The sequence below is a fragment of the uncultured Tateyamaria sp. genome, assembly GCF_947503385.1.
Lineage (GTDB): Bacteria > Pseudomonadota > Alphaproteobacteria > Rhodobacterales > Rhodobacteraceae > Tateyamaria.
Genome location: NZ_CANNDO010000005.1, coordinates 1 through 56879, shown reverse-complemented (window position 1 = coordinate 56879; position 56879 = coordinate 1). Strand labels below are relative to the sequence as shown.

At 61.2% G+C, this 56879-nt stretch carries 55 protein-coding genes (1 of these 55 running past the window's edge); 24 read left to right on the top strand and 31 right to left on the bottom strand.

What is annotated here, in order from left to right; genetic code table 11:
- From Q1A85_RS16080 to Q1A85_RS16040, 9 genes are all read right to left on the bottom strand, one after another.
- Nucleotides 1-705: the 5' portion of an ester cyclase gene (locus Q1A85_RS16080; protein ID WP_299691640.1), read on the bottom strand. 303 nt of this gene lie to the left of the window's left edge; 705 of the gene's 1008 nt are visible here — the first part of the coding sequence; its start codon is at nt 703-705; its stop codon lies off the left edge, out of view.
- Nucleotides 706-787: 82 nt separating this feature from the next.
- Nucleotides 788-2116 carry a histidinol dehydrogenase gene (gene hisD, locus Q1A85_RS16075; protein ID WP_299691638.1) on the bottom strand — a complete coding sequence of 443 codons (1329 nt, stop codon included), beginning with the start codon at nt 2114-2116 and terminating at the stop codon, nt 788-790.
- A 9-nt stretch (nt 2117-2125) separates the two neighbouring features.
- Entirely contained in the window at nt 2126-2656 is a 531-nt protein-coding gene (locus Q1A85_RS16070) for an ester cyclase (protein ID WP_299691636.1), read from the bottom strand.
- Nucleotides 2657-2735: 79 nt separating this feature from the next.
- Nucleotides 2736-3887 (bottom strand): carbohydrate ABC transporter permease, encoded by a 1152-nt coding sequence (locus Q1A85_RS16065; protein WP_299691633.1) that lies wholly within the window; start codon nt 3885-3887, stop codon nt 2736-2738.
- Nucleotides 3887-4915 (bottom strand): sugar ABC transporter permease, encoded by a 1029-nt coding sequence (locus Q1A85_RS16060; RefSeq protein ID WP_299691630.1) that lies wholly within the window; start codon nt 4913-4915, stop codon nt 3887-3889. The genes Q1A85_RS16065 and Q1A85_RS16060 overlap by 1 nt, the downstream gene beginning before the upstream one ends.
- Entirely contained in the window at nt 4912-6417 is a 1506-nt protein-coding gene (locus Q1A85_RS16055; RefSeq protein WP_299691627.1) for a GMC family oxidoreductase N-terminal domain-containing protein, read from the bottom strand. The genes Q1A85_RS16060 and Q1A85_RS16055 overlap by 4 nt, the downstream gene beginning before the upstream one ends.
- A gap of 54 nt (nt 6418-6471) precedes the next feature.
- On the bottom strand, nt 6472-7692 hold the full coding sequence (locus tag Q1A85_RS16050) for an extracellular solute-binding protein (RefSeq protein WP_299691623.1): 1221 nt from the start codon (nt 7690-7692) through the stop codon (nt 6472-6474).
- An 88-nt stretch (nt 7693-7780) separates the two neighbouring features.
- Entirely contained in the window at nt 7781-8827 is a 1047-nt protein-coding gene (ugpC, locus tag Q1A85_RS16045) for a sn-glycerol-3-phosphate ABC transporter ATP-binding protein UgpC (RefSeq protein WP_299691620.1), read from the bottom strand.
- A 220-nt stretch (nt 8828-9047) separates the two neighbouring features.
- Nucleotides 9048-10271 (bottom strand): acyl-CoA dehydrogenase, encoded by a 1224-nt coding sequence (locus Q1A85_RS16040; RefSeq protein ID WP_299691617.1) that lies wholly within the window; start codon nt 10269-10271, stop codon nt 9048-9050.
- A gap of 210 nt (nt 10272-10481) precedes the next feature.
- On the opposite strand from Q1A85_RS16040, the gene Q1A85_RS16035 reads away from it, so the two are divergent.
- Nucleotides 10482-10829 (top strand): hypothetical protein, encoded by a 348-nt coding sequence (locus Q1A85_RS16035; protein ID WP_299691614.1) that lies wholly within the window; start codon nt 10482-10484, stop codon nt 10827-10829.
- 10 nt (nt 10830-10839) lie between these two features.
- Here the strand turns inward: Q1A85_RS16035 and Q1A85_RS16030 are convergent, their stop codons facing one another.
- Both Q1A85_RS16030 and Q1A85_RS16025 read right to left on the bottom strand, forming a co-directional pair.
- Nucleotides 10840-11511 (bottom strand): SOS response-associated peptidase, encoded by a 672-nt coding sequence (locus Q1A85_RS16030; protein ID WP_299691611.1) that lies wholly within the window; start codon nt 11509-11511, stop codon nt 10840-10842.
- 78 nt (nt 11512-11589) lie between these two features.
- A complete protein-coding gene (locus Q1A85_RS16025; protein WP_299691609.1) occupies nt 11590-13149 on the bottom strand; it encodes a 5'-nucleotidase C-terminal domain-containing protein in 1560 nt (519 codons plus the stop codon).
- Between the two features lie 141 nt (nt 13150-13290).
- On the opposite strand from Q1A85_RS16025, the gene Q1A85_RS16020 reads away from it, so the two are divergent.
- The 3 genes from Q1A85_RS16020 to Q1A85_RS16010 are packed head-to-tail and all read left to right on the top strand — an operon-like array spanning nt 13291 to nt 15091.
- Nucleotides 13291-13635, top strand: coding sequence for a DUF952 domain-containing protein (locus Q1A85_RS16020; protein ID WP_299691607.1), 345 nt, complete (start codon nt 13291-13293; stop codon nt 13633-13635).
- Nucleotides 13632-14060: a DUF1330 domain-containing protein gene (locus Q1A85_RS16015; RefSeq protein ID WP_299691604.1), complete on the top strand. Its 429-nt coding sequence runs from the start codon at nt 13632-13634 to the stop codon at nt 14058-14060. The genes Q1A85_RS16020 and Q1A85_RS16015 overlap by 4 nt, the downstream gene beginning before the upstream one ends.
- Nucleotides 14057-15091, top strand: coding sequence for a quinone-dependent dihydroorotate dehydrogenase (locus tag Q1A85_RS16010; RefSeq protein ID WP_299691602.1), 1035 nt, complete (start codon nt 14057-14059; stop codon nt 15089-15091). Before Q1A85_RS16015 ends, Q1A85_RS16010 begins: the two co-directional genes overlap by 4 nt.
- Nucleotides 15092-15146: 55 nt before the next feature.
- On the opposite strand, the gene Q1A85_RS16005 is transcribed toward Q1A85_RS16010, so the two are convergent.
- Genes Q1A85_RS16005 through Q1A85_RS15995 form a run of 3 tightly spaced genes read right to left on the bottom strand, consistent with a single transcriptional unit; the run spans nt 15147 to nt 17397 of the window.
- Complete coding sequence (locus tag Q1A85_RS16005) at nt 15147-16481, bottom strand: MATE family efflux transporter (protein ID WP_299691599.1); 1335 nt, start codon at nt 16479-16481, stop codon at nt 15147-15149.
- On the bottom strand, nt 16478-16978 hold the full coding sequence (locus Q1A85_RS16000; protein ID WP_299691596.1) for a PaaI family thioesterase: 501 nt from the start codon (nt 16976-16978) through the stop codon (nt 16478-16480). The genes Q1A85_RS16005 and Q1A85_RS16000 overlap by 4 nt, the downstream gene beginning before the upstream one ends.
- Nucleotides 16975-17397 (bottom strand): PaaI family thioesterase, encoded by a 423-nt coding sequence (locus Q1A85_RS15995; RefSeq protein ID WP_299691592.1) that lies wholly within the window; start codon nt 17395-17397, stop codon nt 16975-16977. The genes Q1A85_RS16000 and Q1A85_RS15995 overlap by 4 nt, the downstream gene beginning before the upstream one ends.
- A 115-nt stretch (nt 17398-17512) precedes the next feature.
- Between Q1A85_RS15995 and Q1A85_RS15990 the strand changes: the two genes are divergently transcribed.
- The gene (locus Q1A85_RS15990; protein ID WP_299691590.1) at nt 17513-17884 is read left to right on the top strand and encodes a MerR family DNA-binding transcriptional regulator; all 372 of its coding nucleotides are present in this window, start codon (nt 17513-17515) and stop codon (nt 17882-17884) included.
- A 266-nt stretch (nt 17885-18150) separates the two neighbouring features.
- The gene (locus Q1A85_RS15985; RefSeq protein WP_299691587.1) at nt 18151-18912 is read left to right on the top strand and encodes a transporter substrate-binding domain-containing protein; all 762 of its coding nucleotides are present in this window, start codon (nt 18151-18153) and stop codon (nt 18910-18912) included.
- Here the strand turns inward: Q1A85_RS15985 and Q1A85_RS15980 are convergent.
- The gene (locus Q1A85_RS15980; RefSeq protein ID WP_299691584.1) at nt 18909-19355 is read right to left on the bottom strand and encodes a universal stress protein; all 447 of its coding nucleotides are present in this window, start codon (nt 19353-19355) and stop codon (nt 18909-18911) included. The two genes, Q1A85_RS15985 and Q1A85_RS15980, sit on opposite strands and share 4 nt — an antisense overlap.
- A 279-nt stretch (nt 19356-19634) precedes the next feature.
- Here Q1A85_RS15980 and Q1A85_RS15975 point away from each other — a divergent pair, with 279 nt between their 5' ends.
- The 9 genes from Q1A85_RS15975 to Q1A85_RS15935 all read left to right on the top strand — a co-directional run bounded on the left by Q1A85_RS15975 (nt 19635) and on the right by Q1A85_RS15935 (nt 28260).
- Nucleotides 19635-20036 (top strand): MerR family DNA-binding transcriptional regulator, encoded by a 402-nt coding sequence (locus tag Q1A85_RS15975; protein WP_299691581.1) that lies wholly within the window; start codon nt 19635-19637, stop codon nt 20034-20036.
- Nucleotides 20037-20062: 26 nt separating this feature from the next.
- Nucleotides 20063-21844: an acyl-CoA dehydrogenase C-terminal domain-containing protein gene (locus Q1A85_RS15970; protein ID WP_299691578.1), complete on the top strand. Its 1782-nt coding sequence runs from the start codon at nt 20063-20065 to the stop codon at nt 21842-21844.
- Nucleotides 21845-21896: 52 nt separating this feature from the next.
- Nucleotides 21897-22106, top strand: a complete 210-nt coding sequence (locus tag Q1A85_RS15965) for a hypothetical protein (protein ID WP_299691575.1) — start codon at nt 21897-21899, stop codon at nt 22104-22106.
- 1 nt (nt 22107) lies between these two features.
- Nucleotides 22108-22320, top strand: a complete 213-nt coding sequence (locus tag Q1A85_RS15960; RefSeq protein WP_299691572.1) for a hypothetical protein — start codon at nt 22108-22110, stop codon at nt 22318-22320.
- Nucleotides 22321-22354: 34 nt separating this feature from the next.
- On the top strand, nt 22355-23503 hold the full coding sequence (locus Q1A85_RS15955; protein WP_299692277.1) for an acyl-CoA dehydrogenase family protein: 1149 nt from the start codon (nt 22355-22357) through the stop codon (nt 23501-23503).
- Nucleotides 23504-23804: 301 nt separating this feature from the next.
- Nucleotides 23805-24437 (top strand): glutathione S-transferase family protein, encoded by a 633-nt coding sequence (locus Q1A85_RS15950; RefSeq protein ID WP_299691569.1) that lies wholly within the window; start codon nt 23805-23807, stop codon nt 24435-24437.
- 96 nt (nt 24438-24533) lie between these two features.
- Nucleotides 24534-25745 carry an acetyl-CoA C-acetyltransferase gene (locus tag Q1A85_RS15945; RefSeq protein WP_299691566.1) on the top strand — a complete coding sequence of 404 codons (1212 nt, stop codon included), beginning with the start codon at nt 24534-24536 and terminating at the stop codon, nt 25743-25745.
- A complete protein-coding gene (locus Q1A85_RS15940; protein ID WP_299691564.1) occupies nt 25745-26065 on the top strand; it encodes a hypothetical protein in 321 nt (106 codons plus the stop codon). The genes Q1A85_RS15945 and Q1A85_RS15940 overlap by 1 nt, the downstream gene beginning before the upstream one ends.
- Nucleotides 26062-28260 (top strand): 3-hydroxyacyl-CoA dehydrogenase NAD-binding domain-containing protein, encoded by a 2199-nt coding sequence (locus Q1A85_RS15935; RefSeq protein WP_299691562.1) that lies wholly within the window; start codon nt 26062-26064, stop codon nt 28258-28260. The genes Q1A85_RS15940 and Q1A85_RS15935 overlap by 4 nt, the downstream gene beginning before the upstream one ends.
- A 658-nt stretch (nt 28261-28918) precedes the next feature.
- Here Q1A85_RS15935 and Q1A85_RS15930 read toward each other — a convergent pair.
- Nucleotides 28919-31501 (bottom strand): M10 family metallopeptidase C-terminal domain-containing protein, encoded by a 2583-nt coding sequence (locus tag Q1A85_RS15930; RefSeq protein WP_299691560.1) that lies wholly within the window; start codon nt 31499-31501, stop codon nt 28919-28921.
- A gap of 219 nt (nt 31502-31720) precedes the next feature.
- On the opposite strand from Q1A85_RS15930, the gene Q1A85_RS15925 reads away from it, so the two are divergent.
- Nucleotides 31721-32374, top strand: a complete 654-nt coding sequence (locus tag Q1A85_RS15925) for a GntR family transcriptional regulator (protein ID WP_299691558.1) — start codon at nt 31721-31723, stop codon at nt 32372-32374.
- 635 nt (nt 32375-33009) lie between these two features.
- On the opposite strand, the gene Q1A85_RS15920 is transcribed toward Q1A85_RS15925, so the two are convergent.
- Nucleotides 33010-33564 carry a TetR/AcrR family transcriptional regulator gene (locus Q1A85_RS15920; RefSeq protein ID WP_299691555.1) on the bottom strand — a complete coding sequence of 185 codons (555 nt, stop codon included), beginning with the start codon at nt 33562-33564 and terminating at the stop codon, nt 33010-33012.
- Nucleotides 33565-33653: 89 nt separating this feature from the next.
- On the opposite strand from Q1A85_RS15920, the gene Q1A85_RS15915 reads away from it, so the two are divergent.
- Entirely contained in the window at nt 33654-34754 is a 1101-nt protein-coding gene (locus tag Q1A85_RS15915) for an NmrA family NAD(P)-binding protein (protein WP_299691552.1), read from the top strand.
- Between the two features lie 162 nt (nt 34755-34916).
- On the opposite strand, the gene Q1A85_RS15910 is transcribed toward Q1A85_RS15915, so the two are convergent.
- The 3 genes from Q1A85_RS15910 to Q1A85_RS15900 all read right to left on the bottom strand — a co-directional run bounded on the left by Q1A85_RS15910 (nt 34917) and on the right by Q1A85_RS15900 (nt 37356).
- Nucleotides 34917-35564, bottom strand: a complete 648-nt coding sequence (locus tag Q1A85_RS15910; protein ID WP_299691549.1) for a Hint domain-containing protein — start codon at nt 35562-35564, stop codon at nt 34917-34919.
- 197 nt (nt 35565-35761) lie between these two features.
- Nucleotides 35762-36427: a sulfotransferase family 2 domain-containing protein gene (locus Q1A85_RS15905; protein ID WP_299691546.1), complete on the bottom strand. Its 666-nt coding sequence runs from the start codon at nt 36425-36427 to the stop codon at nt 35762-35764.
- Entirely contained in the window at nt 36424-37356 is a 933-nt protein-coding gene (locus Q1A85_RS15900; RefSeq protein WP_299691544.1) for a DMT family transporter, read from the bottom strand. Before Q1A85_RS15900 ends, Q1A85_RS15905 begins: the two co-directional genes overlap by 4 nt.
- A 76-nt stretch (nt 37357-37432) precedes the next feature.
- Between Q1A85_RS15900 and Q1A85_RS15895 the strand changes: the two genes are divergently transcribed.
- Nucleotides 37433-39052: an AMP-binding protein gene (locus tag Q1A85_RS15895; RefSeq protein ID WP_299691539.1), complete on the top strand. Its 1620-nt coding sequence runs from the start codon at nt 37433-37435 to the stop codon at nt 39050-39052.
- 60 nt (nt 39053-39112) lie between these two features.
- Here Q1A85_RS15895 and Q1A85_RS15890 read toward each other — a convergent pair whose 3' ends face one another.
- The 6 genes from Q1A85_RS15890 to Q1A85_RS15865 form a co-directional block, all read right to left on the bottom strand.
- The gene (locus tag Q1A85_RS15890) at nt 39113-40519 is read right to left on the bottom strand and encodes an SPOR domain-containing protein (RefSeq protein WP_299691536.1); all 1407 of its coding nucleotides are present in this window, start codon (nt 40517-40519) and stop codon (nt 39113-39115) included.
- A 68-nt stretch (nt 40520-40587) separates the two neighbouring features.
- The gene (gene upp / locus Q1A85_RS15885; protein WP_299691533.1) at nt 40588-41220 is read right to left on the bottom strand and encodes a uracil phosphoribosyltransferase; all 633 of its coding nucleotides are present in this window, start codon (nt 41218-41220) and stop codon (nt 40588-40590) included.
- A gap of 121 nt (nt 41221-41341) precedes the next feature.
- The gene (locus Q1A85_RS15880; RefSeq protein ID WP_299691530.1) at nt 41342-42511 is read right to left on the bottom strand and encodes a phosphopentomutase; all 1170 of its coding nucleotides are present in this window, start codon (nt 42509-42511) and stop codon (nt 41342-41344) included.
- Nucleotides 42511-43818, bottom strand: coding sequence for a thymidine phosphorylase (locus tag Q1A85_RS15875; RefSeq protein WP_299691527.1), 1308 nt, complete (start codon nt 43816-43818; stop codon nt 42511-42513). The genes Q1A85_RS15880 and Q1A85_RS15875 overlap by 1 nt, the downstream gene beginning before the upstream one ends.
- Nucleotides 43815-44216 (bottom strand): cytidine deaminase, encoded by a 402-nt coding sequence (locus tag Q1A85_RS15870; protein WP_299691524.1) that lies wholly within the window; start codon nt 44214-44216, stop codon nt 43815-43817. Before Q1A85_RS15870 ends, Q1A85_RS15875 begins: the two co-directional genes overlap by 4 nt.
- 1 nt (nt 44217) lies before the next feature.
- Nucleotides 44218-45321 carry a cupin domain-containing protein gene (locus tag Q1A85_RS15865; protein ID WP_299691521.1) on the bottom strand — a complete coding sequence of 368 codons (1104 nt, stop codon included), beginning with the start codon at nt 45319-45321 and terminating at the stop codon, nt 44218-44220.
- Between the two features lie 205 nt (nt 45322-45526).
- Between Q1A85_RS15865 and Q1A85_RS15860 the strand changes: the two genes are divergently transcribed.
- Both Q1A85_RS15860 and Q1A85_RS15855 read left to right on the top strand, forming a co-directional pair.
- Nucleotides 45527-47800 (top strand): NADP-dependent malic enzyme, encoded by a 2274-nt coding sequence (locus Q1A85_RS15860; protein ID WP_299691518.1) that lies wholly within the window; start codon nt 45527-45529, stop codon nt 47798-47800.
- A gap of 132 nt (nt 47801-47932) precedes the next feature.
- Nucleotides 47933-48190 (top strand): hypothetical protein, encoded by a 258-nt coding sequence (locus tag Q1A85_RS15855; protein ID WP_299691516.1) that lies wholly within the window; start codon nt 47933-47935, stop codon nt 48188-48190.
- 12 nt (nt 48191-48202) lie between these two features.
- On the opposite strand, the gene Q1A85_RS15850 is transcribed toward Q1A85_RS15855, so the two are convergent.
- A complete protein-coding gene (locus Q1A85_RS15850) occupies nt 48203-48583 on the bottom strand; it encodes a hypothetical protein (protein WP_299691513.1) in 381 nt (126 codons plus the stop codon).
- A 116-nt stretch (nt 48584-48699) separates the two neighbouring features.
- Between Q1A85_RS15850 and Q1A85_RS15845 the strand changes: the two genes are divergently transcribed.
- The gene (locus tag Q1A85_RS15845; protein WP_299691510.1) at nt 48700-50592 is read left to right on the top strand and encodes an AMP-binding protein; all 1893 of its coding nucleotides are present in this window, start codon (nt 48700-48702) and stop codon (nt 50590-50592) included.
- Between the two features lie 77 nt (nt 50593-50669).
- Here Q1A85_RS15845 and Q1A85_RS15840 read toward each other — a convergent pair whose 3' ends face one another.
- Nucleotides 50670-51443 carry a class I SAM-dependent methyltransferase gene (locus Q1A85_RS15840; protein WP_299691506.1) on the bottom strand — a complete coding sequence of 258 codons (774 nt, stop codon included), beginning with the start codon at nt 51441-51443 and terminating at the stop codon, nt 50670-50672.
- Nucleotides 51444-51819: 376 nt separating this feature from the next.
- Nucleotides 51820-52833: a hypothetical protein gene (locus Q1A85_RS15835; RefSeq protein WP_299691503.1), complete on the bottom strand. Its 1014-nt coding sequence runs from the start codon at nt 52831-52833 to the stop codon at nt 51820-51822.
- 189 nt (nt 52834-53022) lie between these two features.
- Here Q1A85_RS15835 and Q1A85_RS15830 point away from each other — a divergent pair, with 189 nt between their 5' ends.
- Genes Q1A85_RS15830 through Q1A85_RS15820 form a run of 3 tightly spaced genes read left to right on the top strand, consistent with a single transcriptional unit; the run spans nt 53023 to nt 54619 of the window.
- Nucleotides 53023-53475 (top strand): hypothetical protein, encoded by a 453-nt coding sequence (locus tag Q1A85_RS15830; protein WP_299691500.1) that lies wholly within the window; start codon nt 53023-53025, stop codon nt 53473-53475.
- 10 nt (nt 53476-53485) lie between these two features.
- Entirely contained in the window at nt 53486-54052 is a 567-nt protein-coding gene (locus Q1A85_RS15825) for a hypothetical protein (RefSeq protein ID WP_299691497.1), read from the top strand.
- 3 nt (nt 54053-54055) lie between these two features.
- Nucleotides 54056-54619 carry an SCO family protein gene (locus Q1A85_RS15820; RefSeq protein WP_299691494.1) on the top strand — a complete coding sequence of 188 codons (564 nt, stop codon included), beginning with the start codon at nt 54056-54058 and terminating at the stop codon, nt 54617-54619.
- A 66-nt stretch (nt 54620-54685) separates the two neighbouring features.
- Here the strand turns inward: Q1A85_RS15820 and Q1A85_RS15815 are convergent, their stop codons facing one another.
- Both Q1A85_RS15815 and Q1A85_RS15810 read right to left on the bottom strand, forming a co-directional pair.
- Nucleotides 54686-55810 carry a Coenzyme F420 hydrogenase/dehydrogenase, beta subunit C-terminal domain gene (locus tag Q1A85_RS15815; protein WP_299692274.1) on the bottom strand — a complete coding sequence of 375 codons (1125 nt, stop codon included), beginning with the start codon at nt 55808-55810 and terminating at the stop codon, nt 54686-54688.
- A 53-nt stretch (nt 55811-55863) separates the two neighbouring features.
- Nucleotides 55864-56625 (bottom strand): NAD kinase, encoded by a 762-nt coding sequence (locus Q1A85_RS15810; RefSeq protein ID WP_299691491.1) that lies wholly within the window; start codon nt 56623-56625, stop codon nt 55864-55866.
- Nucleotides 56626-56879: the final 254 nt, after the last annotated feature.

Genomic DNA, 56879 nt, shown 5'->3' with positions numbered 1-56879 from the left:
AAATTCTGCCAGCGACAGGCACGCGCCAATGCCGCCCGGCCCGTACCACTTTACATTGGGATGAAAGAATTGCGCCATGCCCATGCTCGACAGGTCGCTTTCGTCAAAGCTGTTGAGCCCGCCAAAGATGAACGCCCGGCCCAGTTGCAATGTCTCTGCCGTCTCTTGTGTGTCCTGCGGAGCGCGCAGTATTCCGTCAAACCCGGTTGGCGCCGGGTAGACGTGCATGGCCCCGCGCGGGCGGGGCAGAACAGGGTGGCCAATCTGGTCGCACCAATCCACCAGATCCCAGATGGTCTGCGCATGGGTCACCCGACCCGCTGCGTCAAAACGTAAAAAGTCGCCCCAGCGAATGCGCAGATCGGCGTCAGTGACGGGAATGCCAAAAACTTCTGCCACCGCAAGCCCGGTATAGTAACCGGTGCCCGCCACCCAGTGCGCACCATCGGCGTCGCCCTCATTCAGCGCGTCCGACTGCCCAGCCACAAAAATATGCATCTGCCGTTTCAGGTCAGGGATCGCAGCCCGCAGGGGCGCAAACATCTGTGCGACGACACTTTCGGGACATGTCTGGACACCCACAGGTTCCGGCCCCTGCCAGTGACGCAGTTCCGACAGCATCGGCAAGGCCGCGCCCGGATCACGATCCAGCGCCGCCCAAAGCGTCAGAGCGGTCTGTTTGTTGCGCTGGTTGGTGTCGCCCACGCGATCTGTGTCCCTGTCTCTGTCCAAAAAAATCCTGGGGGAGGCGCAGCCGGGGGGCAAAGCCCCCCTCCGCACGCGGCCCCTACTCTGCCGCGTCCCGTGCTGGTGCGCCCTCGCCATAAGGCACGTTCACACCGCCATATCGGCGGACCCGCAGATTGCATTGTTCGGCATGGCCCACGAACCCTTCGAGCATACACAGGCGCGAGCCATAGGCGCCGATCTCTGCTGCCGCTTCGTCTGTTGTGACCTTCTGGTACGAATGGGTCTTGAGGAACTTGCCGACCCACAGACCGCCCGTATAGCGCCCCGCCTTTTTGGTGGGCAGGGTGTGATTGGTGCCGATCACCTTGTCGCCATTGGCCACGTTCGTGCGGGGTCCAAGGAACAGCGCGCCGTAGCAGGTCATATTGTCGAGGAACCAGTCATCGCGGTCGGTCATCACCTGCACGTGCTCGCTGGCGACATCATCTGCCACCTGCAACATCTCGTCATAGGTGTCACACAGGATCACCTCGCCGTAGTCCTCCCACGATTTTGACGCCGTGTCGGCGGTGGGCAGGATTTTCAGGATGCGCTCGATCTCGGTCAGCGTTTCCTCGGCCAGTTTGCGCGAGTTGGTCAGCAGGACGGCGGGCGAGTTGTATCCGTGTTCCGCCTGTCCCAACAAATCAGTGGCGCACATTTCGGCATCCACCGTCTCGTCCGCGATCACCATCGTCTCGGTCGGCCCTGCAAAGAGGTCGATGCCCACGCGACCGAAGAGTTGGCGCTTGGCCTCCGCCACAAAAGCGTTGCCGGGACCAACCAGCATGTGGACGGGGTCAATTGTCTCGGTCCCGATGGCCATGGCTCCCACGGCCTGAATGCCGCCCAGCACATAGATTTCATGCGCGCCGCCCAGATGCATCGCCGCGATCACCGCAGGGTTGGGCTTGCCCTGCCAGGGCGGGGTTGCCGCAATGATCCGGGGCACGCCCGCCACGCTTGCCGTGGCCACGGACATATGCGCCGAGGCCACCATGGGAAACTTGCCGCCGGGCACATAGCAGCCCACGGATTGCACAGGGATGTTCTTGTGACCAAGAATAACGCCGGGCATTGTCTCAACCTCGATGTCGAGCATCGAGTCCCGCTGCGCCTGGGCAAAGTCACGGACCTGCTGTTGCGCAAACTTGATGTCCTCCAGCTCGCGCGGGGTCAGTTCTGCGATCAGGGCGTCGATCTCGCCTTGGCTCAGGCGGAAACTGTCGGGGCTGTATTTGTCGAACTTTTCGCTCAATTCGCGGACAGCCACATCGCCGCGCGACTCGATATCGCTCAAAGTTGCCTCGACGGCGGCGCGCACCTTGGCGTCGTCTTCGGCCCGTTCGGCCTCGGACTTGGCGGTCTTCAGATATTCAATCGTCATTGTCTCACCTCAATTGTCGGGGCGCGGCGGGGTCCGGACGCCACGGTCAAACGCTTCCCAGCCCATCCCGTCGAATACATCGACGCCGAGTTGGGCCAGAACGTGGGGGAAATCGACCATCACATAATTGTCCGTGATGCGCCCGTCCTCCACCTTCCAGAAATCCATGTAACGGATCTCGATCCGCTTGCCGGTGGGGGCCACTTGCATGAACTGACCGCTATGCGTGGCCTCTTGACGGCCGAAAGCGGCGGCCCATTCCCCCATATAGAGCCGCGCTTCGTCTACGCAGACTTTGTCGGAAAAGGCGGCCTGAAACGGGCGCTGCCAGTTGTCCTGAAACTCTTGCAGCCCGTTTTTGGTGCCACAGCCGGTGTTCCCCATCCAGCGAAATGTCTCGGCGAAGAACTGGCCGATGTCGTCAATCCGGTGGTCGTTGAGACCATCCACCATCCCCTCGATCACCGCGCGGGTCTCGTCCGTTTTGGACATGTCGGTGGCGCGGGTCAGGACCGCTTGTTCCGGGCGGGAACCTTTCATGTGTCGTGCATCCTTTGTTCAGATGTCGGAACCGGGGCGCTGCCCCGGACCCCGTGGTATTTTCAGTCAGAAGAAACCATCACCCCTTGACCGCACCCGCCGTCAGGCCGGAGACGATCTGGCGCTGGAAGACCATCACCAGCAAGAAGAGCGGCGCGGTGATGGAGACGGCGGCGGCAACGGCTTCGACCTGATCCGTGGTGGTGGTTTCGCGGTTAAAGTAGCCCGCGATGGCCGGGACCATCGTCTGGTTCTGCGCATCCAGCAGCAGCGAGGTGACAAGAAAGTCGTTGTAACCCAACAGGAAGCTGAACAGCCCCGTGGTGATTACACCGGGCCACATCACCGGCATGATCACGCGGCGGAACGCCTGAAAATGCGAACAGCCATCGACACGGGCGGCTTCGTCCAGTTCGGCGGGAATGTTCTGGAAGAACGAGCGCAGCATCCAGATGGTGAAGGGCTGGTTGATCGAAACCAGCACCGCGATCACCGCCCAGGGTTGACCGTAGAGTGTCGGGCTGAGTTCGCCAAATATGGGGCGCAGGATTTCCGCCGAATTGATGAACCACGGCAGGTAGCCTGCCACCAGCACCGAGTGCGGCAACGCGCGAAAGATCAGCGCGAGGATCAGCAGCCAGAAGGCGAGGTTCGAGCCGGACCGTGCCAGCCCGTAGCCCGCCAGTGTACCAACCGTCAGTGAGATCGTGACCACGCCTGCCGTCACGATCATGGAGTTCATGAAGTTGCGGTAGAACTCGTTCTCGCCCCACACGGCCACGTAATGTTCGGTTGTGAGCCCAAGAACAGGTGTCCCCAGCGGACCAAGGATGCTGTTGATGATATCGAACACTGGCGGCAAGACGCCGAAGAACAGGATCACGAACACGATCCCGTAAACCGCGGCCCCCACAAGCCAGCCCACCACGATCAGACCTGGCGGTGTGAAACGTTCCACCAATCTGGGCAGTCCCGTAAACGCCCAGCGGATGGCAAAGAACAGGAACGCCAGACCGAGGATGATATCCGGCACGCTCAACCCGTTGCCCGTCGCACGGGTGACGGGGCCGAGGATCACATTGAGCGGGTTGGCGTCGAACGCGTCGCGGGGTGACTTGAAGCTCATCACCGCGATCCAGACGATCGGGAAAGCGGCGAGCAGGCACCAGAAGGCGAGGAACGCGCCGGATGCAACCTTGAGCGACAGTGGCTGTGCGGTGGCCTTTGACATCAGTGGGCCCCTCCCTTGTGGTCGCGCCATGTGCGGCGCAGCGGCAGGATCAGCAGGATCACGATACCGATCATGGTGAGCATAGCGCTGGCCGAGGCGCGGCTGACCGCGCGATTGCCAGCATCATCCGGTACGAGGAAGTCGTAAGTCAGCCATTGCAGCGAGATGACGTGCGCCTGACTGCGGAAGCCCACGATCTCTTCGAACACGCGGTAACAGTCCATCAGGTGAATGAGCGCGATAAAGATGATCAGCGGCATCAGGTGCGGCACGATCACATAGCGCAGCCGCTCGAACCGGGATGCGCCGTCGATGATCGCGCTTTCCAGCGTGTCCATGTTCACGGTTTGCAGGCCCGCGTAGAAGATCACAAAGGCGAACGGGGCCACATGCCAGACGCGATAGAAATACATCAAAAGCTCGATCGTCCAGGCTTGGGCGAACATCGCGATGTCCTGCCCCGTCCAGCGTTCCAGCGCCGCCGTCAGGATGCCGTCTCCCACAAACAGCCAGTAGATCGACAGCGATCCGATCACAGGCGTGATGATGAACGGCAGGAGCGAAATGAAAATGACCGGGCCGCGTAAGGACTTGGCGGCGTTGTTCACCGCAAGTGCGATAGCGAGGCCCACACCAATGACCAGCGGCAGCGTGATCAACGTGAACATCAGCGTGAACCGCAACGCCTTCCAGAAATCGATCTGCCAGATATCGCCAAAGTTGGCGCTGCCGATGGCGGCCCAGACCTTGTCCATCTGAAGCACGTTGCGATAGCTTTGCAGGCCGACCCATTCGGTGGTGGTCAGCGTCTTGCCCGTTGCCTCGTCTATGATGGGAATTGTCTTGAGTTCGGTCGTGCAGGTCTGTGTGAGGAAACCCGGTGTACAGGTTTCGACCTCGACCTGTTGCAGGACGGGCTGGGTAATCTGGAAGCTTTGCAGGAACACCGAAACCAGCGGGGCCGCGATGAATAGAAGCATCATAAAGACCGACGGGGCCACGAACCAGAAGAAGGTCTTGAACTTCATGCTGCGTTCCTTGTTGCTGCGGCGGCCACATGGCCGCCGATCTGCCAGCCGATCATTATCGACGGGGCATTTGTGTTGGCGGTGGTGATGCGCGGCATGACGCTGGCATCTGCAACCCAGAGGTTTTGCGTGCCCGTGACGGCGCCCTTCTCATCCAGCGGACCACCCAGAGCGAGCGTGCCCACCGGGTGGTAAGCGGTGCCTGCGCGGGCGCGGATAATGCTGCGCAGGGCGTCGCCTGTGGTGGCCGCGCACGGAAAGGCTTCGGGGGCACGGCGGGTTCCAAAATCGGCTGTGGCGAGGATTTCGCGCAGGCGTGTGACGCCCTTGACCATCATGTCAAGGTCGTGGTCATCGCCGAACAGGTTCAGGTCGATGAGCGGCGCGTAGGGGTCGTGACCGATACGCAATTGTCCGCGCGACCGCGGCTGACACAGGCACACATCGGCAAAGTAACCCGCTCCCCAGATAATGCTGCGGCTTTGCCAGCCCATCAGGAACGGCAGGAAATGGGTCTGGACGTCGGGCGCATCATCCCCGGACACGCTGTAGAATGCGCCAGCTTCGACAGTGTTGGAACTAAGCCGACCGGAGCGGTTCAGCAACCATTGCAGCGGTGACAGCGCCCAAGCGGGCAGTTGGGCCAGTGTCAGGCCGTAGCCCGACCCTGCCCCTTTGAAATGCAGGCCAAAGCCGGGGTGGTCATGCAAGTTTGCGCCCACAAGGGGGGCATCCACGCGCACGTCGATGCCTGACACGCGCAGATCATTGCCCGGACCGATGCCCGACCGCATCAGGATCATCGGGCTTTCTATGCTGCCTGCGGACAACACGACACCTGCGCGGGCGCAAAGCCTGCGCCCGTCTCGCAATTGCACACCCGTCGCGCGGGCGCCGTCAAAGGTCACCTGTGCAACCTCGGCCCCGGTCAACACAGTGGCACCGGACGGGCGCAGGAACCCGTCGGCGGCAGACCAGCGCGCGGCATCCCGCATATTGCAGTGAAAGACGCCTGCACTTTGCCGTTCGGGCGATGGCGGTGCGCCGGGATCATTGGCAGGAAAGACACGGCCAAAGGTTTCGGACAATGGATGCGGATGTGGCAACCGGGCGGGCGTCATGCGCGCCTCTACCGCGTCGAATGCACGCCACACCGTCGCGCTGTCCCATCCGGGCAGATTCCACGCGTCGAAATCCGCGCGGCAGCCGCGGAACCAGACCATCGAATTGATTGAACCGGACCCACCCAGCATCTTGCCACGCGGCACCGGAACTTTGCGCCCCCCCACAGACGCCATGGCGACCGTTTCGCGTTTCCAGTTTCGGGTGTCAGACCGCATCAGATTGACCAATCCAAACGGCACCTTGACCCGGATGTCCCGGTCACTGGGGCCTGCTTCGATCACAAGCACGGATGCGCCCGGTCGTTCAGCAAGGCGCGCGGCCACCGCGCACCCGGCAGAGCCACCGCCCACCACAATATGATCGAATTCCGATTGCATCTGTCCCCCGGTTGGTTGGGCTGGCCGGGTCTGCCCCGGCCAGCCCGATTGGATTTACTCCAGCACGCCAGCTTCTTTGGCGGCTGTGGTGTAGGATTCGTCGATGGCCACCAAAGTCGCCGCCGCATCACGCTCGCCCGTCAGGAACGCAGGCAGTTCGTTGCCCAATGCCGTGTGCAACAGACCCATCTGTGTGGTCGACGGATAAGGCGGAGGCGCGGGGTTGGCGGTTGCGGTTGCAATCGCACCCTTGGCCAGATCGCCCGGCACATAGCCATCCACCAGCCAGATCGCCGCCTCGTTGGCGCTTGTCACCATGTCCTTGTCGAGCCCTTCCATCGCCAGACGGAAGGCGGCATCCGCCTCGGCGTCGGTGATGTTCGACGCGATCACGATACCGTCCCACCACAACGTCGTGGCCGGTGCACCGCCGTCCATGGCGACGGGCGCTGCGGACATCGCAACCTTGCCCACCACTTGGCTTTCGTTCTCGTCATTCATCGCGCCGGCACGGCTGGCCCACAGGTTCGCCATGGCGATCTTGCCCTGCTGGAACTGCTGCTGCACGTATGTGGAGTCGCTGACCAGAACCTCTGGATCGGTGTATTCCAGCGTCTTTTTCATGGTCGCAAGCGCTTTCATGCCCGCGTCTGAATTCACCGCTGTGGTGTTGTCATCGTTAAAGAATGTGCCGCCGAAACCAGGGTACATGTTCACGAATTCCTGCGCCAGGTTCCAGCCGGATTTCATCGTTGCACCGATCGGGTGATCGACAACGCCTGCCTCTTTGATCTTGTCTGCGGCGGCAAACACCTCGTCCCATGTTGTGGGTGTGTCGATGCCCAGATCGGCAAGAATGTCAGAGCGGTACATCAGGTGCTGCGTGTTCACCATCATCGCCACGGCCATGATCTTGCCATCCACGCGGATCAGTTGGTTCGGCGTCAGGTTCTCACCATATTTTGCAACCAGATCGTCCAGCGGACGGATGGTGCCCGCATTCAGCAGCGGCGTAATTGTCCCGTTAGACACCCCACCGATATGATAGAGCGAGGGGTTTGCCTCGAATGCGGCGGGTTGCTTGGTGCGGAATTCCTGATCCAGCTCAGCTTGGAAGTTGCCACATTCGGCCATGGCGTCCGTGACAGCCTTCCACGCCTCAAAACCTGCGCTCAGCGATTTCAACGGCACGTCGTTTTCGTAGGAACACGCGGCGAAAGCCGTGCTGCCCAGGAGCGAGATCGCGCCCGCCAGTGCCAGTTTCTTCAGATACATTTGCAAACTCCCTGTTGCGTTTGGTGCCAGTGCATCTTGCAAGCCTGCACTGGCTTGGATTGGGCAGCCCCCAAGGGCCGCCGGTTCCTCAGGCGATACGTTCGCCGGAGGAGGATGAGAATGCGTGGCAGATGCCCGCAGGAACGGTGAACGAAACGGTGTCGCCAATCTCGGCCCGGTATTCCTTGTGGGCTTTGATCGACACCAACTGGCCGCCAGCGCGCACCGTCAGCATGGTGGCGTCACCCAACAGCTCGATCGTGTAGATCGGTGCGGTGATCTGGCCACCGGCGTCGGCCACGGCGGCGTCTTCGGCACGAAAACCCAAAGTGACGGGACCGTCTGGCCCCTCAAGCCCGGAGATCGAAACATTGTCGCCCGTGAACGTACCGCTCTGCATCTGGCCGTCCATCAGGTTCATCGCCGGAGAGCCGATAAAGCTGGCCACAAATGTGTTGGCGGGCCGGTCGTAGATATCTGTGGGCGTGCCCACCTGCTGGACCTTGCCCTGCTTCATGACGACAACCCGGTCGGCAAGCGTCATCGCTTCGATCTGGTCATGGGTCACATAGACGGTGGTCACCTTTAGCTCGTGGCTGAGGTTTTTGATCTGCGCGCGGGTCGAGACGCGCAGTTTGGCATCAAGGTTCGACAGCGGTTCATCCATCAGGAACACATTAGGCTCCCGCACGATGGCACGGGCAAGCGCCACGCGCTGGCGCTGACCACCGGACAACTCGGCGGGTTTACGGTGCAGAAACTCGTCCAGTTCCACCATGGCAGAGGCGCGGCGCACACGTTCATCGTGGCTGGCCGGATCAACCTTGCGCACCTTGAGCGGGAAACGGATGTTTTCGTAGACGTTCAGGTGCGGGTAAAGACCGTAGGACTGGAACACCATCGCCACGTCGCGGTCCTTGGGGTCGAGGTCGTTGACCCGCTTACCGTCGATCACGATATCGCCATCGGTCGCGTCCTCAAGACCGGCAATCATCCGCATCGTCGTGGTCTTGCCGCAACCGGACGGGCCCAGCAAAACGAGGAATTCCTGATCGGCGATGGTCAGGTCGAAATTGTCGACCCCGACGAAGTTGCCCCACCGCTTGTTGATATTGCGTAGCTGAATTTCGGCCATGGCGTCCCCCTGATCCCTTAACGGTACGGGCGAGGTTGCCGCTGAGGCAAGACATTTTTGCACACGTGTGCAATTTTGCGGTCAAGCCGCCTAGCTGTGCATCTGGCCTACTTGAAATCGCCTTGATTTCAGGCACTTCGCGCAACCGTTCCACGTGCACACCGGGTTGGGCGACGATGCTTGGTCGGAAACCTTGCCGGTTTCCGACATAGCCTGCGCGCTAGAAAAACGCCTGAAGGCCGGTTTGCGCGCGCCCGAGAATCAGCGCGTGAACGTCATGCGTGCCCTCATAAGTGTTCACCGTCTCAAGGTTCATCAGGTGCCGCATCACTTGGTACGCACCGTCAATTCCGTTGCCCCCGTGCATGTCACGAGCATGGCGCGCGATCTCCAGCGCTTTGCCGCAATTGTTGCGCTTGACGATGGAAATCATCTCGGGGGCGGCCTCTGCTGCGTCCATCAGGCGTCCCACCTGCAAGGAGGCTTGCAGGCCCAGCGCAATTTCCGTCTGCATGTCTGCCAGCTTTTTCTGGAACAGTTGCGTCTGCGCCAGCGGCTTGCCAAACTGCTTGCGGTCGAGGCCGTATTGCCGGGCTGCGTGCCAGCAGAACTCCGCCGCGCCCATCGCACCCCACGAGATGCCGTAGCGCGCCCGGTTCAGACAGCCAAACGGCCCCTTCAGACCCTCGACATCCGGCAGCAATGCTTCCTCGCCCACTGTCACGTCCTGCATCACGATCTCGCCCGTGATGGAGGCGCGCAAAGACAGCTTGCCTTCGATCTTGGGCGCGGACAGGCCGGCCATCCCCTTTTCCAGAACGAAACCGCGGATTTTGCCACCATGGGCCTCGGACTTGGCCCAAACCACGAACACGTCCGCGATTGGTGCGTTTGAAATCCACATTTTGGCGCCGTTCAGCACATAGCCATCATCGGTCTTTTTCGCCGTGGTCTTCATTCCCGCCGGGTCCGATCCTGCTTCGGGTTCGGTCAGCCCGAAACAGCCGATCCATTCACCCGAGGCAAGCTTGGGCAAGTATTTGCGCCGCTGCGCTTCGGAGCCGTAGGCATAGATCGGATAGATCACGAGGCTCGCCTGCACCGACATCATCGACCGGTAGCCGCTGTCGATCCGCTCAACCTCGCGGGCGACGAGACCGTAGGCCACATAGGACCCGCCCAGACCGCCATACTCTTCGGGCAGGGTCACGGCGAGCAGTCCCATATCGCCCATCTCCCGGAATATGTCGGGGTCCGTCGTCTCATTCGCGAACGCGTCGACGACACGCGGGGCGAGCTTTTCATTGGCGTAGGCGGCGGCAGAGGCTTGGATCATCCGCTCGTCCTCGGTCAGCTGCGCTGCGAGGCGGAACGGGTCGGACCAGTCGAAATGGCCCAGATCAGGCGCGTCTTTGGGCTTCAGGATCTTGGATTCGGCATTCATGGCGTCAGTCCCCTTGCGCGGCAGCAGTCACATTTGCGCGCAGGGTAGCGGCCCGGCGGCAATGTGCAATGCCCCCGCAATGCTTTGCATTGAGGCAAAGCATCGCGGCTGCGCCCCGTTTCCGCCCCATTTCCGCCCAAATCGCCCGGCATAAGACACTCATATGATTCTGTCTCAGGGGTGGGGCTGAAGATATATAGGAGTGCTGCCATGAAGCGCGCAATTTTCACCGGAACGGTCGTGACCGCTCTCATCTTTGCCACAACTGCGATGGCGGCGGAGCACAATATCCTGATCCTGCCCGACACGTATTTCCCGGAAACCACCTATCTCAACCCGGGTGACACGGTGAAATTCATCAACATCTCGGGTGACGAGCACACGATCATCGCCGCAAACGAGGCATGGACCATCGGCCCGCTTGATGCGGAGGAGGAATACTCCATGGTCGTCGATTCCGAGATTGAACGCACCTTCCACAATGCGAACGCGATCAACTCCGACGGCACCTATGCTGTGACCGGCGACATCAGCTTTGACGCGTCGCCGGTAAACTGATCCCTGCGCGCTAATCGTCGTTCGGATCGATCAGCGCGGGACCAGAGGCGCGGTTTGAATTGACCGCCCGCGACACACGGTGCCATTGCAAGGCATCATCCGGGGCTGCACGCATCAGGCGCGCGGCCCCTTTGCCCTGCTCTCCCAGCCACAGACCGACATCCTCGGGCTCAAGCACCACCGGCATCCGGTGGTGGATCGCCGACATTGGCGTGTTGGCCGCCGTCGTGACAATGGCCGCCGTACGCATCCGCGCACCTTCGTCGCCCTTGGCCACCCAGCTTTGCCAAACGGCGGCAAAGGCCAGAGGCGCGCCATCTGACCGTGTGATATACCATGGCAAGCGCACATCCCCGTCCCGCGTCCATTCGTAAAATCCCGACGCCACAATCACAGCCCGCCGTTCGCGGCACGCCGCCCGGAATGCAGGTTTTTCCGCAATCGTTTCAGCGCGTGCATTGATCAGCAACGGACCGTCATTGGGGGCCTTATACCAATGCGGCAGAAACCCCCAACGCATCGGACCCAAGTGCCGCGTGCCGTCTTTAGACCGGACCACATGGACCGCATTTGTCGGGCACACATTGTAATTGGGCACATCGGGCAGGTCATTCGCGGGCGTCGCGTTGAACAGCTGCGCCATCGCATCATTGGGCAATGTCACCGAAAATCGTCCACACATAACGCGACCCTAGCGCAAAGCCCAAAACGACGTAAGGCGGGCCGAGGCCCGCCCTACGCATACGCTTCTCAACAGCGCTTATTTCACGGTGATACGACCGTCGGTATAGGGCGTGAACGGCCCCTGAGCGGCCAGGTATTCGGCCAGCACATCTGCCAGGTCGGGACCGAAATCATACGCATTTTCAGCGGTTGTGAACATGCCGTAGCCGTCACCGCCATTGCGCACATAGTTGTTGGACACGACACCATAGACCTTGGCCGGATCGATGGGCGCGCCGCCCACCATCACGTCGCTGACCCGTTCACCCACAGGCTTGGACGCGTCAAAGGCATAGGTCAGCCCTGCCACTTGCGGGAACCGGCCCTTGACCTCTTCGATCTGGCTCACTCCGTTTTCCAGCGCGTCGATCATGGTCTGACCTGACACTTGGAAGGTGGACAGCGTGTTCTGGAACGGCAGCACGGTCAGCACTTCGCCCATCGTCACCTCACCGGAATCGATGGAGGCCCGGATACCACCGCCGTTCTGGATGGCGATCTCGATCCCCTGATCCTTGACCCGGTCCAGCATGGCATCGGCAATAAGCGACCCCATGGGGCATTCCTGCACCCGGCAGACCGACCGGTCGCCTTCGATGGCTTCTGCCGCTTCTGCGACGACTCGCGTCTTCATCTCTTCGATGGGCGCGCCCATCTCGGCGATGCGTTCGATGAACGCAGCGTTTGGCTCGACCGAAGCATCGAGGATCATCGGGTCGCCCGAGGCCGCTGTCACATTGCCCGCGTCGTCAAAGGTCACGGTCAGGTGGCCGAGATACTTGGTATAGGCATAGGCCTGTGCCACCGCTGCATCGCCAACCATCGTCGGGTAGGCAGGCGTGCCGTCATCGTCGTTTGACATGAGTGTGTGGCTGTGCCCGCCAATTACGACGTCGATGCCATCCACCGCCTCCGCGATATCCAGATCCTTGGACAGACCCACGTGGTTCAGCGCGATGATGATATCGACACCCTCGCCTTGCAGCGTGGCGACATCCGCCTGCAGCGCCTCAATCTCGTCCTGAAAGACGACATTCGGACCCGGGCTGGACGTTTCGACCGTGTCAGTCGCTAGGGCCGAGATCACGCCGATCTTCTTGCCGCCAACCTCAAGCACGACGTGGTTTTCGACCTTGCCGTTAAGCGTCGCTTCGCCAGACAGATCGAGATTGCCCGAGATGACCGGAAAGCTCACTTTTTCGATGAAATCCGCCAGGCCCTGCGGGCCGTCATCGAATTCGTGGTTGCCCACGGCCATAGCATCATAGCCCATCTGTTCCATGAACTCGGCTTCGGCAGCGCCCTTATACGTGGTGTAGAACAGCGAGCCCTGAAACGGGTCGCCCGCGTCCAACACCACAACGTTCTGGTTGTCCAACTGCGCTTTCTTGGCGTCGATGGCAGATTTCACACGTGCGACACCGCCAAAGCATTTGCCCTCAGCTTCGCCTTCCGCGTCGCAGGTCGAATCGTATTTGTTGATCGACTCGATCCGGCTGTGCATGTCGTTGGTGTGCAGGATGTGCAGCGTGTATTCTGCCGACGCCATGCCAGCGCTCAATGCCAGTGCAGCCGTTCCCATCAGAAATCGGGTCATTTGGTATCTCCCCTATTGGTTATGCCAGTATCGTGACAACAATCTGCGTCACGAGTCAAAGAGGTTCCTTACGGAAACCGGACGACAAAACCGTGACAGCGCGCCCTTGACCAGCGCGTGGGCAATCGGCATCACGACGCCATGCTGATTTACAAGATTTTCCGTGCGCCCGAATGGGCCGCATTGCGCAAAAACGGGACAACGCCGGGCGCTCCGATCGACGTGGCCGACGGGTACGTGCACTTTTCCACCGCCGCACAGGCATCAGAGACGGCGGCCAAGCATTTTGCCGGTCAGGACGATCTGTTTCTGATCGCGGTTGAGGCTGACAGTTTGGGCGATGCGCTGAAATGGGAGGTGTCGCGCGATGATGCGCTCTTTCCACATCTCTATCGTGAGATGCGGCTGGAGGACGTGCATTGGGCGCAACCCCTGCCCGTTGTTGACGGCACGCATCAGTTTCCGGCGGGCGCAGGTTTCGCATGAGCCATATCGACCCGACCCGCGCCCAGTTTGACGCGTTCAAAGGGTTGGACCGCGACCACCCTGTCGAAATGCTGAACCTCGTCGCCTTCAACGATCTGGCGAATTATCCCGGTGATCACGAGCTTGCCCGCGACGGGCTGACCGGTGCACAGGCCTATGCGCTTTATGGCAAACACTCCGGCCCGGTATTGGCCCGCGTTGGCGGGTCGATCCTGTGGCGCGGCGGGTATCAGGCGACGCTGATCGGGCCTGCGGACGAGGCTTGGGATGCCATGTTCATTGCGCGCTATCCAACCGCGCACGCCTTTCTCGCCATGGTGTCGGACCCGGATTACCAGCGCGCGGTTGTCCACCGTCAAGCGGCTGTGCGCACCTCGCGGCTGATCCGCTGCGCGCCTCAATCGGGCGGAGAGCGTTTTGCATGAAACGAATGCTGGAACAAATCGGCACGCGCGCCCTGCGCCACCTTGACCCCGAAACGGCCCACAGCGTCGCGCTTCGGGCGCTGAATGCCGGTCTCGCCGCCCAGCCCGGCCCGGTGACCAGCAATCGGCTGCGCACATCCGTGGCCGGTCTCGATTTGCCCAACCCGGTGGGGCTTGCCGCCGGGTTCGACAAGAACGCAACCGCGATCGCGCCGCTGTCACGCGCGGGCTTTGGCTGGATTGAGGTCGGGGCCGCCACCCCCCTGCCCCAACCGGGCAACCCCAAACCAAGGCTCTTCCGCCTGAGCGAGGACCGGGCAGCCATCAACCGCTTTGGTTTTAACAATGACGGGATGGAGGCGATTGCGCACCGCCTCGCCCAGCGGCCCAAGGGCGTGCCCGTAGGCCTCAACCTCGGTGCCAACAAGGACAGCGCCAACCGGGCCGAAGACTTTGCCCGCGTGTTGCAGCATTGCGCACCGCATATCGATTTTGCGACCGTCAACGTCTCCAGCCCCAACACCGAAAAACTGCGCGACCTGCAAGGGCCGATGGCGCTCGCAGCGCTGCTGGATGGTGTGATGCAGATGCGCGGCACTGTGCCCGTTTTTCTCAAGATCGCACCGGACCTCACTGATCAAGACCTCGCCGATATCGCGAAGGTCGCCGAAGATGCGCGGATCGCGGCCATCATTGCCACCAACACCACGCTGGACCGTCATGGCCTCGCCAGCAGGCACGCCAATGAAAAAGGCGGTCTGTCCGGACAGCCGCTCTTTGACAAATCAACTCAGGTGCTTGCGAAATTGCACCGGCTCACCGCTGTCCCGCTCATTGGCGTGGGCGGTATCGCCACTGCGGATCAGGCCTATGCCAAGATCAAGGCGGGTGCCTGCGCGGTCCAGCTTTATACCGGCCTTGTCTACGGAGGCCTCAGTCTCGCTGCGGATATCGCCCAAGGGCTTGATACGCTTCTGGCCCATGACGGATATGCCAACGTGTCCGACGCCGTTGGCCGCGACGCCCGATGATCCTGTCTTCTTCTCTTTGACAAATACTCCGGGGTCTGGGGCAGCGCCCCAGTCCTCAGGCCGCCGCCCGCTCCAAGGCCGGATAGCGCAGCCCCAGCGTCACCCCCCGGGCGGCAAATGAAATCAGCAGCGCCGCCCAAAGCCCGTGATTGCCGAAGACCGGCAACAGGACCCAAACCGCGATCCAGTACAACACGAACGACACCGCCATCATGTTGCGCATGTCCCGCCCACGGGCCGCACCGATGAAAATGCCGTCCAGCATCCATGCCGCGCAGCCAATCAGCGGGGCGGCCACCATCCAAAGAAGATATGTGCGCGCCTCCTGCTGCACGCCCCCATCCTTGGCCATCAGGTCAATCAGCCACGGTCCCGCCAGCCAGAACCCGGCGGCCATCAGGCAGCAGACCACAAGCCCCCAAAACCCCGTCAGACGGGCCGACCGGCGCACCCGGCCCGGATCACCACGACCATAGGCGCGCGCGATCAGCGTTTCAGCGGCAAAGGCGAACCCATCCATCGCGTAGGCCGTGATGTACATGAACTGGATCAACACCTCGTTGGCCGCGAGCGTCTCATCGCCAAACCGCGAACCAAGCATGGTGAAGCTGTAAAAGATGACCATCAGCATCGCCGACCGGATCAGGATGTCGGTGTTCAACAGTGCCATTCGGATCAGCTTGGCCCGGTCAAAGATACGCGGCCAATCGCGCCACGCGGGCCGTTTGAACGCCCCAAGGCAGAACCACAGGCCCAATGCCGCCCCGACCACTTCGGCGATCACAGTGGCAATCGCCACACCCGCCACACCCCAGCCCAGCCACACGACAAAGGTAAAACTCAACGCGATGTTCAGCCCGTTCATCAGCAATTGCACCCAGAACACGCCGCCCGTCCGCTCCATCGCGACCAGCCAGCCGGTCAGCGCATAGACGGCAATGGCCGCAGGCGCACTCCAGATACGGATGGTCAGGTAGGTGCGCGCCAGCGCTTCGGCCTCGTCGCTTGCGGTAAAGGTCCACAGTCCAAAGGCAAAGATCGGCCCTTGCAGCGCGATCAGCGCCACGCCCGACACCCCCGCCACCATCAGCGCACGGGTCAACCACGCGCTCACCTCGTCGTTGTCACCCGCACCCGCCGCCTGCCCCACAAGGCCGACCGTACCCATCCGCAGAAAGCCGAAAATCCAGTACACCGTTGTCAGAAGGATCGCCCCAATCCCCACCGCCGCGATAGGTGCGGCCTCACCGATCTGGCCCACAACGCCCACGTCCACCGCGCCCAGCAACGGAACAGTTGCATTGGACAGCACGATGGGCAGCGCGATTTTCAGCACCCGCCGATGTGTCAACGGTGCAGGCACCGCCTCGGGCGCGGGCGCCGTACTCACCGGCGCTGCGGCATCACGAAATGCCCCGTGCCTTGCGCAAACAGCTTGCCGCGATTGTCTTGCCACGCCTCCACATGCACGCTGGCATACCGTCGCCCGGCCCGGTTCACACGCGCCCGCGCATAGGCATCACGCGGCAGGCCCGACCGCAGATAATCAACCGAAAAATCCACCGTCTTGGGCAGGCGCGGCAATGGTGCCGCGCCAGCGGGATCAAAATCCAGCGCGCCGCTTTCGATGTCTTCCCACAGATAGGCCCAACTGAGCGTGATGATTGCCGTCTGTTCCAGAAACGCCGCCGTAACCCCGCCATGCAATGCAGGCAGCAGCGGGTTGCCGATCAGCTTTTCGTCAAAAGGCAGGATGCCTGTCAGTTCATCGCCACGCCGGTCAAAGCGCAGGCCAAGATACTGGATATACGGCACCCCGCCGACCAGTGCCTGCAATGCTGCATCGCGCCGCTGTTTGACCACCTGTACCGGTTCGGGCCGCTTCATCGCACGCCCTCCACCGTAAAGGCACCTGTGGCGGTGGCCACCGGGTTGTCGGCGTCCTCGTCCCAGGCCGTGGCGCGCACAAAAGCCACCGACCGCGTCACGTGATAGCACGTCGCGGTTGTCGTCAATCCTTGCCCCGGCGTGGCCGCGCGCATGTAGTCAATCCGCAAATCCAGCGTCGCAGTACCTCCCCCGTTTTTCGGGTGGCACATAACGGCGGCACCGCAGCATGTGTCCATCAGCGCCGACACCGCACCGCCAGAGATCACCCCCGTTTCCGGGTCACCCACCAGCCGCGCGTCATAGGGCATCGCAATCGTGGCTTCACCATCGCCCATCGCCCGCAACTCCATGCCCAGATCGCGCGAATGCGGGATCGCCTCGATGAATTTGCGGGCAAGCTCGATCTGATCGGCCATGGCGAAACCTTTCCACGTTTGCGCACAGTTATGTGGTGCGCAGTCCACAGCGGCAAGCACCAGTTGCACGGGACCGCCCCGCCGCATAGGCTCCGACACAGGGAGAGAGATCACAATGGCTGACGACCGTTTGAGCTTTAAGCAGATGTGCGCTGAATTCGACGTAACGCCCCGCACGCTGCGCTACTATGAATATATCGAGTTGCTGCAACCTGACCGCGAAGGCAGGTCACGTTTTTACGGTCCGCGCGAATGCGCACGGATGAAGCTGATCCTGCGCGGGCGCAAATTCGGCTTTCAACTCGAAGACATCCGGCAGTGGTTGCTGATCTACGAACACGAAGGGACCGAAGCGCAGATGCGCGCGTGGGTCGAACTGGCAGATGGTCAGCTCAAGGAACTGGACGAACAGCGCCGCCAACTGGATGAGGCGCGCGACGAATTGCAGGGTCTGCGCGACAGCGTCGCCACGGAACTCGATGGATGAAACGCTATCCTTTTGCCGGGACGTCCGGCATTGGAAAACGTGCTTAAGAAAGTACGGAGTAAACAGTGCAAATACAGAGGATTATTCGACATTGAAGACGGTAGATGTTCAATACCGTTTAACCAGATCATATTATAGATGCCGCATGGCTACAGGCCCGTTTGGGCAGGCCCTTTGGTTTATGTTTGGCGCGAGCACTGACCGCGGAGGTCACGATTATCAGACGTCTTTGCAAAAATCTGTTCGGTAGGCACATTGCGGCAATCGTGCTGGCGCTTTGCGCCTCGCTGGTGACCCATGGCAAGGCCGCCGCCGAAGATGTGCCCATGTGGGTCTACCACAATTTTCCGCCATATGTCGTGAACGAGGATCTGCGCGAAGGCATCAGTTTTGAACTGGCCGACATGCTCACCGCGATGTCGGACGGCAAGTACCAATTCAACGTCGTTGTTATGCCGCGCAAGCGGCTCAACAACAGGATTGCGGATGGGGCACCCGGCATGGTGCTGTGGGCGAACCCTGCATGGTTTGGCGACAGCGACAGAACGCGTTTTCTGTGGTCAGCCCCGGTTCTCAATGACCAGAACGACGTTATTTCGCCCACCGAGGTGTCGTTTCAATATGATGGCCCGGGGTCACTGGATGGGCGGATGCTTGTCGGTGTCACAGGGCACAGATATCCGGGTGTGGACGGTATGATCGAGACGGGCAGCGTGGAACGTATCGACGTCAATGCAGAGGATGCGCTGGTGCGTTTTATCGCCAGTGGCCGCGGCGAAGTCGCGATCGTCGCCCAATCCGCAGCGCGGTATTTCGTGCAAAAGCATGAACTTGGCGAAGCGGTGCATTTTTCCGGCACGCCGCATTCAAGCTATCAGCGTCACATTTTGTTCCAACCAGAACTGGCACCGGTGCACGCATATGTCCAAGACGCGCTGACCCGGTTGCAGCAGTCACCCGATTGGGCGGCCGCCGTCGACCGATACGCGCTGGACCTTGCGCTGCAACCCCAGAGGCCAGAAAACTAGATCACCGACAGCGTTGCGCAGGTGGCCAGATGATTGACCCGTTGGCTGGTGCTGCCCTGTACAAGCGCCCCGATACTGCCAAGGCCCCGGCGCCCTGTTACGATCAAATCGGCGCCAACATCCTCGGCACAGGCAATGATCTGCGCGGCAGGTTCACCTTGATCCGTACGGATATCGGTCACGTCGCAACCATGCTGTGCAGCGATTGCCGCTGCGTGCTGGGTGATCTTGTTGGCAGCCTCGACGACTTCTTTGTGATCGGGCATAGTTGTTACGGCGTGATACCCCGCGACAGCCCCCATCGCGAACGCGACCGTGTGCGGCTGTGGCGTATGCACCAGATAAAGGGCACTGTCGTATTTCTGCGCCAGATCGCAGGCGATGGCCATGGCGTTGTCCGACATCTGTGATCCGTCAACACCCACGACAATTCTCTTGAACATAACAGGCCCTCCATTTGGCTGCCTCAAAAGTCTAGCAGCTGCGGACCTGCGCCGCCTTGACATGTATCAACGGCGTTTGGCCCCCGAAACGGTGCTCTGGCGGTCCGACCACAGTCCCCACCCGCCCGTCAGTGTGCGCAACATATTGCTTGACGTGAGCCGCAATCACGTCAACGCGCAAAATGACGTTACGTTGATTTACGTCAACGTTACGATCCTGTTGCATCCGTGCGATCCTATGGCCATGTCATCGCCGTAACAGGATAAGCGAGTGATCCGATGAGTGAGAAAACGATGACCATCCGCGAGATGTGTGACGCCTTTGATGTCACGCCGCGGACACTGCGCTTTTACGAGGCCAAGGAGTTGCTGTTCCCCGTGCGGAACGGGCAAAAGCGGCTGTTCACCCGGCGCGACCGGGCGCGGCTCAAGCTGATCCTGCGCGGTAAACGCTTTGGCTTTAGCCTCGAGGAAATCCGCCAGTTGCTGGATCTGTACCACATGGGCGACCAGCAGCAGACGCAATTCACCCGAACTTACGAGATCGCCAAGGACCGGCTGGCCGACATGGTGCGTCAGCGCGATGAGTTGAACGAGGCCATCACCGATCTCGAAAATCAGTTGAAGTGGGGCGAGAAAATGATCGCCTCGATGAATCAGACGAAAAAGGCCGCTGAGTAAGCAGCCGCGCTACAGGGAGAGAGACCATGCCCAGCTATACCCCCCCCACCAAAGATATGCAGTTCATCCTGCACGAAATGCTGAACGTCACCGGCTCTGGTATTCCGGGCTATGACGAGCTTGAGGCTGATTTCACCTCTGCCATTCTTGATGAGGCGGGCAAGCTGACCTCCGAAGTGCTCGCCCCGCTAAACGTAGTGGGTGACAAGGAAGGCTGCCGGTTGGAAAACGGCGTGGTCTACACCCCCACCGGCTTTAAGGACGCGTTCGAGCAGGTCAAGGAAGGCGGCTGGCCCGGTCTGGATATGCCCGAGGAATTCGGCGGCCAGAACATGCCCTATGTCATGGGCACCGCCGTGGGCGAAATGTTTTCGTCCGCGAACATGGCTTTCACCATGTATCAGGGCCTGACCCACGGTGCGGCCTCTGCCATCCTCGCGCACGGATCTCAGGAGCAGAAAGAAACCTACCTGCCCAAAATGGTGTCCTGTGAATGGACCGGCACCATGAACCTGACCGAACCGCATTGTGGCACCGATTTGGGCCTGATGCGCACCAAGGCCGAACCGCAAGACGACGGCAGCTACAAAATCTCCGGCCAGAAGATCTTTATCTCCGCCGGTGAACACGACATGGCCGACAACATCATCCACCTCGTGCTGGCCAAGATCGTCGGTGGCCCCGAGGGGATCAAAGGTGTGTCGCTCTTTATCGTGCCCAAGTTCCACGTGAACGAAGACGGCTCGCTTGGTGCCCGCAACGGCGTTGCCGTCGGCAATATCGAAGAAAAGATGGGCATTCACGGCAACTCCACCTGCGTGATGAACTATGACGAGGCCACAGGCTACCTCATCGGAGAAGAGCACAAAGGTATGCGCGCGATGTTCACCATGATGAACGAGGCGCGTCTGGGCGTGGGGATGCAAGGTTTGTCCCAGGCCGAGGTTGCCTATCAGAACGCGCTGGACTACGCCAAGGACCGGCTACAGGGCCGCGACGTAACCGGCGCGAAAAACCCCGAAGGTCCGGCCGACCCGTTGATCGTGCACCCCGACATCCGCCGCTCGCTGATGGAGCAGAAGAGCTTTGCCGAAGGCGCGCGCGCCTTCATCCTGTGGGGCGCCACCATGATCGACGCCGCGCACCGGGCGGGGGACAAGGACGCCGATGGCATTGTGTCGCTGCTGACACCTATCATCAAAGGCTTTCTGACTGATGTCGGCTACGACATGACGATCAAGGCGCAGCAGGTCTATGGCGGTCACGGCTACATCGAAGAATGGGGCATGTCGCAATACACCCGCGACGCCCGCATCGCGATGATCTACGAAGGGGCGAATGGCGTGCAGGCGCTGGACCTTGTGGGCCGCAAACTGGCGCAGGACGGTGGCAAGCACGTGATGGCTTTCTTTGATCTGGTTAAATCCTTCATCAAGGAGAACGCTGGTCAGGACGAAGCGTTCGACAAGGATTTCCTCGATCCGCTGAAAGCAGCGTCCAAGGACCTGCAGGCCGCTGGCATGTATTTCATGCAGAACGGCATGACGAACCCGAACAACGCGCTGAGCGGCTCGTATGACTTTATGCATATGTTTGGCCATGTCTGCCTTGGCCTGATGTGGGCGCGTATGGGCAAGGCTGCCAAAACGGCGCTGGGTGCGGGCACGTCGGACCCCGAGTTCTACGAGACCAAGCTGGCCACCGGGCGCTACTACATGGCGCGGCAACTGCCTGCCACCGCACTACACCTGACGCGCATCCAGTCTGGCGCGGAGCCGGTGATGGCGCTGGAAGCCGCAAACTTCTAAGCTGTGCGGGTGGGCCGCAATGGCCCACCAAACGCCATTTGGGGGACTGCGCGTGAAGGCACTGCTGGGTTTTGTCGAAGTTGCAGGCGGAATCGCCTTCATCCTGCTTCTGGTGCGGGCCGGGTACGGTGTCATTGCCAGCGACGTGCAATCCGGCGCAGAACCTCCCGATTTTGCGGGGCTTGTGCGGCCTTACCTGATCTTTGCAGGGCTCACATTGGCGGTCAGCATCGGTGCAGGCCAGATCAAGAAACGGATGTAAGATGCCCAAACGCTTTCGCCTGACCCGCCGCCTGCCCATCGCCATGACCGAGGACGGCTACCGCCGGCTCAAGCGGTTTGCCGCCGAAGCCGGCCTTGACGAGGGCGAGGCCCTGTCGTTTCTGTTCGAGAATTTCGACAGTGTGATGAACGAAGAAAACCTGGCGGCCCGCCTGCGGCTGTTCAATTCCGAGCTGGAAGCGCGCAAGCGCTGAGCGGCTCATTTGGGGAGGATATAGCATGAAAGATATGGCCAACGGCACATCGCAATGGATGACCGATGAACACGCCATGATCGCCGACATGACGGCTCAGTTCATCACCAATGAATGGTCGCCGCATTTCGACCGGTGGCGCAAGCAGGGGGAAATGGACCGGAGCACTTGGGCGCAAGCCGGTGAACTTGGACTGCTCTGCCCTTCGATCCCCGAAGCGTTTGGTGGCGCGGGCGGCGACTTCGGACACGAAGCCGCGATTCTGATCGAAGCTGCGCGGGCAAACCTCGCGTCTTGGGGTCATGGTATTCACTCAGGGATCGTTGCGCATTACGTGCTTGCCTATGGCACCGACGACCAAAAGGCACGCTGGCTGCCCAAACTGTGTACCGGCGAACTGGTGGGGGCCCTCGCGATGACCGAACCTTCCACCGGATCGGATGTTCAGGCGATTAAAACCCGCGCGATCAAGGACGGCAACGCTTACAGGCTGACAGGGTCCAAGACTTTCATCACCAACGGCCAACACGCCAACCTCATTGTTGTGGCGGCGAAAACGGACCCGTCCCTTGGCTCCAAGGGCATATCGCTGGTGGTGGTCGAAACCGACGGGGCCGAAGGGTTTGAGCGTGGACGCAATCTCGACAAGATCGGAATGCACGCCTCGGACACCTCCGAACTGTTCTTTGACAATGTAGAGATCGCCCCCGAAAACATCCTCGGTGGCGCAGAAGGACAAGGCTTTTATCAGCTGATGCAGCAGTTGCCCCAAGAGCGACTGGTAATTGCCTGCGCCGCCGTTGGCGCCATGGAAGGCGCCGTTGAACGTACGATTGCGTATTGCAAAGAGCGCGAAGCCTTCGGTGGCAACCTCATGCAATTCCAAAACACCCGCTTTAAACTGGCTGAGGCAAAGACACGAACGATGGTCTGTCGGTCATTCTTCGACGAATGCATGGCCGAGCACATCCGCGGAGAACTGACAGTCGACAAGGCCGCGATGTGCAAATATTGGACCACAGACACGCAAGCGTGGGTGCTGGACGAATGCCTGCAACTGCATGGCGGTTATGGTTTCACGCAGGACTACGACATTGGGGGCATGTGGACAGACGCACGGGTGCAACGCATCTACGGCGGCACAAACGAGATCATGAAAGAGCTTATTGCGCGCGCGCTCTGATGCGTCTGGCACCTGTGCAATTGATAAGGATGGGAGCCTCCGGCGGGAGTATTTTTAAAGAAAAGAAGCAGGGGAAGGTCCACCCCTCCGTCCGGCCCGAAATCGGGATTGACCCTGTGAGGCGGGACGTTGGGGCTTCTCCTCTTGCGGTCATCGGCTCTCCAGCCTGTACCGCTCGCAAAAGAGGCCACGATTCTGGTTAACAACGTCTGAAAGTGGGAGAGTGTCATGTGCTTCTTCTCTTTCCAAATACTCAAAAGACGGCGGTCGCCGCCGGTCACTCAGGCTGGGAGGAGCTAAAATGACATTGAAACTGCACTGCTTTGGCGAAAGCGGAAATTCCTATAAGGCGGCGCTCGCGCTTGAGTTGTCAGGTCTTCCTTGGGAGCCGGTCTTTGTTGATTTCTTCAATGGTGCCGCACGTACGGATGCGTACCGCGCCCTTAACCCCATGGGTGAAGCGCCGTTGCTGATTGATGGTGACAAACGCATCAGCCAGTCGGGCGTCATCCAGCAGTATATCAGCGACAAATCCGGCAAATTCGGCGGCACGAGCGATGATCGCTATGAGGTGCTGCGCTGGATACTTTGGGACAACCACAAGCTCAGTTCGATGTGTGGCGTCACGCGGTTTCTGATGAATTTTCTGCCGGAGGAGAAGCGGCCACAGGAGGTGATCGCGTTCAATCAGGGTCGCCTCAAGGGGGCCTATACCGTGCTGAACGCGCATCTGGATGGGCGCGACTGGATTGTCGGGGACAGTCTGACCAACGCGGACCTGAGCTGCTGCGGCTATCTCTATTACCCTGAACCGTTCGGCTTTGACCGTGCGGATTGGCCAAACATCGATCGCTGGCTCACGAACCTGTCCGAGACCCCCGGCTGGAAAGCGCCCTATGACCTCATGCCCGGCTCCCCTGCGGATCGGGCGTAAGTTTACCTAAAACGCCGCAACGTCACCCTTGATTAGACCGCTCGGTCTATCCCACTTGATATGCAACGACACGCACAAGGCAAAAGGACGAACCCGATGACCGAAGCCTATATTTACGACGCCCTGCGCACGCCGCGCGGCAAAGGCCGCAAGGACGGCGCCCTGCACGAAGTGACGGCGCTGCGCCTCAGCGCCTTGACCCTGAACGCGCTCAAGGAACGTAACAACATCGACGGTCACGCCGTCGAAGATGTGATCTGGGGCAATGTCACGCAGGTCATGGAACAGGGCGGCAACCTTGCACGCACCGCCGTACTGGCCTCGGATCTCGACGAAGCGATTCCGGGCATAGCGATCAACCGGTTCTGTGCAAGCGGGCTGGAAGCCGTGAACATCGCCGCAAACCAAGTCCGCGGTGGGGCTGGCGACGGCTATATCGCGGGCGGGGTCGAGATGATGGGCCGTGTGGCAATGGGCTCTGACGGAGCCGCGATTGCAGCCGATCCGTCGATTGCGATGGAGAGCTATTTTGCCCCACAGGGCATCGGCGCAGACCTGATCGCCACAGAATACGGCTTCTCCCGCGATGACGTTGACCAATACTCCGTTGAAAGCCAGCGCCGCGCCAAGGCGGCGTGGGACGACAAGCGGTTCGAAAAGTCCGTCATCACGGTGCGCGACCAGAACGGCCTGCCGATCCTTGATCACGACGAATATATGCGCCCGCAAACCGATATGCAGAGCCTCGGCGCGCTCAACCCTGCCTTCGAGGCGATGGGCAAGGTCATGCCCGGCTTCGACAAGGTCGCATTGATGAAATACCCGCATCTTGAGCGGATCAACCACGTGCACCACGCGGGCAATTCGTCCGGCATCGTTGACGGGGCCGCCGCCGTTCTCATCGGCAATAAGGAGCTGGGCGAAAAGCTGGGCATCAAGCCCCGCGCCCGCATCCGCGCCACTGCCAAGATCGGCACCGATCCCACCATCAACCTGACCGGCCCCGTGCCCGTGACACACAAGATCCTTGCGGATCACGGCATGAACATCGGAGACATTGACCTCTTTGAGGTGAACGAGGCTTTTGCCTCTGTCGTGTTGCGGTTCATGCAGGCGTTTGACGTGGACCACGGCAAAGTCAACGTGAACGGAGGGGCCATTGCGATGGGTCACCCGCTGGGTGCGACCGGTGCCATGATCCTCGGCACGCTGGTCGATGAGCTGGAGCGATCCGACAAGGAGGTTGGCCTTGCCACGCTCTGTGTCGCCTCCGGCATGGGTGCCGCCACAATCATCGAACGCGTCTGATGGCCCACAAGCATCCCATCGGCGACGATCACCCGTTTCCCGCAGTGTACGCTCTGGCTCAGGCCGGGGCACTGCCCGCGCTGAAACTGGTGACCGCCTATGATGGGGCGCTCATGCGCCTTTACACGCAAAGCCCGGACCTTGTGTTCAAACTGCACCTCGACCCGGGCAGCGCTATGGACCGCCAGCGGTTCGACTACCACAAACATATCCGCATCGATCCCGGCACGCCCGAAGAGATACTGGCCCAGATCAAAGCTCACATCGAAGAGCACGGCCAGGACACCGCGCGTCCGACCCCAAGGAGACCCCAGAGATGACAGATTTCACACTCACCAAAGACGCCGAGGGCATTGCCACGATCACGTGGGACGTCGAGGGCAAGACCATGAACGTCATGTCTTTCGAAGGGCTGGAACAGCTCAACGACTGCATCGATGACGCGTTGGCCGACGAGGCTGTCAAAGGCATCGTGATTACGTCCGGCAAGGACAGCTTTGCAGGCGGCATGGACCTGAACTTGCTGGCCAAGATGAAAGAAGAGGCGGGCGACAACCCGGCCAAAGGCCTCTTTGAAGGCACAATGAAAATGCACGGCCTGCTGCGCAAGATCGAGCGCGCGGGCATGGATCCCAAGACCAACAAGGGCGGCAAGCCCATTGCCGCCGCCTTGCCCGGCACCGCCGCTGGCATCGGTCTTGAGCTGCCGCTGGCGACCCACCGGATCTTTATGGCCGACAACCCCAAGGCCAAGGTCGGCCTGCCCGAAATCCTGGTTGGCATCTTCCCAGGTGCTGGTGGCACAACCCGTCTGGCGCGCAAGCTGGGTGCGATGGAAGCGTCGCCGTTCCTGCTGGAAGGCAAGATGGTCAGCCCCGACAAGGCCAAAGGCAAGCTGGTCGATGAAGTCGTCGCCGACCCCGTCGCAGCCGCACGCGAATGGGTGCTGAACGCCACGGACGCCGACATCCTGAAACCTTGGGATGCCAAGGGCTACAAGATGCCCGGCGGTGCCCCATACCACCCCGCAGGCTTCATGACGTTTGTGGGCGCGTCGGCCATGGTCAACGGCAAAACCCAAGGGGTCTATCCCGCCGCCAAGGCGCTGCTGAGCGCCGTTTATGAGGGCGCGCTGGTGCCGTTCGACACCGCGCTGAAGATCGAGGCGCGCTGGTTCACCAATGTGCTGATGAACCCCTCGTCGGGCGCCATGATCCGGTCGCTCTTCCTGAACAAGGAAGCACTGGAAAAGGGCGCCGTGCGTCCCGAAGGTGTGCCGGATCAACGGGTCAAGAAACTGGGCGTGCTGGGCGCGGGCCTCATGGGTGCAGGTATCGCGCTGGTGTCAGCGCAGGCAGGCATTGAGGTGGTCTTGATCGACCGCGATCAGGAAAGCGCGGATCGGGGCAAGAACTACTCCGAGAAATACGTCGAAGGCGGCATCAAACGTGGCAAGACCACGCAGGAAAAGGGCGCAGCACTGCTGTCCCGCATCACCGCCACACCTGATCTGGACGCGCTCAAGGGCTGCGACCTGATCATCGAAGCCGTGTTCGAGGACCCCAAAGTCAAGGCCGAGATCACCCAAAAGGTCGAGGCGATCATCCCCGACGATTGCATCTTTGCCTCCAACACTTCGACCCTGCCGATCTCCGAACTGGCAAAGGCCTCGAAGAACCAGGATCAGTTCATCGGCATCCACTTCTTCTCGCCCGTCGAGAAAATGCTATTGGTCGAGATCATCAAGGGTGCCAATACCGGCGACCGGGCCGTGGCCAAGGCCCTCGATTACGTGCGCCAGATCCGCAAGACGCCCATCGTGGTCAACGACGCACGCTTTTTCTATGCCAACCGCTGCATCATCCCCTACATTAACGAGGGGACGCGGATGGTCACAGAAGGGGTCGAACCCGCTTTGATCGAAAACGCCGCCAAGATGGTCGGTATGCCCCTTGGTCCGCTGCAACTCACGGATGAGACGGCCATTGATCTGGGCGCGAAAATCGCCCGCGCGACCAAGGCCGCTATGGGCGACGATTATCCCGACAGCCCCAGCGACGACCTGATCTTCTGGATGGAAGAGCTGGGCCGCATGGGCCGCAAGGCCAACGCAGGGTTCTATGACTACAACGAGCAGGGCAAACGTCAGGGCATCTGGCGCGGCGTGCACGACCGCTATCCGTTGATGGACGATCAACCGGAATTGACCGAAGTGCAGCACCGCCTTCTGTTTTCCCAAGTGCTGGAGGCCGTTCGCGCGCTCGAAGAAGGCGTGTTGATGGACATTCGCGAAGGCGACGTGGGCGCGATCCTTGGCTGGGGCTTTGCGCCGTGGTCCGGTGGTCCTCTGTCGTGGCTTGATATCATCGGGGCGCCCTACGCTGCCGAACGGTGCGATCAGCTTGAGGCCAAGTTTGGCGAACGGTTCAAATGCCCCGCCCTCTTGCGCGAAATGGCAGAAAAAGGCCAATCCTTCTACGGTCGCTTTGGCCCCAAGGACGCCAAGGCTGCGTAATTCGCACGACGTCAGATATATGCACGCGATTCAAAAGGCCCCGCTCCGGCGGGGCTTTTTCATGTCGGGCACTTGCCGATCATGGTCAAAAAACACGGCTGCCGTTCAACGCTTGGCAAGATCTGTGTCAGGAGAAAAGGAAAAACGGTTAGCGTTGCATCCGGCCCCATAGTCAGGACCTTCTAGAACTGTAGACCGGGGTCTGCATTGACGCTGCGTGCTGACACGGGAACGCCCACTTGTGTAGTTCCGGCCCAAGCGGACGCTCAACAAATGGTCCAAGTGTTACAGCTGCTGACCCTCGCAGCGCAAACAAGCTTTGTCGTGTCTGACGTCAACGCCGATGGGTCCAAATACCTCAAAAGTGTTATCGAGAAGGATCGTCGCCTCACCAAGCGGGCTATGTGGCCAAAGCCCCCGGTCAGGGGCTGCTAAGTGAGCGACAGTCTAAGCCATGTACTTGTTCCGTAAGGGCAGATTTCGCCAAATGGACATCTCAGTACTCAAGCAGTTTGGCGGCCCCCGCTGATTTGTTTTGTCCAGAATGAGCCGTTTTTCTGATAGCCAAGGACTTTCCGACAGAACCACAAAGAAGACATCCGAGAGGCGCGCTGAGGGGCGGTTTTCTTGGATGTCTTCTTGATCTTATCGCTCAGCGTCAACCAAAGCTGAAGTCCTCAGGGTTGCTCAGGCCGGCCATTGTTGTTTCGAGAAGAATGACCAGGTCCGGATCTGGGCCAGCACCGTGAGCAAAGTAGACGGCGTCTTGTGTCAGGGTGTAGCCACCGACAACATCACCCGCGCTCGCGCTGACGAACTGGATTTCGTCGTACGATGATATGCCAGTGTCCGTGAAGACCATCTCGTCCTCGGACGCATCCCAGTCCGTGATCACGTCCACGCCTGACCCACCGACAAAGGAAAACACGTCCGCACCGGCACCGCCGGACAGGATGTCATCACCGGCACCACCCACCATCAAATCGGCACCGTCGCCTCCTGACAAATGGTCGTCGCCACTTCCGCCCCTGAGGACGTCGCTGCCACCGGCTCCAATGATGAGGTCGTTTCCATCGTTGCCAACCATCACGTTGTTGACTTCGTTGCCAATAAGCTGGTCGTCGCCCGACCCGCCGATTGCGTTTTCGATTGTAGCACCCTGCGCAATGGCAACATTCATGTCGAACCCGCCTGTGCTGGAAAAGGTGCCGTCGATCAGGCTGATAAAGCTGCCCTCGCTGAAGCCGGACATATCCAAGGTGTCATTGCCTCCGGCGTCCCAGATTGTGAAGGCGGCGGTGTTGCCGTGATTGGCCAGCATCGCGTCGTAGTCGTACACCTCTTGATCCGTCGTGGCGTTGAACCCGTAGGTCGTGTCCTCTGTCCGCGTTTCCATGTTGGCGCCGTAAATCTGATGCAGAGCCGCAATGTCAGCCAGCATCAAGGTGCCAGGGCTTGGTGAGTCACTTTGCAGGCCTACAAAATCATAGCTCCAGTAGCTCATGACACTGTAGGCATCACTGCCCTGAAGGTAGGCGGACAGATTAGGGAAGCTCACGTCGTCGCCTTCCTCAAGAGGAAGGAAGTCTGTGTGCAGCAGGCCCATGGTGTGACCAACTTCGTGGATCATAATACCAACCGTACCGTCGCCAGGATGTGCGCCAGACCATCTGGTGTCGTGGTTCGGGTCGCCGATTTGTGGCCCGTAAGCCCACATATCTCCGGCTATTCCGTCACCGGGCAGACCGCCCCCGAATACGCCGAGTTGCAGCGTCGAGTTGTAGAAGCGGATGTCGGCTTCGACGCTATCCCCCAGATCGACAACATCAAAGCCGATGATCTCGTCAAAATGCGCCATGACGTCTCGTGACACGGCTTGCTGAGCGAGACCAAAACCATGCAGCGTTCCTTCGCGACCATTGCCGATGTAGTCGTCAGATTCTTCCGTAGGAAAAGAGAAGGTGATCTCGCCGCCTGTCCACTCCCGACTTTGAGTGATGCTGTCGACAACCTCCTGAAGCGAGACACTGGGCATATCTGGATACATCGCCTGCAATGCCTCTTCCGGCGTCGTGTATTCGAATGTCGCCGTTGGAAGAGGAGGCGCTTCCGGCTCAGGGTCTGTTGTCCCGTTGGGGTCCACAACCGTCGAGATCAAGATGTTGTCGATGCCAAAGCTCTCGTTCAGGACGTCCTGGTCGAGGGTCGAGGAAAAGCCCAAGGTCAGCGTCGGCCCGGGGTCCGGCACAAAGATCGTCACCGCATGGGCGCTGTCGTTGAACGACCAAAAATTGTTCTGATCGCCGTAGCCCTCGATCTCGGTGGCAGCGGACCGTTCCACGATGATGCCGTTATCTGTCTCGAACGTGGCTGCCGCTTCGTCAGTCTGCCAGTTGAAAGAGCCAATTTCGATTTCCTGGCCGTTGATGTAGACCAGAAAGCTCTCACCGTCCCAGCTGTCGATTTCGAGGAAGTCGAATGAGATCGTAATCCCGCCACTGACATCTGCGGGCAGATCATAGGTCTTCTCCACGATGTCGGTTGTAAACCGACCGATATAGACATCACCGTCGGTGCTGGCCTCGGGGCGGTTGATGCTCCAGCCATTACCGCCGCGGCTGAAGTCTTCTTCACTGATCACCGTCGTGGTTTCAGACGGCGTTTCGGTGTCGGGCTCGGCTGGCGTCCCGGTGTCAGGCTGAGCCGGCGTCCCGGTATTCGCGTCGGCAACCGTCGAGATCAAGATGTTGTCGATGCCAAAGCTCTCGTTCAGGACGTCCTGGTCGAGGGTCGAGGAAAAGCCCAAGGTCAGCGTCGGTCCGGGGTCCGGCACAAAGATCGTCACCGCATGGGCGCTGTCGTTGAACGACCAAAAATTGTTCTGATCGCCGTAGCCCTCGATCTCGGTGGCAGCGGACCGTTCCACGATGATGCCGTTATCTGTCTCGAACGTGGCTGCCGCTTCGTCAGTCTGCCAGTTGAAAGAGCCAATTTCGATTTCCTGGCCGTTGATGTAGACCAGAAAGCTCTCACCGTCCCAGCTGTCGATTTCGAGGAAGTCGAATGAGATCGTAATCCCGCCACTGACATCTGCGGGCAGATCATAGGTCTTCTCCACGATGTCGGTTGTAAACCGACCGATATAGACATCACCGTCGGTGCTGGCCTCGGGGCGGTTAATGCTCCAGCCATTACCGCCGCGGCTGAAGTCTTCTTCACTGATCACTGAGTTGGGTTGCATGTGTCATCGTCCTTATAAATCGCCAATTCGTCGTTGATTGCGGGCCAAAAGCTTTTATGGTGTGGGGCGACGCCATTTGCCTACAACAATGTCGACATTAAATGATGCAAATAATGTCTGTAAAGTAACGATTTTGTTGTTGGCCTGATTGGAAGGTCTCAAACGCGCACGCAGAGCAAGGATTGACCTTAACATGCTGAAACTGATGGGTAAAAAAACATGAGCAGAGCCGCAGAGGTCTATGAAGAGCTAAAAACTGGCATTCGCCTCGGCGATTTACCGCCGGGCTATCAAGCGCCCGAACCTGAGTTGGCGAAGAAGTATGGGGTCAGCCGATCGACGATTCGTGAGGCTTTGGTGCGCTTGGAGGGCGAAGGGTTCATCGAGTTGATCCCACGTCGAGGCGCACGGGTTCTGCCCCTTGCGGTGGAAGACCTCGAAGAAATCTATCAAATTCTTTCGTTCATAGAACCAAACATCGCCCGCGTGCTCGCGCAGCGAAACCCTTCAGCCGAGGACCTCGCTCCGCTGGAAAAAGCTGTTGTCGATATGGAAGAGGCTCTTGCGACAGGGGATTTGGCAGCCTGGGCCCAAGCAGATGATGAATTCCACATGACTCTGCTGAAGCTCTTGGACAACGGTCGATTGCAGCGATTTCTGTCTGAATTGCTAGATCAGGCGCATCGCGCCAGAATGGTCACCTTGAGGATGCGGGAACTTCCTGCCCAATCAACCCAAGAACAGCGACAGATCCTCGAAGCGATCAAATCTGGCGATGGAACAGAGAGCTTTCGGGTTTTTTCAGCGCACCGCGAGCGCGCGAGCTTAGAATTGGTCGAGATTTTGAGAAAGACGGGCATTCGCCAGTTCTAATGGAGTAGTGTCAAAAGACACGGAGAGCTGGCCCGGGCTTGGAGGCTGACCTCAACACCTTTGGGGACATGCAGCCCTGTCCAAAAAAAAGTGGAATAGTGGCGCATCGAAACGCGATTGAGTTCGAACTCGTTGAGGACGAGCGCAGCCAGCCCGTCCAATCCTTTCTTTTCTGAATGTCTTCCGATCGGGCGGCTACGTAAAACTCGAGCTTGGTTGTTGGGCGATCACGGCGCCTTCGCCAGGCTTACTAACATGGCGGCAATTGATCTGCCGGATACCAGACAGACAACTTTAGTGTTGCTCCACGATACTCGATGGTCGTGCATCGGTTTTTGTCTTTAGCGGTCGTTTGCAGGTTCCGAATATTCAACTTCGAAATTTGAACGCAATCTTGTGACGCGATGATTGGCCGAGTTCTATCTTTCGTGAGTCGGCCAACAATATGCGGCGGAAAAGTCCTCCATTTGCAGACGGTCCTTTTCGCTCCGGCGCAAGCGTTGACGATTTCCATCGTTGCGGCTGCACGCGTATCACTCAATTTTGAAACGATCACATGTGGGCCAACTGGTGGCGAATTGGCCGCAGAAGGGGTGCGATGCGACCCTCACGAACAGCGTGCTGGCTTGGCTTGCCTAAAATCGCGCTATCGCCGTTCTGGCCGCAGCAAGAATGTCAGCGGCGCGCGCATCATCATCGGTGAGCCGGGCCAGCGTCACCGCCCCTACCAAAAGTGCAAGCCGCGCGTCTGACATGTCGTCCGCCTCTTCGGTGCGCAGCAGTGCGGATACACGTTCAACGGCGTCCGCAGCCCTAGCGTGCGGTTCTCCCGATGCCCTGCTCAATTCCGACCCAAGAGCCGCCATAGGGCATCCATGGCGCCGATCGTTCACGTGGCCCATCGACAGATATGTGTCGATATAGGTGTCTCGCGCCGCGCCTTTTGCGGCGTCGGTCTCGGGCTGCTCCATATCTGCCACGACCGTGTCGACCGCCCGTTCGAACCCTGCGGCCACCAGCGCCTCCTTGCCTTTGAAATGGCGATAGAACCCGCCATGGGTCATGCCCGCGGCTTGCATAACCTCGGATACGGAAGTCGTCTCGATCCCGCGTTCACGGAACAAATCCGCCGCCGCATCCAGAATTCGGGCGTGGGATTTGCGTTTCTCGGCTTCGGACAATCTGGGCATGGGCGGCGTCTCGTGAGCATGGGTTGACAATCTGGATTATGGTTATCATCTTTAATTTTGGATTACAATCATCATCCAAAAGGCAAGCCATGACCTCACCCCTCAAAATCCTCGTCACCAGCGCAGCCGGCAAAACCGGTTTGCCGGTCGCCCTACAACTCTTGGAACAAGGTTTTGCTGTCCGCGCCTTTGTGCGGCGCGTCGATGTCCGCGCAGAACAGTTGGAAACCGCCGGAGCGGACGTGTTTGTCGGGGATCAGTATGACCTTGGCGACATGCGCCGCGCTATGGCCGGGATGACACGTGCCTACCATTGCGCACCGACGGCGCCAAACGGGCTTCACTTTAGTGCAGTGTTCGCAGTCGCCGCCAGCGAGGTGCAACTGGAACACACCGTCATTCTTGGCCAATGGCTGACGGCGGCAGACCATCCGTCGCTGTTCACACGCGAGGTATACCTTGCTGACCGCCTGCTGCGACAGGCACCACATATGACGACCACACACATTGATCCGGGGTGGTTTGCGGACAACTACCTGATGCTGCTGGCGTCTGCGGCCCATCTGGGTCTGTTCACGATGCCCCTTGGCCCCGGAGACGTTAAACGCAACGCGCCACCGTCGAACGAAGACATCGCACGGGTTGCAGTCGCTGCCTTGATGGACCCAAAGACGCACGCGGGCAGACGGTATCGGCCCACGGGTCCGGGCCTTCTTTCGCCAGACGACATTGCCGCCACGATGGGCCGCGCCTTGGGACGCAAGGTCCGCTATATGAACGTCTCGGAACGGATGATGACCAAGGCCCTGCGAGCGAACCCACCATCCAACTACTCCGAGGCGGCGGTGTCTCAGCTTGCCATTTACGCGGACGAATACAGGCGGGGCAGCTTTGCCATCAACGCACCAACCGACGATGTCGAAACGGTGGGCGGACAGCCACCAGAAGACTTTGAAACGATCGTTCGGCGGTATGTGGCTGCGCAGCCGGAGCTTGCGCCCAGCCCTTTGCGACGTCTCGGGGCCATGTTGAGCTTTCTCAAGATCCTTGTCACGCCCGCTCTGGACCTCGCGCGTGTGGCGCGCGACCGCGACTATGTGCAAATCACACGGCCCGCGTTCTGTCAGGACAACGAGGAATGGGTCGCTTTGCACGTCCCGGCACCCGGGCTGGACCGCCGCCCTGCTTGACGCGATCGCGTCAGCCGTCACCCGCCGGACGCATAGCTCAGAACGTCCCTGCACCCGGCGACTGCTTCGGTGTTGGGGGCCGAAGCGCCGGGGTCACCGGCAGCCGGGTGCAGAGCAGTTGAGGCGCCCCCCTCCAGTTGGAACGCCAATCACGAGCGGCTGTCAGGCCGCCATGTGGTCCGGCACAATCGCTCCGCCACGGGCCTCGACGGCCATGCATTCCACCAAAAATGCGGCTGCGGTGTCTGCAATCACTTCGTAGCTGGCCACTGCATGGCCAAAATCCTCAAGCCGGACTGTCGCGCGGGGGCAGTGCAGCAGGATGCCCCCTTCGGCGTAGACCACTTCGTCACTCGCAAAGACGAGCGTGATGACCTGCATCTGCGGCTGCGGTGACACGCGGGTGATGCCGCGGAACCCTTCGAGAGCCTTGGCGCGCAGCACGGCGAACGGGTCACCATGGACGTCGCAGGCCGCTTCGCTTTCGATCAGAACGCCTTGGTCAGGCAACAGGGCCACATCCGCAACGTTGCCCATAGCCCCGGCAGGCACAATCACCATCGCGGTGTCGCCCATCGTCACGTCAGAAATCCAGTAGGTTTCGCGGCGCACTTCGACGAGCGGCTGCAATCCATTGTCGAATGTCAGGACCATGTCGCCCGGGGCCAACGCTTCGACCGTGCGCCATCCCATGGATGTCCCGATACGTGTGCCGGCGATCAACCCACGCGATGCAAAAATGCTTCCGTCCACAGCGCCCGACAGTTCAGGCATTCGGCGCGGCGCGTTATCCTTCTTCCATCCAAACATTGTTCTCTTCCCCAGAGTGTCGGCGCCAGATTTTGGCAGCGGCGCCGGTTGCATTCGATGGGTCCAATTGGCGTGATTCTCGGGGCGGAGACGGGACTTGATCTGGGCATGAATGAGGCATTGTTTCGCCTCGCGGTGACAATGCGAGGCCGTAGGTCAGGATTGTTCGCGAAAAAGCGGCAAAATCGCCCCTCGTGTTAACCAAGGGTAGAATTTGCACCTTCGTCGAACGTGTAGCCGAATCTCTCGATATCCTCGGCGCAGTCTTCGGCGACAGCGGCACGCGCGGCGTCCGTGTAATAGCTGCGATAATCTGCATCACGGTCCGAGGCATTGGCGCGGGGCAGCGCCAATTCGAAACCCAAATGGTCCCACAGGGGCGCTGCGTCCTGCGCAAACGCTTCGAGCCGGATATAGGCGTCGCAGCGTTCCACGCCGCGTGCATCGGTCATATAGTGCCGCGCGGGGCTTGCCTGCATCGAGGCGCGCACATGCGGGGCCTGCGCAAAGTCTTGAAAGTTCATCTGCTGTGCCAGCGCCACGGCGGGATGGTCGAAATCCTGATCCCGCAACCAGTGATAATAGCTGACCATCCGGTCCCACGGGTTGCGCACAAGCGTAAAGGCAAAGAGCCCATCAAGCGTGGGCACCAGCCCGTCAATATCGGCAAGGGTCGCGTGTTTCCAAAGTCGCCCGCGCGTTTTAACGCCTTGCACCCTGCGGCGCCGCTTGCGCGCTTTGGGTGTGTCGCCCAGCATGATGTCGTCCTTCATCGCGCGGCCTTCGAGCGCCAGTGCAAGCGCGGTCCCCCCGGTCTTGGGCGCATGGACAAAGACATAATTGCGACCGGGCGACAAAATCACGGAACCACCTCGGCGGGCGCGTCACGGCTGCGCAGGGCGATGATCACACCGGCCAGAACAATCAACACAATGCCCGCCCCTTGCACCCATGTGACCGCCTGACCCAACAGCCACCAACCAAAGAACGGACCAAAGATCATCACCGAATACTCGAACACCGCCACATGGCTCGCCTCACCCAACTGATAAGCCCGGTTCAAAAGTCCCACGCCCAGAACCGAGCCAAAGACCTGTAACAGCAGATAGGGCCACGCCGCCCCGATGGGCCAGACCCAGCCGCGGGTCAGAAAGGCCATACCGCCCTGCCCCGCCTCCATGCCCGACACCGTGATCAGGGCAAGGACGATACTGCCCAACATGCCTTGGGCCACGAAAATGCCCAAGAGCAGCGTCAGCGTGCTTTCCCCTTCGCACAGCGCGCGGGTCGCCACGACACCAGACGCGTACAGAACGCCCCCCAGAACCGGCAGAATGGCCACCCAGCCCAGACTGCCACCCGACGGGCCAAGCACCACGAGAATGCCAGCAAACCCGACAGCGACCGCAATGATGCTCCACGGCCCGATACGTTGGCGTAAGACAAACGCGGTCAGCAACAGCACAAAGATCGGCGAGGTAAAAAGCCCTGCCAGAGCAATTGCAATCGGCATAAAGGCCAAAGCGCCAAAATAGCAGAACATGCCTGTTGCGATCAGAACAGACCGGACCGCGACGGCGCGCACACGGCGTGGCCGCACGGTGCCAAAGCCCATGGCGGACAGCGCCAGCACAATCGGAGCGGCCAGTGCCAGCCGCACAATCAGAAACTGCCAGACGGAAAGGGTCTGCGCGATCACCGCAACATATATATCTATGGCTCCGATCACGCACATCGCACCTACCATGTTCAGCGCGGCGGCTGTGGGGCGATGTGTCTGCTTGGCGGTCATCGGGTCTTTCCATTGCTTGCGCCCCTCGCCATAACTGCGCAACGTCGCTGCGCTGTACCGAATGGGGAGGACCGATATGGGTTGGATGGCAGATGAAACGGGCCTCGGCAAGACGCCCGCGAATTACGTACCGCTGACGCCACTGTCGCATCTGCGCCGGGCCGCCCATGTCTTTGCCGACCACACCGCCGTGGTCTACGGCGCACACCGCGTCACATATGCCCAGTATCACGACCGGTGTACGCGCCTCGCCTCTGCAATGGCGGCCATGGGCGTGGCCCCCGGCGACGTGGTCGCCACCCTGATCCCCAATCTGCCCGCACAGGCCGAGGCGCATTTCGGCGTGCCCGCCTGCGGTGCGGTCCTGAACACGATCAACATGCGCCTCGACGTGGATACGGTCGCCTATATCTTTGATCACGGCGAGGCCAAGGTGGTGCTCGTTGACACCCAGTTCCTGCCCCTTGCCGAGGCGGCGATTGCCGCAATGGACGGCCCCGCCCCGCAAATCGTCGAAGTGCCGGATGCCGCCGCAGGCTTTCCCGCGTCGGGCAAGTACCCCGAGTATGAGGACGTGCTGGCGCGCGCTGACCCGGTCTTTGACTGGATCATGCCCGAGGACGAATGGGAAAGCCTGTCGCTCAACTACACCTCCGGCACCACCGGACGGCCCAAGGGCGTGGTGGCACACCACCGCGGGTCCTACCTGATGACTATGGGCACCGTAGTCAGCTGGCGCATGGTGTTGCATCCGGTGTTCATGGCCATCGTGCCGCTCTTTCACTGCAACGGATGGAACCACACGTGGATGATGCCGCTGATCGGCGGCACGCTGGTCTGCTGCCGCGACATCACGGCATCGGCCATCTACAATGCCATCGCAGACGAAGGCGTCACCCATTTCGGCGGCGCGCCAATCGTGCTCAACATGATCGTCAACGCAGACGCGGTGGACCGGCGCGACTTTGCCCACACGGTCGAGGTGTTTACCGCGGGCGCGCCGCCCGCCCCTGCCACCCTCGCCAAGATCGAAGCCCTCGGGTTCAATGTAACGCAAGTCTACGGCCTGACCGAAACCTACGGCCACGTGACAGAATGCCTGTGGAAGCGTGAATGGGACAGCGTCGAGGACAAGGCCGCCATCAAAGCGCGCCAAGGCGTCGCCTTTCCCATGATGGAAGACATCACCGTGATGGACGCCGACATGACTCAGGTGCACATGGACGCCACGACCCAAGGCGAGATCATGATCCGCGGCAATTCGGTCATGAAAGGTTATCTCAAGAACCCGGAGGCCACTGCGGACGCGTTTGCAGGCGGTTACTTCCATTCCGGTGACATCGCCGTCCAGCATCCGGACGGCTACATCCAGATCGCGGACCGCGCTAAGGACATCATCATTTCTGGGGGCGAAAACATCTCTTCGGTCGAAGTCGAAGGCGTGCTCATGGCACACCCCGACGTTAATCTTGCCGCTGTGGTCGCAAAGCCCGACGACAAATGGGGCGAAGTGCCCTGCGCGTTTGTGGAATTGAAGCCGGGCACCCAGCCGTCAGAGGCGGATCTCATCGCCTTCTCCCGCGAGACCCTCGCCGGGTTCAAAGCACCCAAACAGGTCGTGTTTCAGGAATTGCCCAAAACCTCGACCGGAAAAATACAAAAATTCGAGCTACGCAAATTGGCCAAAACACTCTGATCCCGATGGGACCGCCACGGTGACAGGCCGGGGGCCGCGCCCCCGGGCCAACACATCTCGCTACCGCACAAAGGCGTCGGCAAACCCCATGGAACGCGCCGCCTTAAGCCCGTTGTCAAGCCCGCCACGCGTGGCGAAGGGACCGGCCAACACCACCTTGTAGCTCTTGCCGCGGCGCGTCAGCGTCCCGATCCGGGCGGGCACACCGGCACGTACCAGCCGCTGCGCCGTGTTTTGCGCATTGGACGCCACAGCAAACGTGCCGACCTGCACATATTTGCCCTTGGCCGCAGCCTGAGGCGCACGCGCCACGGCGGCAGGCTGGGCCGGAGCGGGCGTGACCGCCTTGGTCTTGGGCTTGGGTGTGGCTGTTGCGGTGCGGGCCTTGGTGCGGTTCCGCTTGATCCGTTTAAGCAATTGTCCATCGCGGCGCACCAGCGTCACGGTGCCCAGATCGCGCGTCTGCGTCGCCACGTCCGTATAAGGATAGACCAGCGCCACCTTGGCCGTCACATCCGCGCCCGTGACCTGATCCACCAGACGGCGCGGCACCGTGCTGGTCCAGACCAACCGGCTTTGCGCAATTCCACCAAGGCTTTGCTCTGCCCGGCGTGGGTTCAGCCGATCATCGGTCCAGACGGGGCGATACCCTTCGGGAATTTGATCCGCACCGCGCTCCTGCAACCGGCGGTCATAGACCTGACGCGGCAACACACGTGTATTTGTTGTGACCTGCGTCTGTCCGGCAAAGCCACCGGCGACCACAGGCGCCGTAGCTTGCGTGCCGCGGGTCACGGTACCTGCCGTGGGATAGGTAGCCTGTGGACCACAGCGCACGGGGTAATCCGTGCCGGAATTGATGTAACGCTGGCTGACCGCATTGCCGCCACGACACGCCGGTTGCACCGCTACGGTGCGTTGTGTCGCAACAGGCGCAGGTGCCGGTACGGGCGGTTTCGTCGCGGTTACCACACGGGGCTCCGGCGCCGCGGCGGGCTTTGGTGCGGCCCGGACGACTGGCGCTGGCGCCTTGCGCGGCGCAGCAGCGACGGGAGCCGTTGGGCGGCGCACCGGCGCCGCTGCTGTCACGTTCGGCTGACGGGTGGTCTGCGTGCGTGCCGGGGCTGGTGCTGGCGCCGGTGCGGTCTCCGCAGGCGCTTCAACAGTAATCTGCACTGGCGCTTCCGCCGCTGGCTGTTCAGGACGGGCCGCTGCGATCTGGGTGCTCGACAACGATGGTGTCTGCCCGCAAACCTGCCGCCGCTGACGGTTCACGCGCGGCACCCATGTGGTGTTCCCATCAATGCCTGCCCGAATGAAAACGCAGCCCTTGCTGTCCACATATTGCGTGCTTTTGAATGAGGCGGGCGGAAACTCCGCCGGCAACTGGTTGGACTGGGCGTGCAACGATCCGGCCGAAACACCCGCCATCGTTGCAATCAGGGCAACAATTCTTGTAACGCTCATCATATCCCCCACAAGATATGGGAGGGACGATGCCTCAACACCATCTCTGAGTAAAGCGCCGATGAGCGCTATTTGGTGCCAAACATACGATCTCCGGCGTCTCCAAGACCCGGAACGATGTATCCCACCTCGTTCAGCCGTTCATCTACAGCCGCAGTGACGATCGGCACGTCCGGATGGGCCTCTTTCATCCGTGCGATTCCCTCCGGCGCCGCAAGCAGGCACAGGAACCGGATGTTCGTGGCACCTGCGCCCTTGAGCAGGTCAATCGCCGCAGCAGAGGAATTGCCCGTGGCCAGCATCGGATCAACCGCAATCACAACCCGGTCGTCCAGTGCTTCGGGCACTTTGAAGTAATACTGCACGGGCTGCAAAGTCTCTTCGTCGCGGTACAAACCAACAAACCCCACACGCGCCGAAGGGATCAACTCCAGCACACCATCCAGCAGACCATTGCCTGCGCGCAGGATCGAAATCAGCGCAAGCTTTTTGCCCGCGAGTGTCGGCGCATCCATCTCGGCCATGGGTGTGCGGATACGCTTGGTCGTCATATCCAGACCCCGCGTGACCTCATAGGCCAAGAGCTGGCTGATCTCGCGCAGTAGCTGACGGAACACTGCCGTCGGCGTCTCCTGATCCCGCATGATCGTGAGTTTGTGCTGCACCAACGGATGATCCACCACGGTCAAATGTTCAGACATGTCCTGTTCCTTCTTCTGACCAGAAATACCACGGGGGTTTGGGGGCAGCGCCCCCAATGCCACCGTGGCGAGCGGGGCCCTTGCGGCCCGAGCAAAACAAAATCGCGTGCGCCGCAGGCGCTCATTTCGGCACAACGCCCAGATGCCGCGCGACCAGCGCCGCGACGTCGACAAATCCCATATGCCCCAGCGGCGGCCCATCATAGCCAGCCGTCAGCACCGGCACCCGTTCGCGGGTGTGATCCGTGCCAACCCAACTCGGATCATTGCCGTGATCCGCCGTTAACACCAGCAAATCATCGGCACGCAAGCGCTGCAACAGTGTCCCAAGCCGCGCGTCGAACCATTCCAGATGCCGCGCGTAGCCCGCTATGTCACGGCGATGCCCATAAAGGCTGTCGAACTCCACGAAATTGGCAAAGACCAGCGCCCCGTCCTCCGCGGTCTCAACCAGATCAAACAGGTGATCCATCAACACCGCATCCGTTCCCTTGCGCACCGCATCAAACCCGCGTCCGGAAAAGATGTCTCCCACCTTGCCCACACCGTATACGCGCGCACCTGTTTCCTGCACCCATTCGCTCAACACAGGTGCAGGCGGTGCGATGGCAAAATCCTTGCGGTTCTGCGTTCGCTCGAATGCGCCGGGCACGCCCACGAAAGGCCGCGCAATCACACGCCCCACACGCATCTCGTGCAAGGCGGGCGCAATCGCCGCACACAGATCCAACAGCCGATCCAGGCCAAAATCTGCTTCATGCGCTGCGATCTGGAATACACTGTCGGCAGAGGTGTAGCAGATGGGCCAACCGCTCTCGATATGTGTGGCACCGTGCTTGGCGATGATGGCTGTGCCAGAGGCATGGCAATTGCCCAATATCCCATCCACACCTGCCGCATCGCATACATGCCGCACAATCTCGTGCGGGAAACAGGGCTGTGTGTCAGGAAAATGGTGCCAGTCCCACGGCACCGGCACCCCGGCCAGTTCCCAATGGCCGGACGGCGTGTCCTTGCCCCGGGACAGTTCGGTGGCAGCGCCATATGGGCCGGGTGCCGGCTCATCGCCTGCCGCCAGCGCCACTGCATCCCACAATCCCAACTGTGCCAGATGCGGCACATGCAGCGGTCCGCTGCGCCCCGCATCCGCCTGTCCAGCGGCGCAAGCCTCGGCAATATGACCCACCGTATTGGCGCCTGTGTCGGGCACATCCCCGTTGAAATAGTCACCGGCATCCGGCGCACCGCCAATGCCGACAGAATCCATCACGACAAGGAGCGCGCGTGGCATCAGCCGATCCGTTCCGAAATCAGCCCCGGCACCGCAGATGCCTCTGGCGTCAGGGATATCGCCGCGCGCAAGGCCGCTTCGGCCCGGTCCGCGTCAAGCGGGCGGGCCGCATGGATCACTGCCAGTGGCTGCCCCCGCTCCATCCGAGTGCCCAGCCGTGCCACGCCAGAAAAGCCCACGGCGGGATTGATAGTGTCCGTCTCGACAGTGCGTCCACCGCCCATGGCGACCACGGCCATGCCCAAAGCCTCGCCATCCATCGCGGAGACATAGCCAGCATGTGGCGCCGCCACCTCCCGGATCACCGTCGCTTCGGGCAGGAAGCGCGCCCAGTTGTCCACGAAATGCACCGGGCCACCCATTGCGGCAATCATCGCGCCAAATCGATCGGCGGCACGCCCATCAGTGATCGCCGCAACGATCGCATCCGCCCCGGCCTGCACGTCGTCCACAAGGCCTGCATTGTTCAGCAATATGCCGCCCAGCACTGCCGAAATCTCGACCAACGCGCCGCGCGTCTGACCGGTTAGAACGCGCAGCGCCTCGGCCACCTCGACCGCATTGCCAAGCGCGGGGGCAACCGGCTGGCTCATATCCGTTATCAGTGCAGTGGTCTTGCACCCGGCTGCGTTGGCCGTTGTCACCAGCGCGTTGGCCAGCCCCCGTGCAGCATCTGTGTCTTTCATGAATGCGCCCGATCCAACCTTCACGTCCAGCACCAGCGCATCAAGACCCGCCGCCAGCTTCTTGGACAGGATCGACGCCGTGATGAGGTCGAGGCTTTCGACCGTCGATGTCACATCCCGCACCGCATATAGCCGACGGTCCGCCGGGGCGACCTGAGCGGACGCGCCAACGATGGCGCAACCGACCTTGCCGACGATGTCACGAAACCGCGCCTCGTCGGCTTGTGTGGACACGCCGGGGATCGCCTCAAGCTTGTCGAGCGTGCCGCCGGTGTGGCCGAGCCCGCGGCCCGACACCATGGGCACCACGGCCCCACAGGCGGCCAGCGCAGGGGCCAGCACAAGGCTGACGCAATCACCAACGCCACCGGTGGAATGCTTGTCGAGCACCGGACCGGAATCCGGCCACTGCAACACCTGCCCGCTGTCGCGCATCGCAATGGTCAGCGCCACACGCCCCACATCGCCCAGCCCGTTGAGACACACAGCCATGGCAAAGGCACCGGCCTGCGCATCCGTCACCGTCCCGTCGGCAAGCCCCGTGGCGAACCATGCCAGTTCTTCCCGGCTGGGGGTCTGCCGTTGGCGCAGCTTGGCAATGATCGCGCGCGCCGAACTCACGACGCGCCGTCCATATGTGCGGGCGTGAACGCACCGGGCAGCAACGCGCCGATGGTCATGCGAGCTTCGATCCCGTCGACCGTGGCCATGACCACCTCGACGTCCGGACCCGCGAACTCGGCAAGCTTTTGGCGGCACCCGCCGCACGGTGTCACCGGCACTGGACTGCCTGCCACGACATAGACCTCTGCGATCTCACGTTCACCTGCCGCGACCATAGCTGCAATCGCGCCGGCCTCGGCACAGGTGCCTTGCGGATAGGCAACATTTTCCACGTTGCAGCCGGCAAACACCGAACCGGACGTGGTGCGCACTGCCGCGCCCACTTTGAACGCGGAATAGGGCGCATGTGCCTGCTCCCGCACCGCCAATGCCGCTTCTCGCAACCCTTGCGCCATCTCAGACCCCCTCTTTCACCGCGACCACCTCTGTCGCAAACACACCCGGCAACGCCACTTCGAGCAACTCCAGATCGTCCGATGGGTCGCCATACCGCACCGCGTCACCCGGAGGAATAACAAAGGCATCCCCCGCCTCAAGAGCAAAGGGCGCGCGCCCTTCCCCCTCCAACACCATCCGGCCCTCCATCACAAAGGTAAAGAGAATGTCGGCCTTATGGCGCGTCCATACCGCGTCGCCGCGTGCACCGCGCACCACTTGCACACCCGCCACACCGTTGGTGCCCTCCGCAATGCCGGTATCGCGCGCATCGAAGCCCGGCACACGGAACGGGTGCCAGACCGCATCCTCTTCCCTGTGATGCACAAAGCGTTGCCCCTGAAATCGCCTGTCCGGGTTTGCCGGACCGTTCGGCAACGTCATTTCGTGGTCGATCGTGGTGATATGTTCCGCAGGCACGCCAATCTCGATCACCTCGATATTGTCACTGGCATACAACACGCGGTGCCGGATTTCGGGCGGCTGGATCACACAACATCCTGCGTGCAGCCGGAACGGCTCTCCCTGATCCTCGTAAACAAGGTCCACCCAGCCCCGGTAACAAAAGATCAGCTGAAATCCGACCGTGTGGTAATGCACCATATCGGGCACAGGCCCGCCATCGGGGATGCGGATATGGCTGGCGATGATGGACCCGCCCAGACGGTCTGGGATCAGATCGCGGTAGTGCATTCCGGCCCGGCCAATGACCCAAGGCGCCTGATCGGCCAGCCGACGCACCACAAAACTGTGGATCGTTTCCGGCGCATGAAGGGGCGTCGACACGTCGTCGATCTCGACCCTTGTGCCTCCGGGCGATGTCAGCGCGCGCGCGCCTTCCGCAAACCCGTCCGGATCATCTGCCAAAATGCGCAAGGCACCGGGGCCTCCCGCTGCGCCCGTGTCCAGCCGCACGGTGATGCCATGCCCCGAGAACACAGCCACACGCGGATCGTCAGCGGGGTAGATCATGTCCATCCGCATCCCCAGCACTTTGGTGAAAAACCCAATATCGTCCCCGAGCGCCGCGCTTGGCAGCACAACTTCGGCCCGCAGTTCAGACATGACGATCCCCCTTCATCCCGGCAAATAAACTCTGTGCACGGCGCGGATGCAATCCGGGCCGGGGACAGAGGCTTTGAATAAATGGCGTGCGCGGCACGCGCGCACCCGGATCACGCCCCCCCGTGACCAAACGTCAATTGTCGCGCGCCGGAAAATAGTTTAACGCTAAACCAAATTTTTGGAATACGCTCGAATAAGGTAACCCATGACTGATTTACCCAGCCTGCGCGAGGCCGCGCTTGAGTATCACGAACATCCCAAACCCGGAAAGCTTGAGATACGCGCGACCAAACCCATGGCCACCGGGCGCGATCTGGCCCGTGCCTATTCGCCCGGCGTCGCCGAAGCATGTATCGAGATCAAGGCAAACCCGGCGGATGCCGCCCGCTACACCGCGCGCGGCAATCTGGTGGCGGTCGTCTCCAACGGCACTGCGGTTCTGGGTCTCGGCAATATCGGCGCGCTCGCCTCCAAACCGGTGATGGAGGGCAAGGCGGTCCTGTTCAAGAAATTTGCCTCCATCGACTGTTTCGACATCGAAGTCGACGAAACCGACCCGGAAAAACTTGCCGAGATTGTTTGCGCGCTGGAACCGACCTTTGGGGCCATCAACCTCGAAGACATCAAAGCCCCCGATTGCTTTACCGTCGAGCGTATCTGCCGCGAGCGCATGAACATCCCGGTATTCCACGATGATCAGCACGGCACCGCCATCGTCGTGGGCGCGGCAGCAACAAATGCGTTGCACGTGGCGGGCAAGTCGTTTGCTGACATCAAGATCGTGTCGACAGGTGGCGGCGCGGCGGGCATCGCCTGCCTCAACATGCTGCTCAAGATGGGGGTCAAGCGCGAAAACGTCTGGCTGTGCGACATTCACGGGCTGGTCTATGAGGGTCGCGAGGTCGACATGAACCCGGCCAAGGCCGCCTTTGCGCAAGCCACCGACAAACGCACACTCGATGATGTGATCGACGGGGCCGACCTGTTCCTCGGGCTGTCCGGTCCCGGCGTCCTGAAGCCGGAACATGTGCAAAAAATGGCGGGCAGGCCAATCATCTTTGCCCTCGCCAATCCAACGCCGGAAATTCTCCCCGATGATGCCCGTGCCGTCGCGCCGGATGCGATCATTGCCACGGGTCGCAGCGATTTTCCAAATCAAGTCAACAACGTACTGTGTTTTCCGTTCATCTTCCGTGGGGCGCTGGACGTGGGCGCGACCACCATCAATGACGAGATGCAGCTTGCCTGTATCGACGGCATCGCAGCGCTGGCCCGTGCCACCACAAGCGCCGAGGCCGCCGCCGCCTATCAGGGTGAACAGCTCACCTTCGGGGCCGATTACCTGATCCCCAAACCCTTTGATCCGCGACTGGTGAGCATTGTCAGCTCCGCTGTGGCCAAGGCGGCGATGGACACGGGCGTGGCCACGCGGCCCATAGACGACCTTGAGGCCTACAAGCGCAAGCTGGACAGTTCGGTCTTCAAATCCGCCCTGCTGATGCGACCCGTGTTCGAGGCGGCCAAGGCCGAATCCCGTCGCATCGTCTTTGCCGAAGGCGAGGATGAGCGCGTGTTGCGCGCAGCCCAAGCGATGATTGAAGAGACCACCGAACGCCCGATCCTGATCGGACGGCCCGAAGTGATCGAAACCCGCATCGCTCGTGACGGGCTGACCCTGCGCCTTGGCGACAATGTTGATCTCGTGAACCCCGAAAACGACCCGCGTTACCGCGACTACTGGGGCACCTATCACGACCTGATGTGCCGTCGCGGCGTCACCCCGGACCTTGCGCGTGCGATCATGCGCACCAACACCACCGCCATCGGTGCCGTGATGGTGCACCGGAACGAAGCTGACAGCCTGATCTGCGGCACATTCGGCGAACATCGCTGGCATCTGAACTACGTCACGCAGGTACTGGGGCGCGACGGGCTGCACCCTGTGGGCGCGCTCAGCCTGATGATCCTCGAAGACGGGCCGTTGTTTATCGCCGACACCCATGTCCACACGACCCCTTCGCCACAGGAGCTGGCGGAAATCGTGCAAGGCGCGGCCCGCCACGTACGCCGCTTTGGCCGGGAACCGAACATTGCACTGTGTTCACAGTCGCAGTTCGGCACGCAGGATTATGGCTCGGGCGAACGGCTGCGCGCCGCAATGCGGATCCTCGACGAAGCGGAAGCGGACTATTGCTACGAGGGGGAGATGAACGTGGATACCGCACTTGATCCCGACCTGCGTGCCCGGCTGATGCCCGGCAACCGCATGGAAGGGCCTGCAAATGTGCTTGTGTTTGCCCATGCCGACGCGGCCTCTGGCGTGCGCAACATCCTCAAGATGAAAGGCGGCGGGCTAGAGGTTGGCCCCATCCTGATGGGTCTGGGCAACCGCGCGCACATTGTAACGCCGTCCATCACGGCGCGGGGGCTGCTGAACATGTCCGCGGTGGCCGGTACACCCGTCACGCACTACGGCTGATTGCCGCGCGCCGCCGATACCGGCAGGTTTACCAGCCCGTTTCCCATCTTGGAAAACGGTCGTGATGGCCCTGTCACGCGGCGCGATCCGCCCTATTTATAATGGCAACCGTAGCTTGGCCCGGAGGCCCCCATGATCCGACTGCTGTGTATCGCCGCCCTCGTCTCTGTGACCGCCTGCGCCACCACCACGAATGAGGAGCCGGGCAGCATCACCTTGCGCGGCGACACATATCGCACCGTCACCCGCACCTTCCAGACAGATGACGGCCGGACCTACCAACGCATGACCATCTATGTCGGTGCCGAACGGGTCAGTTGCATCCCCGGCGACATCCGCGACTGCGAAGTTGCGCTGTCCGACATCTTCACCCGGCCGCGCGGGCGGTAACAGACGCAGCCGTTACAGGGGCGACAGCGTTCCGGACAATTCTTCCGACCCTCCAGCGTTCCCACGCGCAAAACGCACGGTGATCCGGTTTCCCGCAATGGCTGTGCGCGCGCAGTCCAGATTGCTCTGCGTGCGACCGACGCACAGCCGATCCTCCTCCACAGTCCAAAAAATGCTTTGGCGCTGCGCCAATGTCGCTGTGCCGACGCCGCCTGCGCGCAGATCTATGGTCACCTTGCGCGACGTATTCGGGGCGCTCAACGTGATCCTTTGGTTCGTCAACCGCGCCTCCAGCGCCGGACCACGCAAGCCGTCAACCTCCGGCGCAGGCGCATCACATGCAGCGACCATCACCAGCGCAGCAATCACAGTCCATGTCAGTTTCGTTCTCATCCCAACCTCCTCAAACTGCGTAAAATCGGCGCGGTTGCGCAGGTCTGCCGCTAACAGACTTGTCACATCCCTTTTGCTGCGCATAGGGCTGTGTGCGAGGGACGAGGAGGAATACCATGGGATACCGCGCCGAATACGACAACTGGAAAACAGACCCGGAAGGTTGGTGGATGACCGCCGCCCAAGCGATAGACTGGGATACCCCACCGTCCAAGGCTCTGACCCAGCGCGGCGAAAATCTCTATGACTGGTTCGCCGATGCCAAGGTGAACACGTGCTACAACGCCGTCGACCGCCATGTCGAAGCAGGCCGCGGTGATCAGTTGGCCATCATCTACGACAGCCCGATCACCGGCTCCGTCAGCCGCATCACATATGCCGAATTGCAGACCCGCGTCGCCACATTGGCCGGGGCACTGACAGCGCAGGGCGTCACCATGGGCGACCGCGTTATCATCTACATGCCGATGGTGCCCGAAGCATTGGAGGCGATGCTGGCCTGTGCGCGTATCGGCGCTATCCATTCGGTCGTGTTCGGCGGATTCGCCGCCAACGAACTGGCTGTGCGCATCGACGATTGCGCGCCCAAGGCCATCATCGCCGCCTCCTGCGGGCTGGAACCGGGCCGCGTGGTCAAATACAAGCCGCTGCTGGATGAGGCGATCAACCTTTCCACTGCCAAGCCAGACGTCTGCATCATCCTGCAGCGCGAACAGGAACCCGCAGAGCTGATCGAGGGGCGCGATATCGATTGGTACGCCTGTCAGCAGGGCATTGATCCTGCGCCATGCGTCCCGGTCAACGGCGATCACCCTGCCTATATTCTCTACACCTCCGGCACCACGGGCGCGCCCAAAGGCGTCGTGCGCCCCACCGCGGGCCATCTCGTGGCGCTGAACTGGACGATGAAGAACATCTATCAGGTGGAACCGGGTGAGGTGTTCTGGGCCGCATCGGACGTGGGCTGGGTCGTGGGTCACAGCTATATCTGCTACGCGCCGCTGATCCATGGCAACACAACCGTTGTGTTCGAAGGCAAGCCCGTCGGCACCCCCGACGCTGGCACCTTCTGGCGCGTGATTGCCGATCATAACGTCAAAAGCTTTTTCACCGCCCCCACCGCCATCCGCGCGGTCAAACGCGAAGACCCCAAGGGGCTTGAGCGGCAGAAATACGACCTCTCCGGACTGCGCGCCCTTTACCTCGCTGGTGAACGGGCCGATCCCGACACAATCGAATGGGCGCAGGATATCCTTGGCGTGCCGGTCTATGACCACTGGTGGCAGACCGAAACCGGCTACACCATCGCGGGCAACCCCGCAGGTCTCGAAGCGCTGCCGGTGAAAATTGGCTCACCCACTGTGCCCATGCCTGGCTATGACGTGAAAATCCTTGACGAGGCGGGGCACCCCGTGGCGGCAGGCGAACTGGGCGGGATCGCGATCAAGCTGCCCCTGCCCCCCGGCACTCTGCCGACGCTGTGGAACGCCGAAGATCGGTTTGCCAAAAGCTATCTCACCACATTCCCCGGCTACTACGAAACCGGCGATGCGGGCATGATGGACGAAGACGGCTACCTCTATATCATGGCGCGCACCGATGATGTGATCAATGTGGCGGGCCACCGACTGTCCACAGGCGCCATGGAAGAGGTCCTCGCCGGGCACCCGGATGTGGCGGAATGCGCCGTGGTGGGCGTCAGTGACCAGCTCAAGGGGCAATCGCCTGTGGGCCTTCTGTGCCTGACCACCGGCGTTAACCGCCCGCATGACGAGATCGTCGGCGAGTGTGTCAAACGCGTCCGCGACCAGATCGGCCCCGTGGCCGCATTCAAACAGGCCATCGTGGTCGACAGGTTGCCCAAGACCCGCTCGGGCAAGATCCTGCGCGCCACAGTGGTCAAGATCGCAGACAATCAGGATTTCAAAATGCCCGCCACCATCGACGACCCCGCCATCCTCGACGAGATCAAGGAGGCCCTCCAAACCATTGGCTACGCAAAAGGCTGACAGGCGGTTAGGCAGGCTGCCAGCGGGGGTACCCAACGACATGAATCCCGACCGTGGGACGCGCGGCTCCGCCGATCTCACGCGGTCTGTTTTTCCAGATGCCAAACCTGTTCGACAGGGTACTCCTTGGCCCATGTCGCAGGCACCGCACCGCGCACACCCTCTGCCCCGTCGGGGGCGTAAACCTCGTCGTATCTTCGGACGGCAAACCCGATTTGGTCGAACAGGGACATCCATCCGGATAGGGTCAGGTTAAAGCATACGCCGCTTGGCTCGAATGTGACGTCGGTCCAGTCAGCGCCCCACATATTGCGGTAAGGACGGTGCAATGTGCGGTCACAGGGCGATCCGTCAGGGGGCGAGCAAACCAGTGACAAGGGATGGTTGCCCAGAAACACAAGCCGTCCGCCCGGCCGCAGCAATCGCCATGCTTCGCGCAGCCATACCTCGGGCCGACACCAGATCGATGCACCATATTCGGATATGGCAAAGTCAAAGGACGCGGCGGGCAGGCCCGTTTGTTCCGCATTGCCTTCGACAAAGGCAATGTCGGCGTTGTGTACTTTGGCCAACCGCCGGGCTGTCGCCAATTGCTGTGGCGATAGGTCAATTGCCGTCACACGCGCCCCGCGACGTGCCATCCAACCGGACACGTATCCGGTGCCACATCCAAGCTCTATCGCATCCTGCCCCACCATATCGCGCGGCAACAACTGCAACCCGTGATCCGGATGCCCCCAGTTCCCCCATTCAGGCGTCTCAAGCGCCCAGAGCCGCGCACCAACATCTTCCCAGTTGACCGCGTCAGCCTCCCAAACCGAGCGATTGATCAAAACATGATCACGCGTCACGGTCCGTCCCCCTGCTATGCTTTGGCCTGCACATTAGCACAAAATCCGCATGTCAGCACTGCGGAACCCACCGCCCGGCGCCAAGAGCGCCAGCACTGACGCGCAAAATCTGGACAAGGTGCAATGCCCCGACCGCCACAGGTTTCACCGGATCATCACCGTGAGACTGGAAGGCCAGGACGCACAGTCGCCGGTCATCCCACCCCCGACAGAAACGCGCATCGCGGCCACGCCTGGCATCAAACCCTCCGCTTCAGCACGCGTGCAAACACGTCCTATTTCTTCTCTTTAGAAAATACTCCGGGGGGAGGCGAAGCCGGGGGGCTGGCCCCCCTCCCACACCCGGCCAAAGCGGCAAACACCCGCCAGCAACAGATCAACCGTCGCAGATCGCCTGCAGTTGCAACCAGTCCCGGTCCGGCATGATCGGCACTGCCTCTGCCCCGGCCATTGGGTTCGCCTCGATCAGGGCCAGCGTTTCTTCTCCTGAGATATCGCGGGCACGCGCATAGGCCGTCGAATGGATCGATGCGGCAGCAAAGGCCGCAATCAGGTCCGAAGGCGCAGGCGGCGGCGCCGGGTTGGCCAATTGATCCTCGGCAAAAGCGTCGAGCGACGATGGCGGCAGCGTTCCCGTGGTCAAAAGTGTCGCCGTGGCCGGTGTCCCCGCATGTTCCAGCACCGCGCGAAGCGGGGGTGCGCCACCGGCACGCTCAAGTTCGGCCAGCACATAGCCCGCTGCAACTTCCGGGGCTTCGAAATCTTCGACCAGCGCCCGGTTCAAGGCAACTGTTCCGCCGGGCAGGGCCAGCGCCTCGCGCACTCCGCCGGGCAGGATCACAACGCGCGCGGCGCCGGTACGACCTGCAAGAGCGGCCAGCGCGGGCCGCGCTTCGGCCGTTGCGCAGGGCGGGCCGGACACCCGTTCGATGCGCGCCAGCAGCGCGTTGCCGATCTCGACCTCCTTAACCGGAGGCACCACACGCACCGCATGATCCACCAGCGCGCCGGGCAGCCACAAGAACGCCAGTGCCGCCACCGCACTGACCGACACCGCAGCGCCCAGCCAACGCAACCGCCCCGGACGGGGGCGGGCGCGGGCCACGGCCAGACGAAGCGTCTCGATCGCGTCGATCATCTCGGCGTTTTCCGGGCTCAACTCAAGCGTTTCGTCCGGATCGCCATCCGGATGGAACACAGCGCCCCCACCAACCATCGGGCCACGTTCCACCGCAGCCAGCGACCAGTGGGTCAGCGCCCGGTCGTTGAGATCGGAAATGACCAGCGTCGCGTCACCGATGGACACCACCACCTCGCGGCGCTGTCCATCTGGAGTGGCACGCCACAGACCCGTGGCCTCCAGCCGGTCGTATTTGTTGAGTGCCGTCATGCGCTGCTGCCGTGGCCTCTGCTCGGGCGGGCGGTTGGCCCTTGTTTTGACGTGTAAAATACCACGGTCATGTCGCCCCGCCAAGTCGGCAGAAGAACGCTGCAAGCGGGCTGCCCAATAATGTGATTTGGACGAACGTGATGCGCGTGCATAGAGTGACGTCACGACAGCATGAACAAGGACCTGCCGATGCGACACTTCACCCTTTCACTCCTTGCCGGGCTCGCCCTGTCCAGTCCCGGCCTTGCCGCCGAAGGCACGCGCATTCAGGTCTCGGGCGAGATCATCGACACCTGGTGTTACTATTCCGGCGTGATGGGGGGACCCGACGCCGTGGTGGGCTCTGCGCACCATACGTGCGCGCTTTGGTGCAGCGCTGGCGGCATCCCGGTGGGCCTGCTGGCAGAGGACGGCACCGTCTACATGGTGCTCAAGGTCGGTGACGATACGCAGACAGCCGGCGGTGACACGTTGCTGAGGATGGCGGCGCACACGGTCGAGGCGGACGGAATGCTCTATGAGCGGGACGGTCTGCGCTACATCGTGGTGTCTGACGTCGTGTCCGACCTCGACATCACCAACAAGAACCACGAGGACTATGGCAATGTGCCCGGCTTCTCGATCCCTGATCCGAACAAGTGAGGTGCCGCACATGTTGAAACATCTGACAGCCGCAATTGCCCTGCTCGCCACACCGCTGGCCGCGCAGGATTTCTCCGAAGGGTCCCAGGCGCGCAGCTGGAACCTCTATGCCGAAATCCCCGCCAAGTTCGAGGCCAAGGTCGTCGATCTCGTATGTGAATTCACCGGCGACTGTCCTGCCGACTGCGGTGCGGGCAAACGCCAGATGGGCCTGTTGCGCACGGCGGACGACGTCCTGATCCTCGCCATGAAAAACAGCCAGCCCGCCTTTACCGGCGCTGCGGTCGAGTTGCAGCCCTACTGCAATCAGGTGATCACCGTGGATGGGCTGATGCTGGACGATCCGGACCTTGGCGCGCGCAACGTCTATCTGGTGCAATCCATCGTACCGCCCGGTGAGACCGACAAGATCAAGGCGAACACGTGGACTAAGGTCTGGGCCAAAGAGCACCCCGAAGCAAAAGGCAAGGGCCCGTGGTTCCGCCGCGATCCGTCGATCAAAGAGATCATCGCAACCGAAGGGTATCTCGGCCTCGGCCTTGAGATCGATGAAGCGTTCATTGCGGAGAATTTCTGAGCCATGCGCGCATTGAGTGTTGTTCTGTGCCTCGCCGCCTTGCCGGCGGCGGGGCAAAGCCCCTTTCCCGTTGATATTGGCGGGTCATACGCGCTGACAGACCAATATGGCGCAGCCCGGACCGAGGCTGATCCAGAGGGCAAGGCGCAACTGCTGTTTTTTGGATATGCCAACTGTCTGAACATCTGCTCGGCGGCGCTGCCGCTGATGGGGCAGATGGTGGATGCGTTGGCCCAAGATGGTATGGACGTCACGCCGGTGATGATCACCGTTGCCCCGGATCAGGATCAGGTGGAAACGATGGGCGCGCCGCTGGCGGTGCACCACGCCGCGTTCATCGGGCTGACCGGGCCACAGGAAGACTTGCAGGTCGCCTATGATGCGTTCCGCGTCGAGGTGGAGCCCCTGTTTGAGGACCCGGAATATGGCTGGGTCTATTCCCACGGCAGCTTTATCCACCTGCTGGACGGCGACGGGGCTTTGCTGACGCTGTTGCCGCCAATTCTGGATGTGGATCAGGCCGTGCACATCGCCGCCACCTATCTTGAACCTGCGCAGGACGGCTGATGTCGAGGGGGCGCTGCCCCCGCCCTTCGGGCTCCCCGGAGTATTTTCAAAGAGAAGAAGATATGGTCATCTGTCGCCGTCTTTGGGCGCAAGACCGTAGGGTTCCGCGATCTTCCAGACGTGATCAGGGATCATGTTTTTCATCTTGGCGGGCATGGCATGGCGTAGATGCAGGATGGTTTCGGCGGCCTTCATCTCCAGTCGGGCGCGGGCGAATTCGAGCCCGCGGGGGCCGGTGCGGGGTTGCAGCCAACTGACAATCGGGCGCACCCAGTCGGGCATACGGCGCAATGGCAGGCCACCGGCGGCACGTTCGGTATTGGCGATAAACCCTTTGACAGCCGCGCCGCGCTTGCCGCCCGTGCCAACAGGTTTCAACTCAATTCGGTCACCAAGCCCCGCCAGCATCTCCGCCCCGCGGGCGTTGCGCACCAAAAGCCATTGGTCCCCCTCGCCCGCCATGTAGCCCACCGTGATGTCGGCCAGCGCATTGGTATAGTCGACGCAGGTGCGGCAGGTGAGTGGAAAGAAATCGGGTGGCAGGTCCGAAATCGGCAGGTTGAGGAAGGGGATCAGCCGCTGGCGTCCATCTGCGTAGCGCAGTTCGACGCGATAATCTGCGCGGAATTCCAGATAGGTGATGCTGTCCGGGTCGTCGTCCAGCAAGGCAAGGAAGCGGTGGAAATTCTCGGTGGTGGTGTTGTCCGAACAGGGCGTGCCGATCACATAGAGCCGCGCCAGACCCAATGATGCCTCGAGTTTGCGCAACGCATAAATCTGGCAGGGAATGCCGATGACGGCGAGACGGGTGTAACCCTGTGTCTGAGCCTCTTCGAGCAAGGCCAGAAGGGGGGCGTAGCCCATGCGCATCCCGCGCGCGCGGGCCATATCGGCGGGGTCGGTGATCAGTGCGGGCCGGGGTTTCCAGCGGTCCTTGGCATCGGGCACCATGGTGAGGACCGCGTCCACCGTCCCCTGCGCCAACAGGTTCGCCGCCAGTGCCGTCGTGATGCCCGTCCATTGCGCGCCGTCCGCCGGGGATTTCAGGCGCGCGCAGTGCATCGCCTCAACCGGGCCAAAAAACAGCTCATCCCCCATCCCGCGCGTGCGTCCGTGGACGGTGCGCTCCATGCCGGGATAGTCCGGTTTGATGAACTGGCACGCCGTGCCGCACGCCGACGGATCGGCCATGCGCGATACACCGCAATCGGTGCACAGCGTGCGCGGCACCGGATCCCGCAAGTTCACGTGAACTGTTCCGAGATCAGCCGCTCTTCGAGGCCATGGCCGGGATCGAACAGGATGCGGTGCACCACCGCGGGTTCCGAGACGATTTCAACGGCCGCGACCTCGCGAAAGGAGCGCGAATCCGCCTCGGCCATCACGGGGCGCTTGTCGACCTCAAGCACATCGAAACGCACGCGCGCCGTTTTGGGCAGCAATGCGCCGCGCCAGCGACGGGGCCGGAACGCAGCGACCGCTGTCAGGGCCAGCACATCAGACCCGATGGGCAGGACCGGCCCGTGCGCGGAGTAGTTGTAGGCCGTCGACCCCGCAGGCGTTGACACCAGCGCGCCGTCGCACACAAGTTCGTCCATCCGCAACCGGTCATCGACGGTGATGCGCAGCTTGGCCGCCTGCGGCCCCGCACGCAGCAGTGACACCTCGTTAATAGCGAGGGCCGCGTGACTGTTGCCCTCGACATCCCATGCGGTCATGCGCAGCGGGTTAATCTCGGCCAGTTCGGCGGCTTCGAGCCGTTCGACCAGATCATCCTCGCCATATTCGTTCATCAGAAAGCCGATGGTGCCACGGTTCATACCGTAGACCGGAGCCTCAAGATCCTGCGTGCCGTGCAGGGTTTGCAGCATGAACCCGTCGCCGCCAAGCGCCACGATCACATCTGCCTGATCCAGAGCGGCGTCGCCAAAGCGGTGTACCAGCGCGGTCCGCGCGGCCTGCGCCACATCCGCGCGGCTGGCGGCAAAGGCGATCTTGAGCGGCATGAGGTTTCCTTTAGCGCGCGTTTGACGCCGAAAGAACCATATCTTTTCGTCCCTTACCAGCGTGTGCGCGCGCTTTGTCGCTGGCGGGTGGCGTTTGGTCGGGTTACATCCTTTGCGAGATGGCCGCGTTTCCGATAGGAAACCGCAAATTGAACCGACTCATGTCACGAGGAGACTTCCATGAACGCGCCGCACCGCACTGACGGATTTTTCACTGGGTCGCTGGCCGACCGCGATCCGGAGCTGTTTGGCTC

Bases quoted from the DNA above. Each gene is read 5' to 3' on its own strand.
- Q1A85_RS15835 (WP_299691503.1), bottom strand. From the start codon at position 52,833: ATGACGGCACTCAACAAATACGACCGGCTGGAGGCCACGGGTCTGTGG.
- Q1A85_RS15825 (WP_299691497.1), top strand. From the start codon at position 53,486: ATGTTGAAACATCTGACAGCCGCAATTGCCCTGCTCGCCACACCGCTG.
- Q1A85_RS15845 (WP_299691510.1), top strand. From the start codon at position 48,700: ATGGGATACCGCGCCGAATACGACAACTGGAAAACAGACCCGGAAGGT.
- Q1A85_RS15870 (WP_299691524.1), bottom strand. From the start codon at position 44,216: ATGGCGCAAGGGTTGCGAGAAGCGGCATTGGCGGTGCGGGAGCAGGCA.
- Q1A85_RS15950 (WP_299691569.1), top strand. From the start codon at position 23,805: ATGACATTGAAACTGCACTGCTTTGGCGAAAGCGGAAATTCCTATAAG.
- Q1A85_RS16050 (WP_299691623.1), bottom strand. From the start codon at position 7,692: ATGTATCTGAAGAAACTGGCACTGGCGGGCGCGATCTCGCTCCTGGGC.
- ugpC (WP_299691620.1), bottom strand. From the start codon at position 8,827: ATGGCCGAAATTCAGCTACGCAATATCAACAAGCGGTGGGGCAACTTC.
- Q1A85_RS15860 (WP_299691518.1), top strand. From the start codon at position 45,527: ATGACTGATTTACCCAGCCTGCGCGAGGCCGCGCTTGAGTATCACGAA.
- Q1A85_RS15920 (WP_299691555.1), bottom strand. From the start codon at position 33,564: ATGCCCAGATTGTCCGAAGCCGAGAAACGCAAATCCCACGCCCGAATT.
- Q1A85_RS15955 (WP_299692277.1), top strand. From the start codon at position 22,355: ATGGCCAACGGCACATCGCAATGGATGACCGATGAACACGCCATGATC.
- Q1A85_RS15915 (WP_299691552.1), top strand. From the start codon at position 33,654: ATGACCTCACCCCTCAAAATCCTCGTCACCAGCGCAGCCGGCAAAACC.
- Q1A85_RS15935 (WP_299691562.1), top strand. From the start codon at position 26,062: ATGACAGATTTCACACTCACCAAAGACGCCGAGGGCATTGCCACGATC.
- Q1A85_RS15880 (WP_299691530.1), bottom strand. From the start codon at position 42,511: ATGCCACGCGCGCTCCTTGTCGTGATGGATTCTGTCGGCATTGGCGGT.
- Q1A85_RS16000 (WP_299691596.1), bottom strand. From the start codon at position 16,978: ATGAAGCGGCCCGAACCGGTACAGGTGGTCAAACAGCGGCGCGATGCA.
- Q1A85_RS15810 (WP_299691491.1), bottom strand. From the start codon at position 56,625: ATGCCGCTCAAGATCGCCTTTGCCGCCAGCCGCGCGGATGTGGCGCAG.
- Q1A85_RS15960 (WP_299691572.1), top strand. From the start codon at position 22,108: ATGCCCAAACGCTTTCGCCTGACCCGCCGCCTGCCCATCGCCATGACC.
- Q1A85_RS15970 (WP_299691578.1), top strand. From the start codon at position 20,063: ATGCCCAGCTATACCCCCCCCACCAAAGATATGCAGTTCATCCTGCAC.
- Q1A85_RS16060 (WP_299691630.1), bottom strand. From the start codon at position 4,915: ATGAAGTTCAAGACCTTCTTCTGGTTCGTGGCCCCGTCGGTCTTTATG.
- Q1A85_RS16010 (WP_299691602.1), top strand. From the start codon at position 14,057: ATGAAACGAATGCTGGAACAAATCGGCACGCGCGCCCTGCGCCACCTT.
- Q1A85_RS15850 (WP_299691513.1), bottom strand. From the start codon at position 48,583: ATGAGAACGAAACTGACATGGACTGTGATTGCTGCGCTGGTGATGGTC.
- Q1A85_RS16065 (WP_299691633.1), bottom strand. From the start codon at position 3,887: ATGTCAAAGGCCACCGCACAGCCACTGTCGCTCAAGGTTGCATCCGGC.
- Q1A85_RS16070 (WP_299691636.1), bottom strand. From the start codon at position 2,656: ATGAAAGGTTCCCGCCCGGAACAAGCGGTCCTGACCCGCGCCACCGAC.
- Q1A85_RS15980 (WP_299691584.1), bottom strand. From the start codon at position 19,355: ATGTTCAAGAGAATTGTCGTGGGTGTTGACGGATCACAGATGTCGGAC.
- Q1A85_RS15830 (WP_299691500.1), top strand. From the start codon at position 53,023: ATGCGACACTTCACCCTTTCACTCCTTGCCGGGCTCGCCCTGTCCAGT.
- Q1A85_RS15995 (WP_299691592.1), bottom strand. From the start codon at position 17,397: ATGGCCGATCAGATCGAGCTTGCCCGCAAATTCATCGAGGCGATCCCG.
- Q1A85_RS16040 (WP_299691617.1), bottom strand. From the start codon at position 10,271: ATGAATGCCGAATCCAAGATCCTGAAGCCCAAAGACGCGCCTGATCTG.
- Q1A85_RS16030 (WP_299691611.1), bottom strand. From the start codon at position 11,511: ATGTGTGGACGATTTTCGGTGACATTGCCCAATGATGCGATGGCGCAG.
- upp (WP_299691533.1), bottom strand. From the start codon at position 41,220: ATGTCTGAACATTTGACCGTGGTGGATCATCCGTTGGTGCAGCACAAA.
- Q1A85_RS16020 (WP_299691607.1), top strand. From the start codon at position 13,291: ATGCTGATTTACAAGATTTTCCGTGCGCCCGAATGGGCCGCATTGCGC.
- Q1A85_RS15895 (WP_299691539.1), top strand. From the start codon at position 37,433: ATGGGTTGGATGGCAGATGAAACGGGCCTCGGCAAGACGCCCGCGAAT.
- Q1A85_RS15925 (WP_299691558.1), top strand. From the start codon at position 31,721: ATGAGCAGAGCCGCAGAGGTCTATGAAGAGCTAAAAACTGGCATTCGC.
- Q1A85_RS15910 (WP_299691549.1), bottom strand. From the start codon at position 35,564: ATGTTTGGATGGAAGAAGGATAACGCGCCGCGCCGAATGCCTGAACTG.
- Q1A85_RS15900 (WP_299691544.1), bottom strand. From the start codon at position 37,356: ATGACCGCCAAGCAGACACATCGCCCCACAGCCGCCGCGCTGAACATG.
- Q1A85_RS15855 (WP_299691516.1), top strand. From the start codon at position 47,933: ATGATCCGACTGCTGTGTATCGCCGCCCTCGTCTCTGTGACCGCCTGC.
- Q1A85_RS15940 (WP_299691564.1), top strand. From the start codon at position 25,745: ATGGCCCACAAGCATCCCATCGGCGACGATCACCCGTTTCCCGCAGTG.
- Q1A85_RS15990 (WP_299691590.1), top strand. From the start codon at position 17,513: ATGGCTGACGACCGTTTGAGCTTTAAGCAGATGTGCGCTGAATTCGAC.
- Q1A85_RS16015 (WP_299691604.1), top strand. From the start codon at position 13,632: ATGAGCCATATCGACCCGACCCGCGCCCAGTTTGACGCGTTCAAAGGG.
- Q1A85_RS15815 (WP_299692274.1), bottom strand. From the start codon at position 55,810: ATGGCCGATCCGTCGGCGTGCGGCACGGCGTGCCAGTTCATCAAACCG.
- hisD (WP_299691638.1), bottom strand. From the start codon at position 2,116: ATGACGATTGAATATCTGAAGACCGCCAAGTCCGAGGCCGAACGGGCC.
- Q1A85_RS15820 (WP_299691494.1), top strand. From the start codon at position 54,056: ATGCGCGCATTGAGTGTTGTTCTGTGCCTCGCCGCCTTGCCGGCGGCG.
- Q1A85_RS15945 (WP_299691566.1), top strand. From the start codon at position 24,534: ATGACCGAAGCCTATATTTACGACGCCCTGCGCACGCCGCGCGGCAAA.
- Q1A85_RS15890 (WP_299691536.1), bottom strand. From the start codon at position 40,519: ATGAGCGTTACAAGAATTGTTGCCCTGATTGCAACGATGGCGGGTGTT.
- Q1A85_RS15975 (WP_299691581.1), top strand. From the start codon at position 19,635: ATGAGTGAGAAAACGATGACCATCCGCGAGATGTGTGACGCCTTTGAT.
- Q1A85_RS15865 (WP_299691521.1), bottom strand. From the start codon at position 45,321: ATGTCTGAACTGCGGGCCGAAGTTGTGCTGCCAAGCGCGGCGCTCGGG.
- Q1A85_RS16035 (WP_299691614.1), top strand. From the start codon at position 10,482: ATGAAGCGCGCAATTTTCACCGGAACGGTCGTGACCGCTCTCATCTTT.
- Q1A85_RS15930 (WP_299691560.1), bottom strand. From the start codon at position 31,501: ATGCAACCCAACTCAGTGATCAGTGAAGAAGACTTCAGCCGCGGCGGT.
- Q1A85_RS16025 (WP_299691609.1), bottom strand. From the start codon at position 13,149: ATGACCCGATTTCTGATGGGAACGGCTGCACTGGCATTGAGCGCTGGC.
- Q1A85_RS16055 (WP_299691627.1), bottom strand. From the start codon at position 6,417: ATGCAATCGGAATTCGATCATATTGTGGTGGGCGGTGGCTCTGCCGGG.